The 57671-nt window shown below is 38.3% G+C and carries 51 protein-coding genes and 1 pseudogene (1 of these 52 only partly in view); 32 read left to right on the top strand and 20 right to left on the bottom strand.

The genetic code is table 11. The annotated features are described in order from the left end of the window. Nucleotides 1–176, bottom strand: the 5' end (the start) of a protein-coding gene (locus PL8927_RS18965) for a hypothetical protein (RefSeq protein WP_083624735.1). 214 nt of this gene lie to the left of the window's left edge; 176 of the gene's 390 nt are visible here — the first part of the coding sequence; the start codon lies at nt 174–176; its stop codon lies off the left edge, out of view. Nucleotides 177–571: 395 nt separating this feature from the next. Between PL8927_RS18965 and queA the strand changes: the two genes are divergently transcribed. Continuing rightward, a complete protein-coding gene (gene queA, locus PL8927_RS18960) occupies nt 572–1756 on the top strand; it encodes a tRNA preQ1(34) S-adenosylmethionine ribosyltransferase-isomerase QueA (RefSeq protein WP_083624733.1) in 1185 nt (394 codons plus the stop codon). 150 nt (nt 1757–1906) lie between these two features. On the opposite strand, the gene PL8927_RS18955 is transcribed toward queA, so the two are convergent. The 4 genes from PL8927_RS18955 to PL8927_RS18940 form a co-directional block, all read right to left on the bottom strand. Further along, nucleotides 1907–2527: a CHAP domain-containing protein gene (locus PL8927_RS18955; RefSeq protein ID WP_083624731.1), complete on the bottom strand. Its 621-nt coding sequence runs from the start codon at nt 2525–2527 to the stop codon at nt 1907–1909. A 581-nt stretch (nt 2528–3108) separates the two neighbouring features. Then, nucleotides 3109–3474: a hypothetical protein gene (locus PL8927_RS18950; protein WP_083624729.1), complete on the bottom strand. Its 366-nt coding sequence runs from the start codon at nt 3472–3474 to the stop codon at nt 3109–3111. A gap of 210 nt (nt 3475–3684) precedes the next feature. Continuing rightward, nucleotides 3685–3909 (bottom strand): hypothetical protein, encoded by a 225-nt coding sequence (locus PL8927_RS18945; RefSeq protein ID WP_083624727.1) that lies wholly within the window; start codon nt 3907–3909, stop codon nt 3685–3687. Between the two features lie 115 nt (nt 3910–4024). Then, the gene (locus tag PL8927_RS18940) at nt 4025–4258 is read right to left on the bottom strand and encodes a ribbon-helix-helix domain-containing protein (RefSeq protein ID WP_083624725.1); all 234 of its coding nucleotides are present in this window, start codon (nt 4256–4258) and stop codon (nt 4025–4027) included. A gap of 338 nt (nt 4259–4596) precedes the next feature. On the opposite strand from PL8927_RS18940, the gene PL8927_RS18935 reads away from it, so the two are divergent. Together PL8927_RS18935 and PL8927_RS18930 are read left to right on the top strand one after the other, a co-directional pair. Next, a complete protein-coding gene (locus PL8927_RS18935; RefSeq protein WP_083624723.1) occupies nt 4597–5691 on the top strand; it encodes a DUF262 domain-containing protein in 1095 nt (364 codons plus the stop codon). Further along, nucleotides 5691–6395 (top strand): MAE_28990/MAE_18760 family HEPN-like nuclease, encoded by a 705-nt coding sequence (locus tag PL8927_RS18930; RefSeq protein ID WP_083624721.1) that lies wholly within the window; start codon nt 5691–5693, stop codon nt 6393–6395. Before PL8927_RS18935 ends, PL8927_RS18930 begins: the two co-directional genes overlap by 1 nt. A gap of 112 nt (nt 6396–6507) precedes the next feature. On the opposite strand, the gene PL8927_RS18925 is transcribed toward PL8927_RS18930, so the two are convergent. Both PL8927_RS18925 and PL8927_RS18920 read right to left on the bottom strand, forming a co-directional pair. Next, on the bottom strand, nt 6508–7743 hold the full coding sequence (locus PL8927_RS18925; protein WP_083624719.1) for an LL-diaminopimelate aminotransferase: 1236 nt from the start codon (nt 7741–7743) through the stop codon (nt 6508–6510). Between the two features lie 154 nt (nt 7744–7897). After that, a complete protein-coding gene (locus PL8927_RS18920) occupies nt 7898–9331 on the bottom strand; it encodes an MFS transporter (RefSeq protein WP_197047473.1) in 1434 nt (477 codons plus the stop codon). A 906-nt stretch (nt 9332–10237) separates the two neighbouring features. Between PL8927_RS18920 and PL8927_RS18915 the strand changes: the two genes are divergently transcribed. Continuing rightward, nucleotides 10238–10507: a Mo-dependent nitrogenase C-terminal domain-containing protein gene (locus PL8927_RS18915; protein ID WP_083624715.1), complete on the top strand. Its 270-nt coding sequence runs from the start codon at nt 10238–10240 to the stop codon at nt 10505–10507. Nucleotides 10508–10532: 25 nt separating this feature from the next. Here the strand turns inward: PL8927_RS18915 and PL8927_RS18910 are convergent, their stop codons facing one another. The 5 genes from PL8927_RS18910 to PL8927_RS18890 all read right to left on the bottom strand — a co-directional run bounded on the left by PL8927_RS18910 (nt 10533) and on the right by PL8927_RS18890 (nt 16297). Beyond that, the gene (locus PL8927_RS18910) at nt 10533–11147 is read right to left on the bottom strand and encodes a hypothetical protein (RefSeq protein WP_083624713.1); all 615 of its coding nucleotides are present in this window, start codon (nt 11145–11147) and stop codon (nt 10533–10535) included. Between the two features lie 217 nt (nt 11148–11364). After that, the gene (locus tag PL8927_RS18905) at nt 11365–12882 is read right to left on the bottom strand and encodes an MFS transporter (RefSeq protein WP_083624711.1); all 1518 of its coding nucleotides are present in this window, start codon (nt 12880–12882) and stop codon (nt 11365–11367) included. A 184-nt stretch (nt 12883–13066) separates the two neighbouring features. Further along, complete coding sequence (recO, locus tag PL8927_RS18900) at nt 13067–14005, bottom strand: DNA repair protein RecO (protein ID WP_083624709.1); 939 nt, start codon at nt 14003–14005, stop codon at nt 13067–13069. 214 nt (nt 14006–14219) lie between these two features. After that, complete coding sequence (gene deoC, locus PL8927_RS18895) at nt 14220–14903, bottom strand: deoxyribose-phosphate aldolase (protein WP_083624707.1); 684 nt, start codon at nt 14901–14903, stop codon at nt 14220–14222. A 92-nt stretch (nt 14904–14995) separates the two neighbouring features. Beyond that, a complete protein-coding gene (locus PL8927_RS18890; RefSeq protein ID WP_269322027.1) occupies nt 14996–16297 on the bottom strand; it encodes a DNA cytosine methyltransferase in 1302 nt (433 codons plus the stop codon). Nucleotides 16298–16424: 127 nt separating this feature from the next. On the opposite strand from PL8927_RS18890, the gene PL8927_RS18885 reads away from it, so the two are divergent. From PL8927_RS18885 to PL8927_RS18860, 6 genes are all read left to right on the top strand, one after another. After that, complete coding sequence (locus tag PL8927_RS18885; RefSeq protein WP_083624702.1) at nt 16425–19175, top strand: hybrid sensor histidine kinase/response regulator; 2751 nt, start codon at nt 16425–16427, stop codon at nt 19173–19175. Beyond that, complete coding sequence (locus PL8927_RS18880; RefSeq protein ID WP_083624700.1) at nt 19172–21028, top strand: two-component system response regulator; 1857 nt, start codon at nt 19172–19174, stop codon at nt 21026–21028. Before PL8927_RS18885 ends, PL8927_RS18880 begins: the two co-directional genes overlap by 4 nt. Before the next feature lie 90 nt (nt 21029–21118). Further along, entirely contained in the window at nt 21119–22528 is a 1410-nt protein-coding gene (locus tag PL8927_RS18875; RefSeq protein WP_231506066.1) for a sensor histidine kinase, read from the top strand. A 220-nt stretch (nt 22529–22748) separates the two neighbouring features. Beyond that, nucleotides 22749–24830 (top strand): adenylate/guanylate cyclase domain-containing protein, encoded by a 2082-nt coding sequence (locus tag PL8927_RS18870; RefSeq protein ID WP_197047472.1) that lies wholly within the window; start codon nt 22749–22751, stop codon nt 24828–24830. 8 nt (nt 24831–24838) lie between these two features. Further along, on the top strand, nt 24839–26308 hold the full coding sequence (locus PL8927_RS18865; RefSeq protein ID WP_083624696.1) for a mechanosensitive ion channel family protein: 1470 nt from the start codon (nt 24839–24841) through the stop codon (nt 26306–26308). 185 nt (nt 26309–26493) lie between these two features. After that, nucleotides 26494–27366, top strand: a complete 873-nt coding sequence (locus tag PL8927_RS18860; protein ID WP_231506065.1) for a tetratricopeptide repeat protein — start codon at nt 26494–26496, stop codon at nt 27364–27366. A 105-nt stretch (nt 27367–27471) separates the two neighbouring features. Here the strand turns inward: PL8927_RS18860 and PL8927_RS18855 are convergent, their stop codons facing one another. After that, on the bottom strand, nt 27472–27873 hold the full coding sequence (locus PL8927_RS18855; protein ID WP_083624694.1) for a response regulator: 402 nt from the start codon (nt 27871–27873) through the stop codon (nt 27472–27474). 708 nt (nt 27874–28581) lie between these two features. Here PL8927_RS18855 and PL8927_RS18850 point away from each other — a divergent pair. From PL8927_RS18850 to PL8927_RS18785, 14 genes are all read left to right on the top strand, one after another. After that, nucleotides 28582–29358 carry a Fic family protein gene (locus PL8927_RS18850; protein ID WP_083624692.1) on the top strand — a complete coding sequence of 259 codons (777 nt, stop codon included), beginning with the start codon at nt 28582–28584 and terminating at the stop codon, nt 29356–29358. 196 nt (nt 29359–29554) lie between these two features. Next, nucleotides 29555–32104 (top strand): DNA gyrase subunit A, encoded by a 2550-nt coding sequence (gene gyrA / locus PL8927_RS18845; RefSeq protein ID WP_083624690.1) that lies wholly within the window; start codon nt 29555–29557, stop codon nt 32102–32104. Nucleotides 32105–32541: 437 nt separating this feature from the next. Then, nucleotides 32542–33891: an ABC transporter ATP-binding protein gene (locus PL8927_RS18840; RefSeq protein ID WP_083624688.1), complete on the top strand. Its 1350-nt coding sequence runs from the start codon at nt 32542–32544 to the stop codon at nt 33889–33891. A 199-nt stretch (nt 33892–34090) separates the two neighbouring features. Further along, entirely contained in the window at nt 34091–34426 is a 336-nt protein-coding gene (locus PL8927_RS18835; protein ID WP_083624686.1) for a cation:proton antiporter subunit C, read from the top strand. Then, entirely contained in the window at nt 34423–35850 is a 1428-nt protein-coding gene (locus tag PL8927_RS18830; RefSeq protein ID WP_083624684.1) for a cation:proton antiporter, read from the top strand. Before PL8927_RS18835 ends, PL8927_RS18830 begins: the two co-directional genes overlap by 4 nt. Further along, the gene (locus tag PL8927_RS18825) at nt 35847–36236 is read left to right on the top strand and encodes a Na+/H+ antiporter subunit E (protein ID WP_083624682.1); all 390 of its coding nucleotides are present in this window, start codon (nt 35847–35849) and stop codon (nt 36234–36236) included. Before PL8927_RS18830 ends, PL8927_RS18825 begins: the two co-directional genes overlap by 4 nt. Beyond that, a complete protein-coding gene (locus tag PL8927_RS18820; protein ID WP_083624680.1) occupies nt 36233–36487 on the top strand; it encodes a hypothetical protein in 255 nt (84 codons plus the stop codon). Before PL8927_RS18825 ends, PL8927_RS18820 begins: the two co-directional genes overlap by 4 nt. Then, nucleotides 36484–36759 (top strand): monovalent cation/H(+) antiporter subunit G, encoded by a 276-nt coding sequence (locus PL8927_RS18815; RefSeq protein ID WP_083624678.1) that lies wholly within the window; start codon nt 36484–36486, stop codon nt 36757–36759. The genes PL8927_RS18820 and PL8927_RS18815 overlap by 4 nt, the downstream gene beginning before the upstream one ends. Beyond that, complete coding sequence (locus PL8927_RS18810) at nt 36756–37304, top strand: DUF4040 domain-containing protein (protein WP_083624674.1); 549 nt, start codon at nt 36756–36758, stop codon at nt 37302–37304. Before PL8927_RS18815 ends, PL8927_RS18810 begins: the two co-directional genes overlap by 4 nt. Beyond that, on the top strand, nt 37304–37966 hold the full coding sequence (locus tag PL8927_RS18805; RefSeq protein ID WP_083624672.1) for a Na(+)/H(+) antiporter subunit B: 663 nt from the start codon (nt 37304–37306) through the stop codon (nt 37964–37966). Before PL8927_RS18810 ends, PL8927_RS18805 begins: the two co-directional genes overlap by 1 nt. Before the next feature lie 233 nt (nt 37967–38199). Further along, nucleotides 38200–38382: a hypothetical protein gene (locus tag PL8927_RS18800; protein ID WP_083624669.1), complete on the top strand. Its 183-nt coding sequence runs from the start codon at nt 38200–38202 to the stop codon at nt 38380–38382. A 592-nt stretch (nt 38383–38974) separates the two neighbouring features. Further along, nucleotides 38975–41014 (top strand): DarT ssDNA thymidine ADP-ribosyltransferase family protein, encoded by a 2040-nt coding sequence (locus PL8927_RS18795; RefSeq protein ID WP_083624667.1) that lies wholly within the window; start codon nt 38975–38977, stop codon nt 41012–41014. Between the two features lie 27 nt (nt 41015–41041). Further along, nucleotides 41042–42442, top strand: a complete 1401-nt coding sequence (locus PL8927_RS18790; protein WP_083624665.1) for an ADP-ribosylglycohydrolase family protein — start codon at nt 41042–41044, stop codon at nt 42440–42442. A 117-nt stretch (nt 42443–42559) separates the two neighbouring features. Then, nucleotides 42560–43333, top strand: a complete 774-nt coding sequence (locus tag PL8927_RS18785; protein WP_083624663.1) for a hypothetical protein — start codon at nt 42560–42562, stop codon at nt 43331–43333. Between the two features lie 132 nt (nt 43334–43465). Here PL8927_RS18785 and PL8927_RS18780 read toward each other — a convergent pair whose 3' ends face one another. Then, on the bottom strand, nt 43466–43708 hold the full coding sequence (locus PL8927_RS18780; RefSeq protein WP_083624661.1) for a hypothetical protein: 243 nt from the start codon (nt 43706–43708) through the stop codon (nt 43466–43468). 123 nt (nt 43709–43831) lie between these two features. Beyond that, a complete protein-coding gene (locus PL8927_RS18775; protein WP_083624659.1) occupies nt 43832–44107 on the bottom strand; it encodes a type II toxin-antitoxin system HicA family toxin in 276 nt (91 codons plus the stop codon). 306 nt (nt 44108–44413) lie between these two features. On the opposite strand from PL8927_RS18775, the pseudogene PL8927_RS28600 reads away from it, so the two are divergent. The 6 genes and pseudogenes from PL8927_RS28600 to PL8927_RS18750 all read left to right on the top strand — a co-directional run. Next, a pseudogene (locus PL8927_RS28600) lies at nt 44414–44576 on the top strand (IS701 family transposase); the annotation flags it as partial. Nucleotides 44577–44684: 108 nt separating this feature from the next. Beyond that, nucleotides 44685–45611, top strand: coding sequence for an ATP-grasp domain-containing protein (locus PL8927_RS18770; RefSeq protein WP_231506064.1), 927 nt, complete (start codon nt 44685–44687; stop codon nt 45609–45611). A gap of 219 nt (nt 45612–45830) precedes the next feature. Then, nucleotides 45831–47231 (top strand): DUF2157 domain-containing protein, encoded by a 1401-nt coding sequence (locus tag PL8927_RS18765; protein WP_083624911.1) that lies wholly within the window; start codon nt 45831–45833, stop codon nt 47229–47231. Nucleotides 47232–47258: 27 nt separating this feature from the next. After that, nucleotides 47259–47909, top strand: coding sequence for a GDYXXLXY domain-containing protein (locus tag PL8927_RS18760; protein ID WP_083624652.1), 651 nt, complete (start codon nt 47259–47261; stop codon nt 47907–47909). 123 nt (nt 47910–48032) lie between these two features. Then, nucleotides 48033–49178: an AAA family ATPase gene (locus tag PL8927_RS18755; protein ID WP_083624649.1), complete on the top strand. Its 1146-nt coding sequence runs from the start codon at nt 48033–48035 to the stop codon at nt 49176–49178. Further along, nucleotides 49175–49606, top strand: a complete 432-nt coding sequence (locus tag PL8927_RS18750; protein ID WP_083624647.1) for a hypothetical protein — start codon at nt 49175–49177, stop codon at nt 49604–49606. Before PL8927_RS18755 ends, PL8927_RS18750 begins: the two co-directional genes overlap by 4 nt. Before the next feature lie 243 nt (nt 49607–49849). Here PL8927_RS18750 and rpmF read toward each other — a convergent pair whose 3' ends face one another. The 5 genes from rpmF to PL8927_RS18720 form a co-directional block, all read right to left on the bottom strand. Next, complete coding sequence (gene rpmF, locus PL8927_RS18745; protein ID WP_083624645.1) at nt 49850–50029, bottom strand: 50S ribosomal protein L32; 180 nt, start codon at nt 50027–50029, stop codon at nt 49850–49852. Between the two features lie 157 nt (nt 50030–50186). Further along, nucleotides 50187–50975: an exodeoxyribonuclease III gene (gene xth / locus PL8927_RS18740; RefSeq protein ID WP_083624642.1), complete on the bottom strand. Its 789-nt coding sequence runs from the start codon at nt 50973–50975 to the stop codon at nt 50187–50189. 24 nt (nt 50976–50999) lie between these two features. Continuing rightward, on the bottom strand, nt 51000–51650 hold the full coding sequence (locus PL8927_RS18735) for a type I restriction endonuclease subunit R (protein ID WP_083624640.1): 651 nt from the start codon (nt 51648–51650) through the stop codon (nt 51000–51002). 261 nt (nt 51651–51911) lie between these two features. After that, nucleotides 51912–53549, bottom strand: coding sequence for an acetolactate synthase large subunit (locus PL8927_RS18725; RefSeq protein ID WP_083624637.1), 1638 nt, complete (start codon nt 53547–53549; stop codon nt 51912–51914). A 175-nt stretch (nt 53550–53724) separates the two neighbouring features. Further along, nucleotides 53725–55089: an NAD-dependent succinate-semialdehyde dehydrogenase gene (locus tag PL8927_RS18720; RefSeq protein WP_083624634.1), complete on the bottom strand. Its 1365-nt coding sequence runs from the start codon at nt 55087–55089 to the stop codon at nt 53725–53727. A gap of 575 nt (nt 55090–55664) precedes the next feature. Between PL8927_RS18720 and PL8927_RS18715 the strand changes: the two genes are divergently transcribed. Both PL8927_RS18715 and PL8927_RS28595 read left to right on the top strand, forming a co-directional pair. Next, complete coding sequence (locus tag PL8927_RS18715) at nt 55665–57110, top strand: hypothetical protein (RefSeq protein ID WP_083624631.1); 1446 nt, start codon at nt 55665–55667, stop codon at nt 57108–57110. A 192-nt stretch (nt 57111–57302) separates the two neighbouring features. Beyond that, a partial coding sequence (locus PL8927_RS28595; RefSeq protein WP_231506063.1) for an RNA-guided endonuclease InsQ/TnpB family protein occupies nt 57303–57671 on the top strand: 369 nt, incomplete at its 3' end.

Here is a 57671-nt window from a genome sequence, read left to right as displayed (position 1 = left end):
CTAAAGTCCCCGTGTTCTTGTGGTGTCAGATATTGACGCATTTTGATCTTGACGATCCAGCCATCAATTTGATGAATCACTGTAATAAACTGAACTGGGAGGGAGTGATTTGAACGTAAAAAGTCGATCACTCTCAAAGTAAGGCTTGTATTGGCTAGGTAGTAAAGGTATTCCATCGGTCATCTCCTGCATGATTGTCCCGCCTGTTTGTTGCTTAACTCCAGTTCGGAACCCTGCAACAAAGAGTAATAGGGCGGTGTTTGTGCTTCTTCTGTAATACCCGTCGATCACAGATTGAGGTCAAAACGGGACTAAAAATGATGCAGCCCTTCCGAATATCAGATCGGTAGGCAACATAACCCTATACTTCTATCTTCGCAAGATTAACGATGATAAGATAGGGGAAAAGCACCCGATTTCTTATGGGGGATTCTACCCAAACTAAATTATAGGAATTGAGAGGAATTAAACTGGAGCGGATTAAGATCACAATGGAGTTCTCTAAGTATTAGTCAGTCTCTCATGAGAGGGCGGATCAAAGCAATTCAATGGTCAAGGAAAATTAGAAAGAATGGATCAGTTAGATTATTGGTTAGAAAGCTATAACTATAAACTTCCAGAGGAACGTATAGCTCAAAATCCAGTTGTACCGAGGGATCACTCCCGTTTGTTAGTGGTAGATTCTCCAAACTCTCATCGCCACAGTCTGTTTAAAGAATTACCCGAATGGCTCAAACCCGGAGATTTATTAGTTCTAAATAATACCCGTGTTCTTCCGGCTCGTCTTTATGGACGCAAAAGTAGTGGGGCGGTGGTAGAAGTATTATTACTGGAAGAAAAACAACATCATTGTTGGTTAGCATTAGTCAAACCGGGTAAACGATTTAAACAGGGTTCTGTGATTGAGTTTGAACCAAATCCTTTATCGCAGGAGAATTTTAAGACTCAAAAATTACGGGCGACGGTGTTAGAAACGGATGGGGAAACGGGAGGACGGTTATTAAAATTTGAAATCCCAGAGGGAGAGTCTTTAATTCCGTTTTTAGAGGCGTTTGGAAATATCCCTTTTCCTCCTTATATAACGGACACAGAAGCGTTACCAGAACAATATCAAACGATTTATGCTGAATGCTCTGGGGCGGTGGCGGCACCGACTGCGGGGTTACATTTTACAGAAGCATTATTTCAGCGTTTAGAAGCCAAAGGAATTGATCAAACCTTTGTGACTTTACACGTTGGGGTAGGAACTTTTCGACCTGTGGAAGTGGAGAAGATTATTGATCATCAAATGCACGCAGAATGGATTGAAGTCCGGGCTGAAACCGTTGCTAAAATTGAGAAAACGAAAGCGTTAGGGGGGAGAGTGATTGCGGTGGGAACAACGGCTGTACGCGCTTTAGAAGGGGCTGCGATCGCACATTTTGAGGGAGATGGATCGGGTTCTATTTCTGCTCCAGAGGAGGCAACGAAATCGATGATTAAACCCTATTGTGGGAAAACGAATATTTTTATTTATCCGGGGTATCAATGGCGGGTTATTGATGGATTAATTACCAATTTTCACTTACCTAAATCAAGTTTATTAATGTTGGTTTCGGCATTAATGGGGCGAGAACGGTTACTGAATTTATATCAAGAGGTATTAGAACAACCTGCGAATGAATTCGGCCGACAGTATCGATTTTTTTCCTTTGGAGATGCGATGTTAATTTTGCCAGAAGGTGTGTTGTCTGAATTTAACACACCCTCCGGTTAGTCTCTAAAAGCTATAGCAGTCGCCAGACCCGTTAGGATAAAGAATGAGGTAGCAAAGCTAGACGGTGAAGTCTTTTCCTCCGGTGTTCCCTGTTCCCTGTTCCCTGTTCCCTGTTCCCTGCTATAGATCAAATCATTGGCACAGAGGAAGTTAGGATTTATGCTTATGGGATTTATCCGATTTATTACCCAATAATCGATCCACTAAATCTTGATGATAATTCGGCGGAACTTTAGCAATTTCACGTTGGGGAGGGGTCGGTTTAGGGGTTGGCGTGGCCGGACGGGAGGCTTGAGTTTGAGAGGGGACGGAATGGGTATAGGGAGGACGTCCGAAACCTAAAATGATACCCGGAGTTCTTGAGCGACGCATGACTTGGCCCCCATTGGCATCATTCCCAATTCCTGTATTTCCCTCAATACTGATAATACTGCCATCGGGTTTAATCGATTCCACGATACCAACGTGATCCGCAATTCCATCTCCTCGCCAACAGAAAAACACCACATCCCCGACTTTGGGATCATTAAACCATTGACCCCGATTTCTAAACCAGGAAACCCCGTCGGGACAGTAGGCGAACCCTTTAGAGCTTCTGATGGGGAGGGGTAAACTGATTTTATCAAAACAGTAGGAGATAAAAATTGCACACCAAGGAACGTAATTCATCCCGTACCATTGACCATACTTGTTACCATTACTACCGGGAGGATATTCCGTATATCCGACTTCACCAGCAGCAATCCGAATTAAATTAGCAGTAGTTGTCATTAGAATTCTCCAAAATAGCAGATTAAATGGGGATAAAGTGGGGTGGTAGCTGTGTTAGTCATTAATTTTTTGGCTTGATTTTACCCCTGATACTAAATTTGTCTTCACTTCTGTTCTAACATAGCTTCTCAAGGTTTTTTGAAAAAGCTCAAACCTGAATTTAAGGCCTATTCCCCTGAATTGGATTGTGATCTATTTCAGGGAAGTTTCCTCTTAATCGTGAAAAAATAGGAAACAAAATATTTCAAGATTAAAAATTAGCGAGCAGCCTTGCTTTTGTGAGGATGAAGGTTAAAACAGTTTGGGAGGGCTGTTTTAAAGTCGGCTCAGAAAGAGTAAAGTCATGGCGATCGCAAATTTTTTTAGTATTAGTAACACAAAAAGGAGAATTTATGCTGTTTATATATTAAATTTAACACCTCGGATTAAATCTGATTTATATTTAATATTTATTCACCGGAAGATAGCTGTCAGGTTGAAAAAATAGAGCCCACTTTTTAGCTATATTTTTCAAACCTGAAACAGCCCTGGGGGGGTACCCCGCTCTTACAGAAGCAAGGAGAGAGGAGTCAAAATCTTAATTAAGGTAGAACCGGAAAGGAGGTGGTGAGGTTTTCTTTGGTTGCGATCGCATCTCGTAATTCAAGTTTTAAAATACTGAATTGATTGCGAAGAAAATCAAGTTCTACTGTTAATTTATCCCGTTTTTCCGTTGCTTCATCTAAGGCTTGAGATGCTGCCAAATAATCGGGATCTTCCTGCATTAACTCAAAGCGTTTTGCTTTCCGTTGAGCTTCGTTTTTCAAGGTGGTATCATAGGCAATTTGACGGTCAACGGAAGCGAGAAAAAAGTTAACACTTTGAGTATGACGACGGATTTCTCGGTTCAGTTCTAAGAGTTCATATTGCCGTTTTGCAATGGCGTGAGGATAATCTTTCAGGTACATAGTGAGGAGTTAAGAGTAACTGTTGATTTATGCTTCTATTTTCTCGTTTTCTTGACTTATTTGTTGGGAGGGTTACACTCTACTTGGGTAGGGGTTTCTGGACTTGACAATTTTGAATTTTGAGCTAGTCTATTAAGTAATAGTTTAAGAATTAAATAGGGATTTAAGGTAAATCTTCAATTCAACAAATAGAAGCATAAAAAACATCATTTAGCCCCGTTCTCTATCCTGTCTTAATAATTCAGCACTATCACTAAAAATTTTTCCACTATATTGATTTAACAATTTTTCAAACCTTCTTTTTGATTCACGATGGCTTCTCTTGGGAATAGGTTGATAAATGACCATGACCTCTAACTCTTCATTACTTACAGGTAACTGAAGTTGCAAAACCCCATCATCCCCAACATAAGCATTTACCTTTAAACTATCCATTATTTTAATCCTCTATAATTAAGTAAGCAACAGCTTGCGATCGCCCTCGTAAAAAGTCGATTAAAACATCGGTATCAATTAATAATTTTATAGGCATATTTAATAATAAAATTTGTTAAAATCTCTGCCATTCTTGACGTAATTGTTGTACATCAGGGATATCTTCTCGATCAGCCCATATTCCTTTAGCTTGTTGTATTAATAAATATCGAGTTTGCTGTTGATAGTCTTTAATTAATCGTTCAACTGCTTCGCTAATTAATTGACTTTGAGTTTTTCCCGTTTCTCGTGAAATTTCAGCAAGAGCACTTTGCATAGGTTCATCTAAACTAATTTTAGTTTCAGGCATAGATTTTAGAGATTGTAAATGATATTGTAATTATAGATTAACTTTAGGGATAAGAAAGTGATCTGTTGGCATCATAAGGACAGAAATGCTAAAATATTGGCTCTGTAGGGGAAATCAGGCAACAGTTGAGGATAATACGACGGTATTCTCCACGTCTACCCGTAATTTTAATAATTCCATGGGTAGAGGAGGTTTTAGTATAGTATTATTATTATTATTAGGGTGGGTTTTGATTAACTCACCTTATAACTTAGCCAAGTAGTAAAATTTAGCCAAATAAGTCTAATAAACTGAAAATTGTATTATTTTCAACTTTAACAAAAACAAATTATTAAAATATGGTGACTAACTTGCAGATTACTGATGAACTCAAAGAAAATGCTGAACAAGAAATTCGTGACAAAAGAAAGCGTGTTGACTATAACACTTTAGAATATCCAATTGAAGTAATTGTTCAAAAATATGTAGACGGACAAGATGAAGATGAAAATGAATTATTTATTCCAGACTATCAACGAGAAATGGCTTGGGATGAAGATCGGCAATCAAAATTCATTGAATCTGTCATGTTAGATTTGCCAATACCTTATATTTTTGTCGCTGATATATCAGAATCAGAAGATTTAGCCCGTTTAGAAATTATAGATGGGACACAACGTATTCGTACTTTAACTAGGTTTATTAAGAATGAACTTCAATTAAAAAATCTTGAAAAACTAAAATTTCTTAATGGTTTTACTTTTAAAGATTTACCCCTATCACGTCAAAGACGTTTTAACCGAACTACTATTAGAATGATTAAATTAACAGATGAAGCAGATGAAGAAGTAAGAAGAGATCTTTTTGAGAGAATTAATAGTGGTAGTGTTGAATTGAATGAAATGGAGAAACGTAGAGGAAGTAAACCTGGAAAATTTCTCGATCTAATTGAGGAGTTATCAAAAGATAAAAAATTTCGAGATTTATGTTCTTTTACTCAAACTGAAATTGACAAAAGAGATCCACAAGAATTTGTCTTACGTTTTTTTGCATTTTTAAATAATTATCAACATTACTCATCTTCCGATAATAAAGTTCATGAGTTCTTGGATAACTATTTAGACCAAGAAAACCAATCTGATTCACTCAACATAGATCAGATGAGGAATGAGTTTTGTTTAATGTTAAAATTTGTAGAAAAGTATTTTCCAAATTCTTTACATATTTATAGAAAAACAAAAGACCGTTATGAGCCAACAACTCGAATTAAGTTTGAATCTATTACGGTAGGAATTGCTTTAGCATTAAGACAAAATCCAACATTAATACCACAATCTACTTCTTTTTTAGAGTCTGAAGACTTTAAAAATTTAACAAAATCTGATTCCAGTAGTTCTCAAAATAAAGTTAATCGTCGTATTGAGTATGTTCATTATCAGCTTCTAGGTAATTAATGGAAACTAGATTATTGCAAAACTTTGATGAACGGGCTCAAGAAGTGAGCCGATATTTTATATTCTTGAAAAATTTAGAGCAAGGTTCAATTCAATTAAGTATAGGAAATGCAAACAATACAAAAATAAAACCTATTAACCAGGATTTAGAAAAAACTCTTAAAGCGACAGGATATTTGTTGCTTTATAACCTAGTAGAGTCCACAATGCGTAATGCAATTGAAACAATTTTTGAGGAATTAATAACCAAAAATATTTCTTTTGATGATCTCAGAGATGAAATTAAAAAAATTATTATTGATCAAGTTAAAGATAAAGATCTTCAATCCACAGATAAGCTTTTACTTAATTTACAAAATATTTCAGTTGATATTATATCAGCTACATTTAATGCTATTCGTCATCAAGAGAATAAAAAAAGATTATTTTCAGGTAATGTAGATGCAAGAGAAATAAAAGATACAGCGAAGAAGTATGGTTTTTCATTTCAAACTAATCAGAACAAAACCAGAGATGGAATTGATTTAGTAACAGTTAAAACTAATAAAAATAATTTAGCACATGGTTTTCAATCATTTGAGGAAGTTGGTAGAAATGCAACAGCAGATGAATTATTGAAAATTCAAAAAAGAGTAATTTGTTATTTAAGAGAAATATTAATAAATATAGAGATTTATCTATCTAATGAAGAATATTTAAAATAGTTCTTTTTAAAATCTTTAACTCAATTGATTATTGTTAGTTTACTATATGATAAAAAAGTAATTTTTTATATTAAAGCAAGCAAGGTGGGCATTGCCCACCCCACCCAACAATTTAAACCTTAAACTTCTCGGTAATTCTTTGCATTGCTTCTTCTACGTTTTCCCGACTATTAAACGCAGAAATCCGAAAATAACCTTCACCTGCCGCACCAAAACCAGAACCCGGAGTTCCTACAACATTGCAGGTTTGTAATAGCTTATCGAAGAAATCCCAACTCGATAAACCTTGGGGAGTTTTCACCCAAACATAGGGGGCATTTTCTCCCCCATAAACACTTAATCCGGCTGCGGTTAATTGCTCCCGAATAATTTGGGCGTTTTCCATATAAAATTGAATTAACGCCTTAACTTGGGCTTTTCCTTCATCAGAATAAACCGCCTCTGCTGCCCGTTGAATAATATAGGAAACGCCGTTAAATTTAGTAGCTTGACGACGATTCCACAGTTTCCATAATTCCACATCAGAACCATCTTTGGCTTTAGCGGTTAAGGTTTTTGGAACAACAGTAAACGCGCAACGAGTTCCGGTAAATCCTGCGGTTTTGGAAAAGGAACGAAACTCAATAGCGCACTCTTTCGCCCCTGGAATTTCATAGATAGAACGGGGTAAACTGGGGTCAGAAATAAACGCTTCATAGGCGGCATCATAGAGAATAATAGAACCGTTGGCTTTCGCGTATTCGACCCAAGCGGTTAAGTGTTCTTTTGATGCCGTTGCTCCTGTCGGGTTATTAGGAAAACACAGATAAATTAAATCAACTTTTTGGGTAGGAATTGCGGCCGTAAAATTATTTTCAGCCGTAATGGGAATATAAACTAATCCCCCATATTCCCCATTTTCATTCGCATCTCCCGTATGTCCTGCCATCACATTTGTATCGACATAAACGGGATAAACGGGGTCAGTTACAGCAATAATATTATCGTCTCCAAAAATATCTAAAATATTGCCTGTATCGCATTTTGAACCATCAGAAATAAAAATTTCATCGGCAGAAATCTCGCAACCTCTGGCTTGGAAATCGTGAGCGGCAATTTTTTCGCGTAACCAAGCATAACCCTGTTCGGGGCCATAACCTTTGAAGGTGTCACGGTTTCCCATGTCTTCCACCGCTTGCACCATTGCTTGACGACAGGCGGCGGGTAGGGGTTCGGTGACGTCGCCAATGCCTAAACGAATGATTTTGGCATCGGGGTTAGCTTCTGCAAACGCATTCACCCGACGGGCAATTTCGGGGAACAAGTAACCCGCTTTGAGTTTGAGATAGTTGTCGTTCAGGGTTGCCATAGTTGATTACAAACGCCAATTTAGGGCGTAATTTTAATGTTCAAAAGTAACTGAACTTTATATCATATAGCAGGGAATAGGGAACAGGGAATAGGGAACAGAAGGAAAAATATTTTACTCCTCTCGATTTGCTCCATTAGTCTATGTTTTATTGTTAGGCTGCGGGTTTATTTTTTAGGGTAAGATTTCGATTAATTCCGATGACGATACCCCATTTTTGCAGTAATTCTTTGGGAGATTTTCCGCCGGGTTCTTGAGCAAAAGTTAACGGGATTAAAGCGGTTAACATTAAAACACTAGAGAGGGCAAATAAAATTAATAAATTCTCTGGATTTTTACATACAAACTGGGCTAAAATTCCTCCGGTTGTTGTGCCTAATGCACTACTAATTCCGGTACTGGCTGATGTTAAGGCAAAATAGCTGGATTGGTTACGAATGGGGGCAAGTCCCATTTGCAAGTTTTGATTACATAAATCAAGGGCTGCCCAAGTTCCTCCCATGAATAAATACAGTAAAGGCAATAATATCCAAATGGAGAAGGAATTATGATGGGTTTTCGTCCACAAGAGGGGAATTGTAGATACAATAATTCCAATTAATAATAATAGAGGACGGTTGCCGATGCGATCGGCTAATCGTCCCCAATACGGTAATACTAACATATAAATTCCGGCTTGTAAACTAGCATAAACGGTAACTAAACTCACATCTAGCTTTAACCCTTGTAAAAGATATATACTAAAAAAGGGAAGACTTAAATTGACCGCAAACATCCATAAGTCATAGTAAATTAGAAATATAAAAAAGTTGGGATTTTGACGAATTAAAGTAGTAACTTTTGACCATAACCCAAATTTTAATAGAAAACCACTCCTCTCAGAAATTTGTTCAGTTTGTGAGGAGAGAATAGGAGATGATAGCGTTTCAATCGGATGCTGAAGTTGGGGATTAACATCAACCATAAACTGTTGACAGGCTAAACTCATTAATCCCATGATTACTCCTAACAAAACAATCATACCATAGCCTCGAATGGGGCCTAATGGATAATAAGAAATCATCATTCCCATGACTGGAATTGCTATTAAATTACTCAAGCTGGATGCACTATTTCTCAAGCCAAAATAGCGTCCTCTTAATTTTTTAGGGACTAAAGTTGCCATCCAACTCATCCAAGCTGATCCCCCTAACGCTCCTAATAGACTGGTGATCACAACAATAGCTAGGGTTAAATCCAGTAAGGTTTGATGAGAAAAGGGATCGGAAGGAGAAATCATAAAAATGGCTAATCCTAAGATTAACCACAAAATCCGAGATGTACCATAAACCAAGCGACAATATCGATAACGACTTATAGTTTGATCGGCTAAAAATGCGCCCAAGGGTTGTACTAAATTAACCATCATGGGAATAGCAGATAATAGCCCAATTTGCAGAGTATTAACTTCTAAATCAACGAGAAATTTAGTGAGTAAAATGCCTCCTGTTGCATTAGAAAAGATGGCTGCAAATACTCCATCTAAAGTAGAGGCGCGTAAACTTCGGCGAATATCATTTTTACTGAATTTACTTAAAGATTGTTGCACAGATTCAAAGGATAATAGGAGGATAGAGAAGGAATAGACTCAGTAAGAGGTTAGGTGAATTTACAACCCATTTCATCTGTATACAGAGGTAAATTAAGGGCGTTTAGAGATGATGAATCTCCGTCCTTTGGCAGTTATTACAGGGAGAAAATTCTATATCAAAAGAGGAATTAAATATTCAAGACGTTGAATTTTAAGCAGCGAAACGTCTTGATTTGAGATCAATTGTAGACATTGAGTAAGTACAAAAAAGAAGTAATTTTTAAAGTTGTAAGCTGTTGAATAAAAAACATAAATTTCCATTAATTTAAGCGATCGCATCGTTTAAACACACGCATTTCGGTTAGAAATTGTTGCGTCCGTCTTTTCCACTGATTGGATATTCCTCCAAGCCAAGACGTTGTGTTTTTATTGATCTTATTGTAATTCTGAGCTAAACAACTCGCAACTAAAATTCAATAAATCAACCCACTAAACTCATCTATTTTTACTAAAAATTGGGGGATAAACAAACTCAAGTTTAAGTTAACAATAGAGATTAAAAAAAGTAAAAATCAGCTAATTTGTATCAAAACAAATCATAATCACGGATTTCAAGGGATGGTAGCTAACGGCTTGATCATTATCCGGTTTGTGCATAAGGGAAGAGTACCGAGCAATCTTTTTGGATTAACAGTATTTTGGAAGGATTTACGGAGGGGGTGTTAATTTTGACCGAATCGGGGGAATTAGACAGACCTTGATTGAGATCACATCTATCTCTAGATCAAATTCACAGTTTTCAAGCGGGAATTATCACAGTGTAGTTGAAGAATTAAATCAATAATAGAGAGAAAGCAGAGATAAGTTAAAACTATTTCCCGTCTCTGCAATTCTCTCAAACTTGATGTTTAAGGTGTTAAACCGATGATAAAACCAAGCGCAACTTTAACCTTACCGAATCCTTTCCATCCTCTACAATTTCTGCGAAATGGGGTGGATACTTTAGAGGTGAATAATCCGACTCTGGCTAGCTTAATTTGTCATTTAATTCCCGCCGCCTGTCCTTTTGCGCGAGATCTTCATTTCTTACGTTATACGGTCACAATTCCGCCTCTGTGTAAAATTAATCCTCTCTATGAACAATTAATGGGTTTACGATTTCGGGCGTTAATGTATTTAGATTCTGTTGATTAAAAATTGGCATTGATTGACACCCTATTTAAACTTTTGTCCACAGGGCTACACCCCCGCCTCGTCCCCTAGCTGCAATCAGATTAGGAGTGATCACAAAGAAGCCAAAAAAAGCTTGTTTTCTGATAGAATCTTGATAAAATTGTTGAGCATTACTTGGAGTTCCTGGCATTTTACCCTCGTAGAGATTTAACCCGAAGATTTTAGCCGTGAGACGGGTAAAATCAAAAGCCAAAATATTCTTTTTCTCTAAAAATTTAGCAGGGCCAGTTAGGGTTAAATTCAACCCATTGAAGTGAACACAATTTTGAATAATTCCTGCGTCTATTTCCGAGGGTGGCTCTATTGCTAATAAGGGATGAGGATATCGAGAATAGACTATTTGTAAATTCAACAATCTAGGGATATAAAACCCACTTCCCATAAAAACTCCGGCTTTTTTACGGATTTTATGGGTTCCACTCACCCAACAGAGTCGCCAATTCCCGACAAAAGATTCAAAACTATGGGATTCTTTTGTTTTTTTCGCTTGATGTTCACAGCGAATTAAACTTTTAGCGACAACAGGAGAATCCGGTTTCTCGCCTTGACCCGTTAATACAAACTGAGCCACTTTTTCTAACAACAAAAGATCGTTTTCCATAAAATTTAGATCTGTTGACAGTTGACAGTTGACTGTTATGTGGAACAGGCATCTTGCCTGTTAACCCTGTTAATATGAAATCCTAAAATTGATACTACAGATAATCTCCTAAACCCCCTGTAGAGACGTTGCATGCAACGTCTCTACAGGGGACGGATGCGTAGCAAACATTTAAAGATTTCATATAACCTCTAATCTCCCTGCTTAGGAGGGCTCCTTACTCAACAATATGGGGAGAATTTCGAGAGATTAACCAGGTGACGAAACCCCCGGCGATCGCTAATCCTGCTAAACTTAAAAACACATTGGATAATCCGATTAAGGTTTCAGCAAATCCTGCTAATGCTAAGGGTAAACTTAAAGCAATATTAATCGCATTATTCTGAAGACCAAAAACTTTCCCTCGCATTTCTTCTGGGGTTTCAGCTTGAATAGTGGTTTGCATCGGAATAGCAACAATAGCTCCAAAAATTCCTAAGCAGGAAATCAAGCTCAAAGTCGGCCATAATTGTTGATTAAAAATCGATAATCCGACTAACGAACCCGCTACACCGAAAGACCCCATTAACGCCAGTTGGAAATGGGAAAATCGATGACCAAGATGACCGAGAACCGTTGCTCCAATTCCCATTCCTGCACCTCCGGCGGCTAATAAAAAGCCAAATTGAGAGGAACTAATCTCAGGAATAACTTCAGCTAAACGCACCGCTAAAACGGCTAAGGCTGCAAAAATGGAAAACAGAATAATTAATTGTAATAGCGCATTCCTAATCAAAGGATGATTGCTTAAATACCGAATACCATCGCGTAAGTCTGCTAAAACATGGGGCTGTTCATGGGGAGAATTATTGTTTTGTTCTTTGGTATTTAACAGGATCAAAATTAACCCCGCAATCACATATTCTCCGCCGACAATCACTTCTTTACCAATGGATTCAAAACCGAGGTAATTCCCAATTAAATCCGCCAGGGCTAATAAGGGTTCTCCCACCGCAAACCCAACAATAACCGAAGCCATCATTGTTGTGGTATAAAGCGAATTAGCGGATAATAAATGACGTTTTTCAACAATTAAAGGAATCGCAGCTTGTTCGGCGGGAGCAAAAAATTGAGTTAAGGTAGAAACTAAAAAGGTTGTAATTAATAGAATATAAAACCCAACGGGTAACTGACCGAATTGTTGACCCTGGGATAGCCACAAAACCAGAGGTAAAGATAAGACTAGCCCCCCTCGTAATAAATTAGTAATGACTAAAACCGCTTTTTTTGACCATCGATCTACAAACACCCCAGCACCTGCTCCAAACAAAACCGCCGGGATAGTAAACGCCATCATAATTGCGGATACCCAACCGCTAATCGTTTGATCAGCCTGTTGAAATCGGGTGGAAATAATCGCAATCATTAATACTAAATAAACTTTATCCGCCAATTGGGAGAAAAGTTGTCCACTCCAAAGGGCGAGAAAATTTTTGTTTCTTAAAACGGGTAAAAATCCGCGTTCTTCCTCATCCGGGGGCGGTTCAGGAATACCCCCATTCTTTCCATTTCCGGTATCTTCAACCTCTGGAGAAACGAGGGGAAAGGGAGGTGTCAAATGTCCATTTTCCCCATTGTCCAATTCTACGGAGGTAGAAGCGGGAATTTCTAACAAGGAGTCAGTCTCCCAATCTTTCATGGTGGCCCAGGGGTGATTCAAATTAATCTGTTTTTCTAAATCTGGCGATCGCATCATACATAATATTAAAGCAGCATTCTCAGAGCAGTCAGGCTAGAGGGAAACATGACGAGAATTCCTCTAGGAGGAAAATTCGGTTAAGGGTTTCTCGTGATTTCACGCTCTCCTTAACAGTTTAATGATCAATTGGATCAGTAGCATCACGGATATCAAAACAAAGGGGAGAAATCCGAACTTATTGTTAAAAGGGTGGGTCAACAATAAATTGCTGGGTAAAGGTATCAATCAGCAACGCCGAACGAATAGCATAGCCTAAGTGATATTCTGCATATTGTCGTAATATCCGTTCTACTGTCATCCAATCTAAGGCGGAAATCGAGGGAGAGAGGGACGACACCATGGGCTCAAGTAGTTGCGGTTGGCTTAAGTGTTGCAAAATCGCTAACTGCGGGGCGGTGAGTTGGGTATTAATCTTGAGTTTGGGTTGAGGAACAGTTTCAATGGTGTAGAGGTTCCCCGACTCAGCAACAGCCGGGGGTTTTGAGACTCCTGAAATCGATTTTTGGGGAGGGGATGGAGTTGGTAATTTTGTCCACTCAGATAAGTTAATAATTCCTCCCGCATCAATGCTAAACCCAACTCGCCAATGTTCATCGGTAAAATTAGGATGGAGTAGGCGTTGGGTGATACAACAAAATTGCACTTGGGGGGCTGTTCCTGCTAAGGCGAGAAGATGGAAAATACCCTGGGTTAAATTGGCAATAATTTGGGTAGAATTGGCAATTAAGGGAGAGTTAGACAGATTTTGTAAACGGTTTAAATGTTCATTTAGCAGAATAAATAAATCCTCTTGGGGATGTTCACTTAAGGCTTGACTGAGAACTAATTCTGCTAAATATTGACTAGCGGCTAATTTGCCTAAATTTTTGCCTAATCCTGAATAGGTAGTTAGGGTTTCGGCTTGTGTAATTTTATCAAGCGATCGCCCTTTAGCAATTAATAATTGATTGACAACAAATAATTCACTGCGTCCTCCTAACCGAGATTTCGCTTTTCTGGCTCCCGGTGCAATTACTCGAATTAACCCAAATTCTCGTGTTAAAATTGTTAAAATTCGATCCGATTCTCCAAAAGGTTTCCCTTTTAAATTAATTCCGGTAGCAATATAGGTTTTACTCATTAATTGTTGGCTGTTGAGGTGTTGGCTGTTGACGGTTACGGGCGGGGTAAACCCAAGGAGTGTTAACTTAAGTAATAATGCCCGGAACTAAAGTTCGGGCTAAGAGCGATCGGCATCTAAAGATGACTCAAGAGTTGTCTTTCTTAACCCGTTTTAACGGGTTTTAGCTTTTAGCCTGAAATTTATTTCAAGGCTTTTGGCATTAAGTTGACGGTTAACTATCTTCTTTTTGGGTTTCTATTGTCAAAATATCCACACCGCGAGAGGTTCCTAAACGAGTGGCTCCCGCTATAATTAAATCAACCGCTTGTTCATAAGTTCTAATCCCGCCAGAGGCTTTAATTCCCACTCGTCCTTTTGAAATTGATTTAATCAGTTCCACATCTTCAACGGTTGCGCCTCCATACCAGCCTGTACTTGTTTTAATATAAGTAATTCCCGCATCCATTAACACTTCAACCGCTAGACATTTTTCCTCCTCGGTGAGAATAGTCGTTTCAATAATGGCTTTTACTGTTTGTCCGGTTTCTTCACAAATTTCGGCAATTTCTTGATATAATTCCTCAGTTTTTCCGGTTTTTAACCAACTTAAATTAATCACAACATCTAATTCCGTTGCTCCATTTTCGACCGCTTCTTGAGCTTCATAAAGTTTAACCTTAGAGGTTGTGGCTCCCGTTGGAAATCCGATCACCGTTGATACTTTTGGCGGTTTTCCTTGCAGCAATTCTTTGGCTAGTTTAACATAAGTAGGGAACACACAAACAGAAGCAAATTTATAGCGTTCTGCTTGATAACAAAACTGTTGAACTTGTTCGGGGGTTGCAGTTTGATTGAGTAAAGTATGGTCAATGTAGGGAGCAATATCTAAGTCTGTAGAATTAATATATTTAGCCATAGGATTGATTTCAATGGGAATCTAAACTTAACTTTATTTACTTTAATTTTACCAGAGATTGTGATCATCGGTACAAAGGATTAGATTGTCCCTTAAACTTTATTTTTAGATTCTCTTTTTCTCGGTTCTATAATATTAGGATCAACGTGATACCATTTCGCGGCTTGGGACATCTTCAAATATAATAACGCCTCATCGCCTAATTTTTTCTGTTCTGTTGGTTGACTGGGAATTATCCCCAAAACTTTGATAATTTCTGAAGCAACCGCTTGAGCTAATAACGGGGGAACAGAATTTCCAACTTGTCGAAATCCGTGCCATTTTGTCCCCTGAAATCGAAACCAGTCGGGATAGGAATGTAACCGAGCGGCTTCTCTGACTGTAATACAACGGGGGGAATAGGGATGAATTGGACGAGGGGAAGTAAATGCACCTCGGTTACTCGGTGTTCCGGCTCTTAAAGTATTACATAATCCTTGGGGATTGAGTTTATGAAATCGACTAATTTTTTCCGTTTTCCCCCATTCTGTCGCTTCAAATCGTGTGATAGATTGTTGATTATGTTGCGATCGCAAACTACAAGTTAACTGCCGCAAATCAAATAATCGGGGATAGGAAAAATTATGGGGGTTCAGAATCAATCCTCGCAAAATTTTAGCATAAAAACTTGACTTTTGATACTCCGCTAGGGTACAATCTGTTAATAATAATTCAGGATATTGTTCAATCGGGGGTAAATCTCCGATCGCATCCCACACCGTCGGACAGGAAACCAAAGGTTTTAATTCTGGCAATTTAGCGAGATCTTGTTGTGGAGGTCGGGAAAGGAAAGGGGGATAGTTAGGTAAAGATAATCCTTGACGACATCCTAACAAAAATAAACGAGATCGATCTTGAGGAACCCCATAATAACTTGCATTCAAGACCCGATAATTTTCCTCAACTTGATAGCCATTGGTTTGAAGGGTTTCAATGATTTCATGAATAAATTGGCGATGCTTGCCAATGGTTAACCCTGGAACATTTTCTAAGACAAAAAACTTGGGTTTTAACTCGATAACCAGACGGATAAAATGAAAAACTAAATTATTTCTGGGGTCATCTAAAGCTCGTTTTCCCATCAAAGAAAATCCTTGACAAGGGGGCCCCCCAAAAATCACATCAATCTCTCGATTTCCAATATCAGAATCCTGTCTAATTTCTAATCCGGTAATCGTTTCAATACTTTGACAAAAAACCTTCCAAAACGGAAAATTATATTCATGGGTTGCACAATGAATCGGGTCAAGTTCCACCGCAGCTAACACATCAAACCCAGCCTGTTCAAAGCCTAGGGTCATTCCTCCAGCGCCAGCAAATAAATCGACAGCAATCGGTCGTTGTTGAGTCTGCACAGTTAATGGTTTTAACATTTTTAGCAAAGATTGTGTATTATGATCAAACTAGGAGTTAAATCTTGAAAACCCCTTTTTACAAAAATTAATATTTCTAAATAAAAATTAATTAGAAAAATTAAATTCAATGAACATTTTATTAATTAAACTTCCTTTGCGATCGGTACTGATTGTTCCCTTTATTCTACAACTTTTTACAACAGTTGGATTGATTGGGTGGCTGTCATTCCGTTCCAGTCAAACCTCCGTTGAAGAAGTTGCTCACCAACTGAGGAGTGAAATTTCTAATCGAATTGAACAGAAGTTAAATCAATTTTTAGAAGTTCCCCATTTAATCAATCAACTCAATTTAGATGCGATTAAATCTGGTTATATTGATATCGATAATATTCAGGGATTAAAACGTCATTTTTGGTTACAATTACAATCGTTTAAAACCATCAATTTTATTTTATTTGGAAGTGAAAAAAACAAATTTATCGGGGTTGGAAGATTTAATTATTCTGGTAACTTATTAATGATGAAAGCTGATTCATCTACTCAGGGGAGTATTCAATTTCATGAACTTGATATTCAAGGAAATCCTCAAAAATTAGTTCGAGAAACAGCCAATTTTCCAATTCGACAGCGACCTTGGTATAGAGCAGCATTGCCAACAAATCAATCAGTTTGGAGTCCAATTTTTACTTATCATGCCTATTCTGAAATGGTTTTACCTGCAAGTGTTGTGGTTAAGGATAATCAGGGAAAAGTGTTAGGTGTATTAGCCAGTCACTTATTCCTGAATCAAGTCAGTGAATTCTTAAAAAGTATAAAAGTAGGTAAATCAGGACAAACATTTATTATTGAACGTTCCGGTTTAATTGTAGCAAGTTCTAGTTTAAATCGCCCCTTTTTAGTCAATAAACAGGGGAAATCTCAACGAATTAAAGCAATTGAAAGCTCAGATAAAGTATTGCAAGAAACAGCTATTTTTTTACTTAAACGTTTCGGAGGATTTAAAAATATTACAACTCAACAACAACTAGATTTTATTCATCAAAACAAACGAGAACTTATACAGGTTCTTCCTTACTCTGACCAACGGGGATTAGATTGGTTAATTGTTGTTGTTGTTCCTGAATCTGACTTTATGGAAAAAATACAACAAAATAAAGAAAAAACTATTTTTCTTTGCTTTTTAGCATTATGTATATCAGTAATATTGGGTGTTTTAACCGCACGATGGATTATGAAACCGATTTTAAAATTAAATCAAGATTCTCAAAAAATTGCTCAGGGAAAATTAGAAGAAATTCAGCAAAAAATTGAATTTCAGGGTATCACTGAATTAGAAATTTTATCCCAATCTTTTAATCAAATGGTATCTCAAATTAAAGAAGCCTTTGAAACCCTAGAAATTCGCGTAGAAGAACGAACTATAGAATTAAAAAAAGCCAAGGAATCGGCTGAATTAGCTAATCGTGCTAAAAGCCTATTTTTAGCAAATATGAGTCATGAATTAAGAACCCCTTTACACGCAATTTTAGGGTTTACCCAATTAATGATACGTCAGTCTCACTCCGATTTTGAACTATCAGAAAATCTGGAAATTGTGAATCGATCTGGAGAACATTTACTTAAATTAATTAATGAAATTTTAGACTTAACAAAAATAGAATCGGGAAAAACCCAAATTAATCCGAATTGTTTTAATCTTTATTCCTGTCTGAAAACCTTAGAACAAATGTTTGAATTAAAAGCAAAATCAAAAAAAATAGATCTAATTTTTGAATTAGATAATAGCTTACCCCAATATATTAAAACCGATGAAAGTAAATTTCGCCAGATCTTATTAAATTTATTATCAAATGCGATTAAATTTACATCAAAAGGTAAAGTAATATTACGAGTAAAAACTGAGTCAAAACCTGATCAAAAACTGGGGTTTACACAACCACAACTGACTCTTGATTTTGAAGTGGAAGATAGTGGTGCTGGAATTTCCCCGGATGAACTGGATCAAGTATTTGAGGCTTTTATGCAAACAGAAACTGGACGTAAATCTCAACAAGGGACGGGTTTGGGATTAGCAATTAGTCAAAAATTTATCCAATTAATGGGAGGTGATATTCAAGTTAGTAGCATTCTAAATCAAGGAACAATTTTTAAATTTCATCTTCAAGTTGATCGAGCTCAATCTGAGGATCTAAAAAAAATCCAACCCGAAAAAGTAGTTATTGGTTTAGCAAAAGATCAAGTAAAATTCCGCATTTTAGTTGTTGATGATCGACTCACAAATCGCCAACTCTTACTCAGATTATTATCTCCCTTGGGGTTTGAGGTAGCTGAGGCTGAAAATGGTCAAGAAGCGTTGAAAATTTGGCACGAATGGCAACCCCATTTAATCTTGATGGATATGCGAATGCCTGTGATGGATGGTTATGAAGCCACAAAACAAATTAAATCCCATTTAAAAGGTCAAGCAACGGTTATTATTGCTTTAACCGCTAGTGTCTTTGAGGAAGAACGAGCTATAGTTTTATCAGCAGGATGTGATGATTTTGTCAAAAAACCCTTTCGAGAATATAATCTCTTAGAAAAAATTGCCCACTACTTGGGGGTAAGGTATTTATATGCTCCAGATCTTCCCCCTTTAGAAGCTCTAGCACAAACGCCAACTCCCCTGATTACCCCTGATGCTTTAAAAATTATGTCTTCTGAATGGTTAACAGCGTTGCACTACAGCGCGGCAGCAGCCGATGGAGAACAGATTTTAAAACTCGTGCAACAAATTCCTCCATCTCACAACCCTATAGCTGAATTTATTCTCGTATTAGTGAATAATTTTTCTTTTGACCAGATAATGGATTTAGCGCAAAAAGCGACCCAGAAATGAATCATTCTTTGAATCTATCTTTTAAGGCTGATATTTTAATCGTAGATGACACTTTAGAAAATCTACGTCTGTTGTCTAATACTTTAATCCAAATGGGATATAAAGTTCGAGGAGTAATGACAGGACAAATGGCAATCATGGCTGTGCAAACTCTTCCACCTGATTTGATTTTATTAGATATCAAAATGCCCGATATGGATGGTTATACAGTTTGTCAACAACTTAAAGAAAATGAAAAAACTCGTGATATTCCCGTGATTTTTTTAAGTGCTTTGAATGAAGTGATTGATAAAGTCAAAGCCTTTGAAGTTGGCGGTGTCGATTATATTACCAAACCCTTTCAATTTGAAGAAGTCATTGCTCGGATTGAAAATCAAATGGCTTTACAAGCTGCTAAGGCAGAAATTCGGCAACTGAATGAACAATTGGAAGAACGAGTTCAAGAACGCACCGCAGAATTAGAAGTAGCAAATTTGCAATTAACCGCCTTAAATCAACGGTTAGAACAGGAAATAGCCGAACATCACAAAACTCAAAAACGGTTACTACACATGGCATCCCATGATGCCTTAACCAGTTTACCCAATCGGGTTTTATTCATGAATCGACTGATTCAGGCTTTACAACGAACCCAAGAAGAACCCAATTATCAATTTGGTGTGTTATTTTTGGATTGCGATCGCTTTAAAGTAGTGAATGATTCCTTGGGACATTTTGCCGGAGATCGGCTATTAATTGCCATCGCTCGTCGCCTCAAAACCCATTTAACATCTACAGATATGTTAGCTCGATTTGGGGGCGATGAATTCACAATTTTGTTAGAAAATATTAAGGATTCTGAGGATGCAATTCGTTTAGCTCAAAAAATCCAAACCGCCATGAGTTGGCCGTTTCAATTTGATGATCAAGAATTATTTATTAATGCCAGTATCGGTATTGTTGTCGGGAATCAAACCTATCAAGAACCGGAACATCTGTTAAGAGATGCTGATATTGCCATGTATCAGGCGAAAGCGCAAGGCAAGGCTCGGTATCAAATTTTTGATACCCAAATGCACCATCATGCTCAACAACGCTTAGAATTAGACACGGATTTACGACGAGCTTTACATCGAGAAGAATTTCTGTTATATTATCAACCGATTATCTCCTTAGCAACAGGAAGAATTAACGGATTTGAAGCACTATTACGGTGGAGTCATCCTCAAAAAGGATTAATATCGCCAGGGGAATTTATTCCGGCGGCCGAAGAAACGGGATTAATTATTCCGATTGGATTATGGGTTTTAAAAGAAGCCTGTCAACAGTTAAAAGCTTGGCAAAATCAAGCATTATTTAAACACCCGATTAAAATGAGTGTGAATCTATCGGTTAAACAGTTTTCTCAAGTCAATTTAATTCAAAATATTGATAAAATTATCTTACAAACTCAGTTAAATAGTAGTTATTTAAAATTAGAAATAACCGAAAGTGCTATTATGGAAAATCCCGAATCAGCGACGGAACTTTTACAACAACTCCGAGATCGAGAAATTCAGTTAAGTATTGATGATTTTGGCACCGGATATTCATCCCTGAGTTATTTACATCGGTTTCCCCTGCATAATTTAAAAATTGATCGATCTTTTATTCATCGGATTAGTGAAACTCGCCAAAATTTAGAAATTATTCAAGCTATTATTACCCTAGCCCATCATCTGAATATGACGATTACCGCCGAAGGGGTTGAAACCGCAGAACAGTTATCTTTACTCAGAAGTTTAGGATGTGAAGAAGGACAAGGTTATTATTTTGCTCGTCCCTTAGAGCCGAATGCTGCTCAAGCCTTACTGCTAGACAATCCCCATTGGTAATTAAGATTAATTGATTTTTGATCAATCTTTTCAAACTTAATGTTAGTCTAGCTATAAACAACAATGTAATTGCTCCTGTGGGAACGTATCTTGACGAGAGTATCTATACCGTATTTATGGGAAAGTCAGACCGGGGGAGATTTAAGTTTAGAGTCTACCCTGGAAGATTTATCTTTGTATGATTTTCAAGTAATTTTGGGGTGTTCGGTACGAGATCTAATTCAACAGTTTGAAAAACATCCCTTGCTACCGGGTGTGATTATTGTAGACCCCAAAGAAAACTCTGCGCCTGAGTTTTTAGGAATGATTTCTCGGCGAGATCTCCTAGAGTTTTTTTTACGTCCCAAGGGGTTAGAATTGTTTCTGGATCAATCCCTAGATGTGCTTTATAGTTATGTTCGCACCCCTGTATTAGTATTACCTGCACAAACGACAATTTTAACCGCAACTCAACAGGCTTTAAAGCGATCTGCACCCGGATATGTAGACCCGATTGTAGTGCAGGGAAATTGGTCTGCTGCTATCGATTATCCTTGGATGGTTCCCTATCGGCTTTTAAATAGTCATGAATTGAATCTTGCTTATTGGCAAATTCGAGGAATTGAAACTCAAGTCCGTTATGAACGAACTCAAGTTCAACTGTTACAAAGTGAAAAAATGGCGAGTTTAGGGCGATTAGTAGATGGCGTTGCTCATGAAATTTTAGATCCCGTTGGATTTATTTGGGGAAATTTAACCCATTTAATCACCTATAGTGATAGTTTAATTGAACTTTTGGATGCTTATGAAGTCAATTATCCGCAACCCTTTCCAGCTATTGAAGGACTCAAAACAGAGATTGAATTTGATTTTTTACGCCAAGATTTTCCCCGACTTCTATCGAGTATTAAAAGCGGGACGGAACGACTCAGTAAATTAGCCACCAGTTTACAAAATTTTTGTCATTTTGATGAAATTCATCCCAAACCTGCGGATTTGCAGAGTCATTTAGATAGTATTTTACTATTAACAAAAAGCCGAATTAATCGAGAAATCAAAGTTATTAAAAATTATGGTCATTTGCCTCCCGTCACCTGTTATATTGGTCAGTTAAATCAAGTTTTTATTAATATTTTGATTCATAGTTTTGATTCCTTGCTCAATCAAGCGATTAAACAAGATTGGGTGGATGAATATCGAAATACTCAAAGAATAGAGCCTTCGGAACCTCCCCAAATTGTGATTACAACGGCGATGATTGCTTCAGATTCATTCCCAACCCATGATTTAAACACCCCTGAACGTTGGGTTTCGATTAGCATTGCCGATAATGGCCCCGGACTTTCTCCTGAAGAACAACAAACCATTTTAGAGTCATTTTCCACTCCCAAACACACTCAAAAAGAAACCAGTTTATCCCTGAGTTATCATATTGTGACGGCTAAACATGGAGGACAGTTAAAAATGCGATCGCAACTAGGAAGCGGGACAGAATTTGAGATTTTATTACCTTTTATTTAGGGTTTTTAAGCAGGGAACATCGGATCTGGGAACAGTAAGGATTGAGTAGAGACGTGCTATGGTACGTCTCTACAACTATAATGCGTAGCGCTATAAACTGTTAATCTGCCTAGTAGACTACAGTATTTTAAATTGTATTAGTTTATATTTCAATTAAGCTGTATTTTTTTCGATTATGCGATCGCTCACCTCTGTCAGTATCAAATCCAAACTGATCATCATGCTGTTAACCGTCAGCAGTTGTTCAATTTTAATCACAGCCTATCTAGGATATCGCAGTGGGAAACTCAATCTAACCCACCGAGTATTTAATCAGTTAACTAGCGTTCGTGCTTCCAAAGCTTACCAAATTGAATCCTACTTTAAAAATATTCGTAATCATACCCAAACCTTGAGCGAAGATCCGGCTATCATTGCAGCCATGCAAGAATTTTCTACCGCTTATTCCCAACTCCAAACAACTAATATACCGCCCGCTTTTGATCAGAAATTAAAAACTTACTACCGTGACGAATTTCTCCCTCGCCTCACCCAAACAGAGGCAGGTTTACCCATTTTAGAATCCTATCTCCCCAAAGCGATCGCGGGTCGTTATTTCCAATATTATTATATTGCCAATAATTCCCATCCCGTTGGAAAAAAAGATTCCTTAGATCACTCCCAAGATGATAGCGAATACAGTCGCATTCACGCTCGCTATCACCCCATTTTTCGTAAAATTATTCAGAAGTTTGGTTACTATGATATGTTCCTAATTGATCCTCAAGGAACAATTGTTTATACCGTCTTTAAAGAAACCGACTTTACAACTAATTTAGACAACGATGCTTATAATAGCAGTAATCTTGCCCATTTATATAGACAGATACGAGAATCTAAAACCAGGGACTATGCCAAAATTATTGATTTTCAAGCTTATCCTCCTTCCTATGGTGCTCCGGCGGCTTTTATTGCAGCGCCTATTTTTAATCAATCTGAATTAATTGGAGTATTAGCTTTTCAACTTCCCGTTAATGAAATTAACAATGTCATGACGGGTAATCTCAATTGGGAAAGTGATGGTTTAGGCAAAACTGGGGAAACTTATCTAGTCGGACGAGATACCTTAATGCGGTCGATTTCTCGGTTTTTGGTGCAAGATCCAGAAGGCTATGCTAAAACGTTGCGATCGCTAGGAGTCAGTGAAACAGAAATCAACCGAATCAATCAATATGGCACATCTATTCTACAACAATATGTGCAAACATCTGGGGTTTCAGAAGCCTTAAAAGGTAAACAAGGAACTCGAATTATTAGAGATTATCGTAATATTCCCGTTTTAAGTTCCTTTGCACCCCTTCGCTTTGATGGATTAGACTGGGTAATTCTTGCGGAAATCGATCTATCGGAAGCTTATGCTCCCATTTATTCCTTTCGGAATCAAATCCTAATCTCAGCGACATTACTGATGTTATTGGTGACATTAATCGCCATGATCTTAGCTAATTTATTTGTTAAACCCATTAATCAACTGATTAAGGGAACACGCCAAGTAGCGGCCGGAAAACTGGATGCAATTGTTCCTTTAGAAACAGAAGATGAATTTGGCGAACTCGCCAAATCTTTTAATGAAATTGTCCGCAGTCTCCATACTCAAACCTTACTGGTAGAACAAAAAAATCGGGACAATGAAAAATTGCTTTTAAGTGTTTTTCCAACCTCAGTAGCAAAACGGTTTCAACGGGGAGAAAAAGACCTAGCTGAAGATCTATCTAATGTTGCTGTTTTGTTTTCAGATTTAACCGGATTTTCTAAATTATCTAATACCCTAAGTGCCTATGAATCCGTTGCTATTTTGAATAATTTAGTCACAGCTTTTGATGAAGTTGCCGAACACTATGGCATGGAAAAAATTAAAACAATTGGAGATAGTTACCTAGCCGTTTGTGGGCTTTCTGTTCCTTATTTGGATCAAGATAAACGAGCCATTGATGTTGCCTTAGAAATGCTGATGATTGTGCGTCGATTTAGTCATGAACGGGGATTACCCCTGAATATTTCCATCGGCATTAACTCCGGTGATATTGTTGCCGGAATAGTCGGTCGAAATCGCTGTATTTTTGATGTTTGGGGCGATACAATTAACCTGACTACTGCCCTCAAAAATGCCTGTCCCCCCGGAGGAGTTTTAGTTTCTCAAACCGTTTATCGTCGTCTGCAAGATCTCTATCACTTTGAACCCATACCGGAGAAAGAAGCCAATACTAAACCCCAGTTAAATGGGTGGCTCTTAAAAAGTATACGTTCACCAATTGAGGGTTAAAAAATTTTATGAATCCTGCGATTAATAATCCAACAATTCAAAACAATTTATTGATTTGGTCAATCGTCCTGGTGGTGGGTTTTCCTTCTCTAATTATTATTTTAGGTGAAATCATTCATCGACTAAAAAGACGCGATAAACCCCTCGCAGCAACATTACAAGTGGTTCGGAATTGGGTTTTACCCGTGCTTGTATTGATGTTATTTATGCAGTATGTTATCCAACTTGATCCGAATAGTAACTTAATCAAAACAGTTGAAACCTTACTCTGGTTTTGCATAATTCATGCTGCCCTATCTCTGTTGAATGTTATCTTATTTGAAGAAGCGGAAGCTAATACTTGGCGCGCAAGATTTCCTAAACTATTAGTTGATCTTTCACGACTCTTTTTAATTTTATTAGGAACAGGAATTGTTTTAGCAACAGTTTGGAATGCAGATTTGGCTGGTTTAGTCACAGCCCTTGGCATTAGTTCCATCGTCATTGGTTTAGCCCTTCAAGATACATTAGGGAGCGTGATGTCAGGAATTGCACTGCTATTTGAACGTCCCTTTACCGTTGGAGATTGGTTAAAAGTCGGAGATACTATCGGACAAGTTATTGATATTAACTGGCGTGCAGTTCGCCTGCAAACCTTTGATCGAGAAATGATTGTTATTCCCCATAAAGTGATTAGTGGGGAAACTATTCATAATTTTAGTCAACCCTTAAGTCTTTATGCAGAACGGATTGAAATTGGGTTTTCCTATAGTGATCCGCCTAATTTAGCCAAACAAGTTTTAAAAAGTACCGCCCTATCAACTCAGGGCATTATTAAGGAACCAGAACCGCAGATTTTTACCCTCTCCTACGATGATTCTAGTGTTACTTATGAGGTAAAATTTTTTATTGAAAACTATAGTGAATTAGAGAAAATTCGCGATCGCTTTATGACTCGCATCTGGTATGCAGCCCAACGAAATAATCTAACCATACCCTTCCCAATTCGGACTGTTTATCATGTTCGACGGTCTAATTCTCGATCAGAAGATACCTCTAAAAAATTTGCTGAAGCTTGGCAATCCAGTCCGGTATTTGTCCCCCTGAAAAAAGAACAAACTAACCTAGATACCCTTTCCCAGGAGGTGACGCTTCACCATTTTGGCACAGGAGAAAAAGTGATTCAGCAAGGCTATCCCAGCAACGATCTCTATATCATCGTTTCAGGACAGGCCCTATTAACAACCACCGATGAGTGGGGGACTGAACATGAGGTTTTATCCCTCAAAGGAGGGGAATTTTTTGGGGAAATGGCGCTATTTTCTGGTGAACCCAGTACAGTATCAGTAACGGCTATTGAAGATTTAGAAGTGATGATTATTTCTTCGAGTGTTGTTAATCAAATGATTGAACGACAACCGAGTTTTGCCCGTGAGATTGGTCAAATTTTAGAAGTTCGCAGAAAGGCAATTCAAATCGTAAAACAGTCGAGTATTTAATTTTTTTCGTTCCCTATCTTGAGCTTGGTTCTTGACATTGCTATCCCCTGAAAACAGCACAGGATAGGGGGGGTATGCTTAACAAGCACGATATAATTAAGGCGCCGGCTGAAAGGAAGTTTTGCACACGAGTTAATTTAATGATAGATTAACTGAGTTTAACGCATTGCATTAAGGCTTTTACTGTGCCAAATCGAACTCTGATTCTAACCGTTGTCGTCACGCTCAGTTTGTGGAATGTCGCTCAATCGGCGATGGGGCAAGCTTTAGTTCCCTATACGCCTCCACTGGACTCGGAACAACTTGAACAAACCGGATTAGGGTTGCTGGAAGAAGCGGCTCAGTTAACACGATTTCAACAATATCAACTGGCTTTACCCAGAGCCGAACTCGCAACTCAACTGGCGCCGGAAAATTACCAAGCTTGGGCGTTATTAGGTAGTTTATACCTGCAATTGGAAGACCTCGATAAAGGCATTGAGTTACTTGAAAAAGCCAGTAACTTAGCTCCGAAGGAAGCGGGAGTTCAGTTTATTTTGGGAGAAGCTTACTTCAAAAAAGGGAACTATCAAAAATCAATTCAATTTCTGGAAGCGGGTTTAAAAACTGACCCCAATGTTCCGGGGGCCTTATTTGATTTAGGAAATGCCTATTATAAATTAGGGCGGTTTGAGCAGGCAATTTTGCAATACGAGAAAGCCTTTGCTCAAGAAAAAAATCTTTGGCCAGCGATTAATAATGTCGGGTTAGTCAAGTATGAACAGGGAGAAATCGACACCGCTATCGCTAAGTGGCGACAAGCGATCACCATTGATCCCAAAGCCGCCGAACCAATTTTAGCCTTAGCCGTTGCCCTGTATACAAAAGGTCAAACCAAAGAAGCCCTCTCTCTGGGAACAATGGCTTTAAGTCTCGATAGCCGTTATGCGGATTTTGAATATCTCAAGGAAAATCTTTGGGGCGATCGCTTACTCAACGATACAAAAAAATTCCTGGCGACTCCTCAAATCCAAGAAACCTTAGTCAAAGTCAAAGATGCTCAACCCGCATCTCCCTAGTCTCTACTTCAGAATGATCTCAAGCCGTTCGCCCTGCAAGGGGGAGGTACTGAAAAAAAAGATGAGTCTATTCTCAATTCCATTCCCCAGTTTCCCTCTTGCAGTCTACTCCTCTGGTGGTAACAAAGATTTAATCTTATCCACGAACTTTTGATGATCAATCACGGGTTTAGAGATATAGTCATCGGCACCACTTTGAGCGAGAAAATCTTCTCGATCTCCGGCCATAGCATGAGCCGTTACCAAAATAATCGGAAGTTTGGCGGTTTGGGGGTCAGCTTTGAGCAGTTGTGTAATTTTAATACCATCCACTGCTTTCCCTTGATAGACACTGCGTGCTAGGGAAACATCCATTAAAATTAAGTCCGCCTCCCTCGTGCGAGCGATTTCCATCACTTCTTCCACATTTTCCGTATGTTTAACGGCTAATCCACCCCGTTTTGTCAATATTTTTGAAAAAACACGAGCATTAACTTGATCGTCTTCTACAATCAGAACAGTCTTCATCTTTTTTCCTCCTTGGAAACTCCCGAATTACCTACACTCAGATTAGTGGTGAGAGAAAAAGGGGGGCGAGGTTTATACTGAGTAGAAATAACCATCGTTTGTATAAATAGGGTTGCAGTATTTGTATTGATAACAAATACAAAATTTGACATTTCTGGCTTTCCCATTTCTGGGGTAATGTTACTGAGTCTGGTAAACTAGGCCGTTTAAAAAGCCCCCACGATCATCGATACTCCGATTGAGGGGTGGGTTGTTTACTTGAGTCTCCCATTGGATACTCTCTCCAGTACCGAGGTGTTATCATACCATGCCCATTCAACGGGTTGACAAGAGCAGCGCGATAGAAAAAGCCAGAGGCTAGAGGGATCAACGCCGTTGTTCAACCGTTTTCCCGGTTAAGTTGACAGCAGATTCAGTATGAGTCTGATCTTAGAGTAAAGGACTTTTCCCTGAAAAAACACCGAGAAAATGCTGAATTTTGTTGAGAAACCAGCCTGAACTTAGATCAAAATGGCTTATATAGCAGGGAACAGCGCAGGAAAAGAGTTCTCTGCGCGCGGGTTTATCGGCAAAAACATCGGCAAAAATCTGTATGTGTGAAACTTGAAAGCTATAGCTTATAATCAATACACAGGGTTTTAGAAAACGGCAAAATGTCTAGTTTCACCGAGTGAGTTTTGTCAACGACTTTCTTCTGACTTACTCTATATTGAAGACCCCCAAGGAAATAAACGTGTTGAAGTCAAACCCGGAGAATTACGGACTGGGGATGTGAGTGTTGGTTATCACGTTCCGATTAGCGCTCCAGCAATTCCACGTTTTTTACGGCGTTTTGAAGAAGCCTATAATCCCAAACGTTTATCTTTAATTGAGCAAGTCATTGCTGTGGCTGCTTCTCATCATCGGCTGCTTTGGATTCATCCTTTCTTTGATGGCAATGGTCGCGTGACACGGCTGTTTTCTCATGCTTTCTTAAGGCAAATTGGGGTAGGCAGTAGTTTATGGTCTGTTTCTCGTGGTTTAGCCAGAAATGCTAATTTATATCGGGATTTATTGATGGCAGCCGACAAGCAACGATGGAACGATTTAGACGGTCGTGGAAATTTAACGGCGGCAGGTTTGCAGAAGTTTTGTCAGTTCTTTTTAGAAACTTGTATCGACCAAGTGACATTCATGCAGTCACTACTAGAACCCTCCCAACTCTTAAATCGCATTGAACTCTATGTTGAGGAGGAAATTCGAGCCGGACGGTTACTTAAAGGTTCTTTTCCTTTACTGAAGGAAGCCCTGTATTCTGGTTCTTTTGAGCGGGGTCAAGCTGCTACAATCACAGGCTACAAAGAGCGACAAGCTAGAACAGTGCTCAAGAAATTAGTTGAGGTGGGTCTTTTAGTTTCAGATACTCCCAAGGGTGCTGTCCGCTTAGGATTTCCTACTGATGTTGTTGAACGCTACTTTCCCAAACTCTATGTTCCAACTGTTTAAGGTAGCAGCATCCGAAAAGCGCGATAGGACGAATCTACTTCTGCTATAACCATTTTTTTGGTCAAATTGAACGCAATTAGCTATCCTCAAAACAGCAAGGAGATCAGTAGACCCTTGTTAGAGGGGTGTGATGGAAATACCTTCTCAGGACATAATCTAAGATCAGAACCCTATCGCTGTAGACTCACCTAAACTCATGGCTAAACAGTTAAACCTCTTTTCTGGGCAAGTGATCGCAACATCGCTGCATACTGAGATGCAACAGTCCTACCTCGAATACGCCATGAGTGTGATCGTTGGACGGGCGTTACCAGATGTCCGCGATGGGCTGAAACCCGTTCATCGTCGCATTATGTATGCGATGCACGAATTAGGGTTAACCCCTGATCGTCCCTACCGCAAATGTGCGCGGGTGGTTGGGGATGTGCTGGGAAAATATCACCCCCACGGCGATCAATCGGTTTATGATGCTTTGGTGCGACTGGTTCAAGAGTTTTCTAGTCGTTATCCGTTGTTAGCGGGTCATGGAAATTTTGGGTCTGTGGATAATGACCCCCCGGCGGCCATGCGTTACACCGAAACCCGTCTTGCTTCTATTGGTCATGAAGGGTTACTGTCTCAAGTTGGGGAAGCAACGGTTAATTTTATTAGTAATTTCGATAATTCTCAACAAGAACCAACGGTTTTACCCGCCCAACTTCCCTTTTTATTGTTAAATGGATCTTCAGGAATTGCGGTTGGGATGGCGACAAATATTCCTCCTCATAATTTGGGGGAAGTGGTTGATGGATTAATTGCCTTAATTGATCGTCCTGAATTATCCGATCAACAAATAATGGAATTGATTCCCGCCCCGGATTTTCCCACTGGGGGGGAAATTATTAGTACAGAAGGAATTGGGGAAGCTTATACCCAAGGAAAAGGCAGTATTGTGGTGCGGGGGGTGGCAAAAGTTGAAGAAGTTCCGACCGCCCAAAAACGCCGGACTAAAACCGCAATTATTGTTACGGAATTACCGTTTCAAGTCAATAAAGCCAGTTGGATTGAGAAAATTGCCGGGTTAGTCAATGCTGGAAAATTAGACGGGATTTCTGATATTCGGGATGAAAGCGATCGAGAAGGGATTCGCGTTGTGATTGAATTGAAACGCGAATTTTCTCCCGAAGTGGTTTTACATCATCTCTATCAACAAACGGAATTAATGACGAAATTCGGGGCAATTTTTCTGGCGATTGTTAATGGTCAACCCCGACAATTAAGTTTAAAACAAATTCTGCAAGAATTCCTGACATTTCGGGAACAAACCTTAACTCGTCAATTTCGCCATGAATTAGAAGCTGCTGAACACAGATGTCATTTAGTTGAAGGGTTATTAATTGCTTTAGAAAATTTAGATAATGTGATTGAAATTCTCAGAAATGCTCCCGATGGTTCTACGGCAAAATTAACCTTAGAAGATCAATTAGGCTTTAGTGATACTCAATCTGATGCGATTTTATCAATGCCCATGCGTCGATTAACGGGGTTAGAACGGCAAAAATTACAAGATGAATTTAAGCAATTAACAACTCAAATTGAACAGTTGAGACGGTTATTAAATGAACGTCCTGAACTGTTGAAATCCTTGAAAAAAGAATTGCGATCGCTCAAGCGAAAATATGGGGATCAACGACGGACTCGGATCATTTATCCTCAGAGTCAGAATGCTATTGAAACTGAGGATAAAACCTCTAAAAAATCTACAGAAAAAGCCTTAGAAGTATCCTCACTCCCTGATTTATTACAACCCTTACCTCCGGTTGATGAAGAAACTGTTGTCGAAGTCACCCATCGGGGTTATATTCGCCGAGTTTCTCCCAAAACCAACGATTCTAAACGTAATCATAGTGAAAGTTCTACGGCTATTAATATTGAAGAAACGGATGATTTTACCACTCAAACTTATGCCACTCGCACCCGTCAAAATCTAGTGATGATTTTGCGAACCGGAAAAGCCTATCCCCTCAGTGTAGCGGATATTCCCATGGGTTCTAATCGTTCTAAAGGTAAACCGATTATTACATTATTATCCCCTTCCGCTTCTAAGGATATATCGGTTAATCTCCACGACTTAATTATCGCTCAATTTTTATTATCGGCTTTCCCCGATAAAACTGATTTAATTACCCTGACTCAACAAGGGAAAATCAAACGTTTAGCCTTAACAGAATTAGCTGAATTAACCAATCGAGGCAGTACCGTTGTTAAACTAAAAGACGATGATGAATTATGTTTTGCTACCCTCTCAAAACCCGATGAAAAAGTGGTAATAGCCACCTCTGGAGGGCGAATATTACGCCTTGATATTAATGATGAACAACTCCCCCCGATGGGGAAAGCCGCCCAGGGTTCTCAAGCCACCCGGTTACGACAAAAAGAACATTTAATCGGGTGTGTTACCCTATCGCCAAAAGGCAGTTTATTATTAGTGACAGAACAAGGTTATATTAAACGGATTGCGATGGAACATATTCGCAGTAGTAACCGAGGCGGAATAGGAATTTCCATGCTGAATTTTAAATCCCCGAATGATATCTTAGTAGGAATTGCACCTGCTAAACCCCATAAACAAGTTCATCTCTTAACCAGTGAAAATCGCATTGTTCATATTCCCACAGATGAAATTCATCTCTCACCCAAAGATGGTACAGGCGATCGCCTTTTTAAACTCAAACCCGATGAAAAAATTATCTCCATCAAACCGTAGGGTGCGTAAGCTCCGCGCACGCACCAACCAAACCGTAGGGTGCGTAAGCTCCGCGCACGCACCAACCAAACCGTAGGGTGCGTAAGCTCCGCGCACGCACCAACCAAACCGTAGGGTGTGTAAGCTCCGCGCACGCACCAACCAAACCGTAGGGTGTGTAAGCTCCGCGCACGCACCAACACCAAGATCAGAGGAGGAGAGGGCGGGTTTAATAAGTTAATGATTTGTTATCAATATCTGAGGGAAAAAAAGGGCGGGTTTAGAGCAGTTAATGATTTGTTATCAATATCTGAGGGAAAAAAAGGGCGGGTTTAGAGCAGTTAATTGTTTCTTACCTATATCTGAGAGAACCCGCCCCTACGGAAAATCAGGTAAAATTAAAGCTTATTGTTGTAATTTACAATCATTTATTGGATTCAAAATCAGGTAAAATTAAAATGGCAGAAGTTATTTTAGATAATATTTATAAAAGTTTCCCCACTCGTCGTCAAACCGCCTCCGAGGAAACAAAATCATCAGAACTCCAAGAATCAACCCCCAGCCGTCAAGCAATTTTAAAACGAGTTCATCTTCAGATATTTGATGGCGAATTTATGGTTTTAGTCGGGCCATCCGGTTGTGGAAAAAGTACCCTATTACGATTAATTGCAGGATTAGAAACCATTACCGGAGGTAATATTTATATTGGGAATACATTAGTCAATGAATTACCCCCGAAAGCCCGTGATATTGCTATGGTCTTTCAAAACTATGCTTTATATCCTCATTTAAAAGTCTATGATAACTTGGCTTTCGGGTTGCGTCGTTCCTATCGAGAAACCGAACCCAAACAGCCTTTAATGGTTCAAAAAACAACCTCTACAACCCCTTCCCATCAACAATTATCCGTTACCCTAGGAGACTATCAAATCTTTGCTCCATTGTGGTTAGAAGATGCAATTGTAGCAATGACGCGATCGCTTCCTCCCCAATTCCGCCATGTTTCAGAACGAGAAAAAGCCGTATCTGAAAGAGTCTTAACGGTCGCTAAATTATTACAAATTGAATCGTTATTAGATCGATATCCCAAACAATTATCAGGAGGACAAAAACAACGGGTTGCATTAGGTCGAGCAATGGCTAGAAATCCGCAAGTTTTCTTAATGGATGAACCTTTATCTAATTTAGATGCTAAATTAAGAACCGAAACCCGCGCCCAAATTGTAGAATTACAAAAAAAATTAGGTACAACAACCATTTATGTTACCCATGATCAAGTAGAAGCAATGACAATGGGTTCTCGAATTGCGGTTATGAACCAAGGAAGAATTCAACAAGTTGCTCCCCCTTTAGAACTGTATAATCGTCCTGCAAATCGTTTTGTAGCGGAGTTTATTGGCTCTCCCCCCATGAACTTTATTCCCGTTCACTTCACTGCACCCTTATTAATTACTCACCCTCAATTTCGTTTAACTTTACCCGATATTTGGGAACCCGTTTTACCTCGCTACAATGACCAAAAATTACTGTTAGGAATTAGACCCGAACATTTAATCGTCAGTTGTCCCGCAACTAAAAATTTACCTGTTATTGTTGATCGTTTAGAAGCATTAGGACATGAAACCTTATTATGGGTACATTTATTAGGAGAAAACAACCTAAATTCTTCCTTACAAGTTAGAATCCCAGCCGAAACTCAACTTATACCCGGTGAAAAAATTTGGTTAACCATAACACCCGAAAAAATCCATTTATTCGATCCAAAAACTGATTTAGCTATTGTTCCTAGTTCCTACAAAGCGGTTTAGCATCTAAATCATCAATGGGATTGACAATTCCTTTTACTTATTATAGAGTTGAAAAAATGTTAACTCGCTTTAATAGAGCCGAAGTTATCCTGGCAATAAATTCAGTGCGGGTTTCAGCACCAAGCTGAACCGACATCAAGCAGCCAGTTGTTCCAGCCTACAACCCTTTTATAATACCCTTAGCCAACCGCTCATTATCGTGTTAGAAGCCTTCGTCTTTGCAACAATACTGTGCGGGTTTTTTGGAATCATCTTTAAGAAAAACCTGCTGATGAAGATCATCGCAATGGACATCATGAGTACGGGTGTAATCGCCTACTATGTGCTAATCGCATCACGGGGCGGTTTATTAACCCCGATTCTTTCCGATGTCCAAAATGGCACTTATTCCGATCCAGTTCCCCAAGCTGTTATTTTAACCGCTATTGTCATCGGTCTTTCAATTCAAGCGTTAATGTTAGTTGGAGCGATGAAATTGGCACGGGATAATCCTACTTTGGAAACGAACGAGATCGAGAAAAATAATACCCCATGATTACCCCTACTATTGTTTGGATTGCGCTGCCTTTTTTGGCTGGATTTACAATTTATCTGGTTCCCAAACTAGATCGATTTTTTACGTTATTTGTGGCGTTTATTTCTATCGCTTATGGGTTGTATCACTGTGTTAATTCATCTCCCCTAGCCATCCAGTTACTTGATAACTTCGGTGTTTCCTTACTAATTGATTCCCTCAGTGGTTATTTTATCTTAACCAATGGATTAGTAACTGCCGCCGTTATTCTGTACTGTTGGCACACGAATAAAAGCACCTTTTTCTATACTCAAGCCATTATTTTACATGGCAGTGTGAATGCTACTTTTGTTTGTGCGGATTTGATTAGTTTATATGTGGCATTAGAGGTGATTAGTATTGCCACTTTTCTCCTAATTTCTTATCCGCGATCGGATCGATCAATTTGGGTTGGGTTACGCTATCTATTTGTTAGCAACGTCGCCATGCTGTTTTATTTAGTCGGGGCGGTGTTAGTTTATCAAACCCATCATTCCTTTGCCTTTAAAGGGTTACAGGGCGTACCACCGGAAGCAGTGGCTTTAATTCTTCTAGGATTATTAGTTAAAGGAGGTATTTTTGTATCGGGTTTATGGTTGCCTTTAACCCACTCGGAATCAGAAAGCCCTGTATCCGCCTTAATGTCGGGGGTGGTGGTAAAAGCGGGAGTGTTCCCAATGGTGCGGATCGCCCTAACGGTGGGTGAACTTGACCCGATTATTCGGATCTTTGGGGTGGGAACTGCCTTACTGGGGGTGTTCTATGCCATGTTTGAAAAGGATACCAAGCGGATGTTAGCGTTTCATACCATATCCCAGTTAGGGTTTGTACTGGCGGCACCGGAAGTGGGGGGATTTTACGCTCTCACTCATGGCTTAGTTAAATCCGCTTTATTTCTAATTGCGGGGGTTTTACCGAGCCGTAGTTTTAAAGAACTGCATCACACCCCGATCAATACTTCTTTGTGGATAGCATTGGCGATCGCAAGTTTCTCAATCTCCGGTTTTCCCCTATTATCGGGGTTTGGGGCGAAGATATTAACAATGAAAAATCTGTTACCTTGGCAAGTGATCGGCATGAATATTGCGGCATTGGGAACAGCGATCTCCTTTGCCAAATTTATTTTTTTACCGCGTGGGGGAGCAGATAAAATCCGGCCTAGTTTTTGGCCTGGGTTGATTTTGTTATTGGCGGGGTTGGTAGTAGCAAATATAGCTTATTACGAAGCTTATACTATTGCTAATATTATCAAACCTCTGGCAACAATTTTCCTGGGATGGTTCGTTTATTTGTTCATTATTCAAAAAATTTCCCTCAAACTTCCCCGGATGCTGGAACAAATTGATCATTTGATGGGGGTGATGAGTGTGATGTTAATCCTATTATTTTGGATGGTTTTAGCATGATTGGATATCTGAATCTAATATTACGGCTGACCATTTGGTTTCTGTTAACAGCGAATTTCACCGTCACCAATATTATTATTGGAGTGGCGATCGCTTTTTTAATACCAGGACTGCGTAAAAGTCCGACCGCTTTACAAGATTGGATGCGGGTTTTAGGCGAGATTGTGGTAGCAATTCCTCAAGCTTATTTGGAGGCGATCGAAATGATTTTTCGTCCCCATAACGAGGAAGAAATTATCATGGAACGGGTTAAACCACAACGCACCCCTGGACTGATCTTTTTAGACATTTTTCTGATTACCTTTACCCCAAAAACTATTGTGTTGAAATACCATGAAAACGGATGGTTTGCGGTTCATCGCGTGCAACGGAGGAAACTGCCATGAACTGGGTCTTGATTGCCATGATTATCGCATTGTTAATTCCCCTTTATGAAGCGTGTTGGCAAGAAGATGATGTCTGGGAGAAGATGTTAGCCTTTGCCAGTATCGCCACCAAGAGTTCGATGATGATTCTCGTTGTCTCGGTTTTAAGAGATGATTGGATGATTGGAATTGCCGGAGTGATCATTCTCACCGTTGGCAATGCCGGATTTATGTTACTTGCTCAACTTTTAAAAAGGATAAGTTACCGATGATTGACATATTGAGTTATGGGTTGATGGCTGTCGGTCTAGTGTTCTGGTTTTGGGGAACCTTACCATTGTTGGGTTTGCGATCAGTTTTATTCAAATTGCATACCCTGACTGTCGCCGATACTCTGGGATCAATGCTGATTGTTTTGGGGTTGCTAGTGAAAATTCCCAAAGAATGGCCGTTGCTGGTTTTAGCCCTGATTTCTCTGATGTTGTGGAATACAATGCTGGGTTATGTGTTAGCTTACTGTTCTAGTAATGAGGAGGAATCATGAATGATAACTATGTTGTTGTGATCGCGTCTTTGCTCCCTTTAGCGGCGACGATGTTAGTGTTAGAGGAGAATCCTTATCATGCTTTGGTGGTGCGGGGGATTTTGGGGGCGATCGCAGCCTTATTTTACACCGTTTTAGGAGCGCCGGACGTCGCATTAACAGAAGCGTTAGTGGGGACAATGTTGGCAATTACCTTGTATGCGGTGGCGGTGCGTTCCTCGTTGGTCGTGCGTTTGGGGGTGTTGGAAGACTGGGAGAAGGAAGCCAAAGAAGGGGAATTTAGCCAACTATTAGAGCAGTTTAGAACGGTTTTTAATAAATATCATCTGCGTTTGGAGTTAATTTTTTATCAAGATGAGAAAGCCTTAAAGCAAGCGTTGATAGATAAAGAAGTTCATGCGGTTTGTATGAATGATGATCAACCGCAAGCGTATCACACCTTAACCCGAATTCAACGGCTTTATCAGGTGATGCAAACTCAATTGTCCTTGTTAGACACTCGTTTAACTTATTTTAGTTTATCAGAATCAGGGGAGGAACAGTAATGAAATGGGTTTATATTTTAGCGGTTATTGCGATTTATATTAAGTTTTTAGTGATGCCGAATCCCGAAGGGGATTTACCCAGTTTGTCGATTGTGGAATCGATTATTAAAGATAGTAGAATTCCCAATGCGGTAACGGCAATTATTTTAAGAAATCGGCTCTACGATACGATTTTTGAAGTCATCGTTTTTACAATCTCAATTATGGGGGTTTATTACCTATTAGCGAATGAAAAACCCTATGCTAAAGTTCATCAATTTACCGATGAAGCTTCAATTGTTTTAGCGCGTTTGGGAGCAACAATTAGCGCGTTAGTTGGGGTGGAATTAGCAATTCGGGGTCATCTTAGTCCGGGGGGTGGTTTTGCAGCAGGAGTAGCGGGGGGAACTGCGATCAGTTTAGTAGCAATTACCTCTTCTCCTGAGTGGATGCAAAAGATTTATAAACGGTATTTAGCCGCAGATTGGGAGAAAATTACAGTTTTGGCTTTTATTGTATTATCGGTGGTTACTTTAGCAGGATTCGAGTTACCACACGGAGAGTTAGGAGGGCTTTTTAGTGGGGGTGCTATTCCATTATTAAATATTTTAGTAGCAATTAAAGTGGCGCTAGGATCGTGGGCGGCGATTCTGTTGTTTATTCGGTATCGAGGGTTATTGTAATTAATGGAAAACCAACATTTTGAAGTTTCAAAAATGGCGATCGTAGGGGCGAGGTTTTCTCGCCCTTACACTAATGAGTAAAAAAAGTGGACTGACTAGAGGCGGTTTTAGAGGTGAGGGAGTGAGGACGATCGCACTACTTTACAAACGGCCAAAAAATTGTTTGAAAATTTGCGTAATTTTATTCGCAGGTTGCAATAGGTCAGTAAAACTGATCATGAGGAATTTTGACCATGCGTTACGATAATTTTGGCCCCGGTGAGGACGGTTACGACAACGACGACCACGACTATGATTACGACCGAGACGTTCAGGATAGTTCCGATGATTACCGAGAACAAAACACCTTAGATCGGGAATTAGAACGAGATTCAGAACGGGAGTTATGGGAGGGAAACGAATCAGATTCGGACTGATAGGAGCATCACCCCTTGGTTTGAGAGAGCAGATTTCAACGACATAGCTCAACTAACCAGGGGGTAGATTGAGCCTAAACTTCAAAACAATATGAAAGGAAAGTTCCGTAATTTCACTGATTTACAAAATGATAGACAAGTTATAACCTTTAATATATAAGCGAACTGATGATAAATGCGATGCCCTGATTGTGGCGACCAAGCAATTCCGTAGTCACACCACTGGCGTATAGCTGAAATTTATCATCTACTACTCTCAGTTGCTATTTCTCCGCTACCTATTAATTTAATCCAAACATCACTGATAGTCCTCTCATCAGTTATTTTTCCCATACCCCCTAAGTTGCAACTATTGATCTGGATTAAGGTTTTTCCTTAATCGTCCCATTCATCGTTTTAAAATTTTCACTTATTCTAAACTGGCATTTAAAAGCCTACGGAATAAACTTTAATCCCTTAAATTAGCCAATGAACAATACAAAGTCTATTGTAGAATTTGCCTAATTTTGTTTGGCGACTCTGATCCCAATGAATTTTTCAACTCAAACGCTTTCGTCAAAGCCCCAATTTTTATAGAGGAATATAGCTGAATATGTCTACTATTGCCCCAGATACGACAAAGCTTGTAGAAATAGGTATAGTTAAATGGTTCGATAAATCAGATCAAGATTTAGATTACAGAATACTTACATTAGAAGATGAACGTAGATGGAAGTTACACCATCAAGAAATTAAATGTTCAGAATCTGAACTTAAAAGAGGAAGATTTATTCGCTTTGAAATTCAAGATAATAAAATCAAAAATTTAAACTTGTTGAGAGAGGTAGGTATAATGGATTGGTATCAAAAAGACAAGGGTTTTGGATGTGCTCTTTTGCAAAGAGATGATTTGTTAACCTTTTTTGAAAAACAGACAAAAGGAAAGGCAGAAGTTTTTGTACATATTAATCAAATTTCGTGTTCCAATGAAGATTTAAAAGAAGGAGTTGCTGTTGTTTTCGATATCAAAAAAAATTTTAGTAGAGATAATCAATTAAGGGATAATGCAACTCATTTAACTCTACTAACTCAAGAAACTAATCCAGAGATTATTGAAGCTTGTGCACTTAGTCAAGATGTAAAACTTTGGTATCCTGTATTTAAACTTTACCTCAACAGCTTTAACGCAGATCAACTTAAGGTTTATTTTTGTTTGCAAAAACTTAATACTCTCACTAAGTCTTCTACTGGAATCAGAGGATGTACTCTATCACAACAAAGTTTTGCGGATGAGATTCCAGACAATATCTTAATAGCTAGTCAAGAATTAATTAATTACATCAGTCTTCAAAAATTAATTAACTTAGTCATAAACGCTGAAAATAACAACTCAGATATTTTATGGAATGAGCTAATAAACCGTTTACAAAATCTCCCTGAAACCGATCTTCATTGGAAGACTATTCCAGAAGATATTGTATCTAATGAGCGAATTTGGTCTTTACTCCCCAACCAGAACCGTATAAAAATTTTAGTTTCTAAACTCAGTAATTCATCAAATCCAGAAAAACTTATTAGTGAAATCGGTGGAATATTGAATAATTCTTCTCAAACTGATCATTCAGAACTATTATGCTTAATTCCAGAAAACCTTAAAAAGTACCCAACGATTTTTGAACTTCTTTCCGATTCAGAGAAAGTAAAATTATTATTTTTGAGTTTAGACCCCTTAATTTCAAGTTTATCTGAACAGCAACAAAAAACTATAGTTAATGATATCCGTCATAAAATTTCATCAAAATTTATAAAATTCTTATCGTTTTTAAAGGATGCTAAAAAGACTATATTACTTGATATTCCTCCCGTTGAGATATCTGAGGAGCTTGACCAAGAGTTATTCGATGATGGCAATATAACAAGCAAAAATCGTGTTGATTCTATATCTAATAACTTATATAATCCCCTTCCCACGTTTCAAGATGAATTGGAAATAACAAATGATAAGATTCCTATAATTGAGACTGTGGAACAACGATTAGATGGTTCTGATGCTGCTCAGATTCGTGCATTTGTGGCTCTAAGAAAAATTTCGTGTTTATGTCACTTTACTACAATTGAAAATTTAAAAGGGATTTGTTCACAAGGAGGTTTATTATCAAACACTAAACTTCAAGAACGAAATCAGCATTATAAACAAATTGATTCAGGACGGTGGGATGGACAACATAATCACATTTGCTGTAGCATAAATGGTTATAACAGTATGTATCACTACCATGCTAGACAAAACCATAGAACTGATTGTTGGGTATTGTTAGCAATAAAACCTGATTACCTATGGAAACAAAATACTCTTTTCTGCCAAATGAATGCAGCATCAAGACGTGGTGCTTATATCAAAACACGTTTTGAAGGACTGGAGAGTATGTTTGTTCCTGAAGTAAGAGATATAGGAGGGAGATTATGGACTAGAGGTAATTTACCTGATTGTCGCCCAACCTGTCTTCAAGCGGAGGTATTGGTGTATGAAAGCATCTCATTAGCTGATATTCTATTAATTTGGGTTAATGAAGATCCTGGCAATGTTCAAAAAGTTATAGATGCAGGGTGGACAGGAGAAATTAAGATCTGGAAAGGTGTTTTTAAAAGTTAACAGTTAGTTATTTCACAAAATCAAATTATGTTGCTAAACAATAAGCTGTTGAATTACAAATTTCTATCAGATCGCATAGCTGGATCTTTACTTGCTGCTGCGGCTGGTGATGCAATGGGATGGATGACTGAATTTATTAGATCACCAGATGATCTCAAACGCAAAATGAAAGTTGATCGGGTTACTGAATATCAGTCTTGGAGTAAACAAGTCGGTGGACGTTTTCAAGGATATGAAGATTATATTGAAGCCGGAGACTATTCGGATGATACGCAGTTAACAATTTGCACAGCTGCTTGTATTTCACCTAATGGGTGCTTTGACTATCGTAGTTTTTGCGATCTGGAATATCCTCTGTGGTTAGAGTATGCGCGGGGTGCAGGTGGCACTGTTAAAGAAGCGGCACAAAAAATACAGCGTAAATCAGCAGATTGGAATAGTAACTTTTTCAGCCGAAAAATGAAAGAGGGAACAATGGACTACCGCGATGGGGGTGCGAATGGAGCAGCGATGCGGATATCGCCTCATGTTTTAGCCAATGCGGGACGTTGGACGCAGGCTGAGGCTGACATTTGGCGTAACTCAATTATTAGTCATGGACATCCGAGAGCGATCATCGGCGCGATCCTATATGGTTATGCGTTATACACCGTTTTACAGGAGTCTGATCCTATCAAGGGTGAAGAATTTATTGAAACTCTGGGTAACTGGGTCAAAGAGTTAGAAATTCCACAAATCTCTGGCTTAAAAATTTGGTTATCAGAATGGAATAAGGGAAGATTAGAGACTTTTGATCAGGTTTTTGCTAACACCAAGCAAGAGGCTATTGAACAGTTACGTCTTGTTTGGAAAGCATTACGAGACAAAGAAAAACCAGAAAGTGTATTGAGACAATTAGGCTGTTTTGATTATAAAACAAAAGGTTCTGGACTTGGAACTGCGATCGCGGGAATTTATTTATTTGCCTATCAACCCGAAGCTACTTCAGACAATATTATTATCGCTGCTAACATGATTGGAAGTGATACAGATTCTATTGCTGCTTTTGTTGGTGGTTTAGGCGGTGCAGCTTTTGGGTTAAATGCAATTCCTGAAAAATGGCGATCGCAAGTTCAAGACAATGCTTTTTTAATCCGTCTTGGTGAACACTTAGCCAGTATTGCAGTTGGTGAACCTGACTCTCTAAAAATCCGTTCTGGAACACTTGGAATCAAGTTAGGAAAACCACTTTCGCGTAAAATAGCAGAACCTGATCTGCGAGTAGTTCATCGTCGTCTTGGGACTGGAGTTATTACTACCATAGATCAACAATCTCTATTGAGTAAAGATCAAACAGCAACTATTGTTCAGATTAAGTTTGATTCAGGACAAAGCTGCAAATTTGCATTTCGTAAAGATACACCAAGCGAAAATTTATTTACTGTCTAGCACAGCATCTAAATAAATGTTATGCTAGTTTTGGTTCAATGCTCATGCCGATGATTCATTGACTCTGGTTTTTTCAACCCTGTTTTTAATAGTGTGAATTGAGGATAAAACAACAATATGGCTGAACAAAAAATCTTCTTATCTCTTGCTCACATTCAGGCAGCTTGTTTTTTTGCCAAATCAACCTATGATCTTGAGAAAGAATACACTGGCAAAGATCTTAACGATGAAATAATTCAAAAACATAGTGCTTATTCAATAGGCTCTATAATAACTGCTGTATCTTATCTGGAAGCTACAATCAATGAACTATTTTTTGATGTAGCAAATCGCTCTAAGGAGGTTAAAGTCGAACATTTACCAAACGGTACACCTGATAGAATGAAGGATATGTGGGAAGACATAGAAAAAAGTTCTATGCTTGATAAGTACGAAATGGCTTTAATTTTAGCAGAAAAACAGTTTGATAAAGGAAAAGAACCTTATCAATCAGTTCAATACTTAATTAAATTACGCAATGAGCTTGTCCATTATCATCAAAAGTTAAGAGAGATTAAAGAAGCAAATGAAGATCCCACTAACAATAACAAAAAAACCTGGGAGGACAAATTAGAAAAATTTCTGGATAAAGACAAAAAAATAAAATTAAACCCTTTGACTGGCTCAAGTAATCCTTTTTTTCCAGATAAGTGCTTAGGATACGGTTGTGCTTTTTGGGCAATTCAGTCTTCTGTAGATTTCACCAAAGATTTTTTCCAGACAATGGGTTTAAACTTTCATAATGCTCCAGAGGGTCGGGAACCCTATTTTATGAAAGCTGTTGAAAAATTACTTAAAGTTAATTCAGAGACAAAAACTAAGGGTAATAAAAATGAACCCGAATTTGAGTAAAAATGCACAAAACTGATTTGCCTCATTGATCTTCTGAACAGAGTAGAAATAAAGGGTGCAGAACAAAGTTCAGAAGGTTTGATGAACAGCTTGCTAATTAACTTCGATTCCAATTAAATTAAATGATGTAATTTAATTTAATTGGAATTCCTGATTTTGATTGTTGTTTGGCGGTTCTGGTAAACGATTTTGCTGTTGACAAAACTCTAAGTAACCATCAACAGAGATAATAAATTCTTTTTGGCTTTCTTCAATGGTTTCTCCCCAAAATGTCACAACATCTCGGCTAATATTAATCACTTGACCTGAAAAAATACCTGCTTCTTCATCAAATTCAGCGTAACCCACATAACCTTTATGATTAAATAAAACCATTGTTTTACCCCTAAACTTCTTGAATAGTTTGCCCCAAACCCGATGCAACTTCTTAATATTTTGCTTTCTTTTAGATAAAAGTGGGGGACGGATAACCCCACCCCCCTATCTTACTTTAGGTAATCATGGCTGAATGCCTGCATTTTTTAAGAATTTGCGTACAGCCACCACAGCGCCCTTATCAGTCTCCTTTCTAGGGTGGGGTTTATGAAAGGTTGCCACAGTATTATTAAGCAGTACGCTAACCCGTGAACCTCCTCCAAGCTGAATTTGACCTCCTAACGCTTGAAGCAGTCTTTCTACCTCCGTCCAGACGATACTCGCCGAGACAGGATTTTTGAAGATCGCCTCAAGTGTCTTATTTTGCTTGCTGTTCAACTTGTGTAAGGTTGTTGGCATTAAGCTTTTTTTAGGTTAAGGGGCTAAGTAATTAGCCTAATCAATTTTTGAATTTTTGTCAAATTTATTACACGGCTTTGGCTTAATCCAGGTTGATCGCTCTCTAACAAAAAAACTCTTATCCCAAAACTATTTAATATCGGTCGCCTCAAACCATTACAAAAGTTGTTCGTCAAGGATTTCGAGTCAATGATAAAGTATTGCGTCCGATTGAGGTGATTACCTCTAAATTAGAGTGAATAAAAAATTTTTTGAGAATTTGCGTAATTTTGTTTCTAAGTCGCTATAAGTCAGTATAGCTAATGACAAAGTAGTTCGTTTATCAGTACATTAGACAAAGTGAAATTACCTTGGGTGCTAGCAATAAGAAGTAATCATGGAGTGTGGATGTCAACTAATCAGACAGTTAGAGCCAATAAATGGTGTAAATTTGATCTTGGTTTTTAGCAATCAAGAATCAGAAACAAGATCTAGCGGTAGGCGATCGCGTAAGGTACAATAGAAGTAAAGGTTAGGGAAAAACAAATGAAAGCGTATTCAATATTACTTTTCAAGATATTCAGCATGGGTTTACTCATTGTTGTTATTTTTCTGCGATCGCTCCCTGATCGCCTTTATACATCTTATTAATGTACCTCATGCGATCGCACACCGCTATATGTTAAATAATATTCGGTTATTACTACAAGCTTGCCATAATCTCAATATAGCTTATGAAATCCTCCATGATCATGAGAATTTAGTTAAAATTAAGCTTAATAAAAATTACTATTTCTGTAATTATAGTACCCCTTTTGTCGATCAATCTGTTTTTAAAATTCTCAAAGATAAGGAATATACTTACTCCATTTTAAAGGAAAAAATTAAAATTCCGAAAACATCTGGTTTTCTTTCCCCATTTTGTGATGAAAAATATCAAGAGTATTTAAAGTTTAAAACAATTCCTGAGATTGCTCAAGAAATTAAGAGAATTTTTAAATTTTCCGTAATTGTTAAACGAAATTCTGGTTCCAGTGGACACAATGTTTTTTTATGTAAAAGTTTTGAAGAAATTGAAACCGCATTAACCACAATTTTTAATATTCATGATAAAAATTATGATTATATTGCTATTGCTCAAGAATATATTGTCATTAAACGGGAATATCGAGCCATCTTTTTAAATCGAAAATTAATCTTACTCTATGAAAAAGATATTAGTCAGGCAATATTTACCGGAAATTTAAGCCCTTTACATTGGGAAGGAGCGCAAGCAAAATATATTGATAACTGTCAAATTATATCAGAAATTGAAACGTTTTGTCAACCTATTTTTCAAGAATTAAATTTAGACTATACTGGGTTAGATATTGCAGTAGATGAGCATGGACAATATTGGTTTATTGAGGCTAACTCCCATCCCAATTATGATATTTTTACTAGAGATAACGGATCAGAACTTGCTATCCAAGTCTTTGAAAAAATGCTGACTTTTCTAGCTTCTAAAGCAGGCAATAGGCAATAGGCAATTAAAAACTTGTAGCTAGATTTTTGGGTATTTCGGTTTTTCTTTTTCCTGTGCAAGTTAACTATCTGTCACAGACCTGAACTATTAACCTTGATTTTCAATTACAACAAGAATTGTACTTTCCGAATATCTAGGTTAAAACTAAAATACGATTCTATCCCTCGGATCAACAGCCATCTAATTCTCCTAACATTGTTTTATATTACTTCAAATGAAATGATCAACGAAAAATTCCGACATCAACTTCGTCAAGAAGCCAAACTGTGGCAGGAAGAACAGATTATTGATGATTCTGTTTATCAACAGTTAGCAACACGCTATCAATTTGATCATCTTGAAACAGCCGCCAGTAGCCGATTTGTGATGATTCTAATCGGTTTAGGCAGCATTCTATTAGGGTTAGGTGTAATTACCTTTGTCGCAGCGAATTGGCAAGACTGGTCAAAAGTAGTTAAAGTTATCCTACTTCTGAGTTTATTTATTGGAGTCAATGCGGCTGGCTTTTATTTATGGAAACAGCCATCAGAGTCTTTTCAAGTCGGAAGAAAACGACGTTTAGGAGAAGGATTATTACTCTTTGGCGCATTAATTTTAGGGGCAAATATTGCCTTAATGGGACAAATTTTTCATCAAAGTGGTTCTCCCTATGAACTCTTTCTGGTGTGGGGAATTGGGGTATTAGCAATGTCCTATAGTTTGCAACTCACATCTTTAGGATTTTTAGGACTACTATTGTATGCAATAGGATATTGGACAGGAACCTCTAATTTATTCTCACAGCAAGAATTTTCTATCTTGCATTTAGTCTTAGAACATACCCCATTAATTGCCGGATTTTTGTTAATTCCCCTGGCTTATTGGTGTCAGTCCCGTGTTCTATTTGTGATGACTTTATTGATTCTAATTCCGGCTTTACAGATTAGTATTTTACCTTTGGTTAATTCTAATTTATCCGAAGGATTTATTTTTGCAATTTTATCAATCTTTACTCCCGCTTTACTATGGAGTTATGATGATAGTTTATGGCCGACTATTGACAGTAGACGCTTTCAACCTACATCCCGAACCCTATCCATTATTCTGTTAGCAATTTTATTTTTTGTTTTCTCTTTTAATGGAATGTGGCAGAATCTTTATTCAGAAAATTCCAGTTTAATACCAATTAGCAACTTTGTTTTAATTGATTTTGTCATCTTTTTGGGAATTCTGTTTTTACAATGGTTTCAACTGGTTAAACCTAGTGCTATTCATCCCAATAAATGGGGATTTGATTCCGTCACCAGCGTAATTGCAGGATTTTTAGGATTAACGGGATTAATCTGTTTTTGGCATTTGCAAATTCATCCTATTCCTGAACTTGCAACATTTTTGTTTAACGTCCAGATGTTTTTATTAGCAGCCGGATTAATTAGAATTGGACTTGCACAAACTCAACGATTTGCCTTTTGGGGAGGCATGATTTTATTAGTTTCCCAAATCATGAGTCGCACCTTTGAATACAATACCGAATTGATTCTAAAAGCCTTTGTGTTTACCTTATGTGGTGTCGGGGTAATTATAGCGGGGTTATGGTTTGAACGCCATTTATTAGCCGTTGCTAAAATCCAAAATCGTTAATCTTTCTATATTTTAGGAGTAAAATTCATGAATCCTTATAACCTGAATGAACCTCAACCTTCTGTTGTTTTAAATCAGCCTCCTGTTGTTAAAAAACAAATTTCTGCTTGGAAATTTTGGACACCGTTATTATTTCAATTAATCCTAATTTTAGCGGTTCCTTCTCAAGCCTTTTATACTCAGATAACCGGAAAAACTGTGGTATTACAAACCGCACCCGTTGACCCCTATGACTTTTTTCGAGGATATTATCAAACCCTGAGTTATGATATTTCTAATCTTGATACTCTCCAGGGACTTCCCGGTTGGAAACAAATCGCTAAAGCCGAGAAATATTTGCCGCCAGGAAGTCTAATTTATGTCACCTTAGAACAACCCAAAGATGCAACAAAATCTCAACATCCCCCAGCTTGGAAACCGATAAAAGTTAGTGCAGAATATCCCCAGAATTTATCTAATAATCAAATTGCTTTACAAGGAAAATCAACAGGATGGAGCATTGAATATGGTTTAGAACGATATTATATGCCAGAAAATCAACGAGAAGAAGTTAATAGTACAATTACAGAAGCTCAAATGAAAGATCGACAATCTTTTGTTGTAGAAGTCAAAGTTAATGCTCAAGGAAAAGCAATTCCAGTTAGTTTGTGGGTGCGCGATCGCAATTACAAATTTTAATTGCCTAAAACCCAGTTTCTAGTTGTGATACAATTTCCTAAAATATGATACAATTAAGAAATTGGGTTTTAATATTAATTTAAAATCAATCTCATTTGTTCTTTACAATCAATAGATAAAAGAATGAAAAAACTTAACCTTACTAATTTAGGACAAATTAAAAAAGCAGACATAGAATTTGGCGATTTAACTTTATTCATTGGCCCTCAAGCTACTGGAAAAAGTATTTTATTGCAATTAATAAAACTCTTACTTGATAGTGGAGATATTGTGCATACGATCAAAAAAAATGGCTATGACTGGGAAGGAGATATAAATAATTTAATCGAGTTGTATTTCGGAGATGGAATGCGGAATATCTGGAGTAAAAACACAGAAATATATAGCAATGACAAAAGTATAGATTTAGAGCAATTATTGAACGAAAATAGCCGAAAAAAAGAGCAGCTTTTCTTTATGCCAGCCCATCGTGTGCTTACTCTTGAAAATGGATGGCCTCGATTGTTTCGCAGCTTTAATGGAGCTCCCTATGTCGTTCGCAATTTTAGCGATCATTTATTGCTACTCATGCAACAAGGTTTGGGTAATAAAGGTAGCCCAATCTTTCCTCAGAAAGGTCGTCTTAAACAAGAACTTCGTGATGTACTAGATCAGAGTATTTTTCACGGTGCCCAGCTAGAACTTAACACCACTGGAATGAGTAAAAGCATCCAAATGAATATGAATGGAAATCGCTTATCCTTCATGTCTTGGTCTGCTGGACAACGAGAATTTATGCCTTTACTTTTAGGTCTTTATTGGCTAATGCCGATATCAAAAGCATCTAAAAAGTCTGATATAGATTGGGTCGTCATTGAAGAACCCGAAATGGGATTGCATCCTCAAGCAATTTTATCAGTAATTTTGATGTGCTTGGAACTTTTGCATCGAGGATATCGCTTACTGATTTCAACTCATTCTCCTGTACTTTTAGAAGCGGTTTGGGCTATTCGTTTCTTACGAGAACAGAAGGCTGATCCCAAAAATCTTTATCAACTTTTTGCTCTGAAGCCGTCTGCCCTAACTACAAAATTATTTGAGGATATTCTCAATCACAAGACTTTTTTGACCTACTATTTTGACCAAAAAGAAGACGGTGTTTATGTCCGTAATATTTCATCTTTAGATCCATTTGATCCTGACCCTGCGATCGCCAACTGGGGGGGATTAACTAGCTTTAGTAGTCAGGCATCGGATGTTGTTTCCCAAGCGGTTCAGGAGAAGGAATGAGTTTTAAGAAAGCGATTGAGAATACACCTTTATTAAAGAATGATTTTAAAAAAGGATTAAAAGCTCTAGGTTCAAATAGTACCAAAGTCAATCCTAATGATCCTAAGAAATGTGAAGGAAGTGTTGATATTGATACAGCAGTTAGATCAAAATATCCTAATGCTTCACGTTGGGACTATGCAGTTGGATATAATGGTAAAACTTATTTTATCGAAGTACATACTGCTAAAACAGATGAAGTAAAGTCTGTTCTGAATAAGCTTCAATGGTTAAAAGATTTTCTCATCAATGATGCCCCTGAATTGAATCAAGAACCCAAATCTTTTCACTGGATTGCTTCTAATGGAAATCACATATTACCGGGTAGTTCTCAAGCTCGTCAGTTAGCTCAAAAAGGAATCATAGTAGTTAGACAACTAACACTGTAATTTATAACTTATTGATAATCGTAATGCTGTTTAAAACTTGGGGGTGGGGTGAGGACAAGCCTCACCCCAGGGTGTCGGGTTTTAGGTGTTCAGTAATTATAGACCAAGGTTCTTGAAATAGTAAAGTCAGATAAAATAATTTGATCGAGATCCCCTCTAAAAACCATAAAGGCGAGGTATCTTTACCCTAACAGGGAAACGTCCTCGCCTTTATTTTGCTGTCGTTTCGCACAGTGTAATCGTTTATTCTTCGTCGCCTGCTTCTGCGTCGTCAGGGGGATAGTAAAATCCTGTAGAACGACCTGTGAGAACGGACTTACCGAGGGATAACGCCTTTTCAGCTTGTAGTCTTGCTTTCCGCTTCCAAGTCGCCTTCCGCATATCGCGTCTCGACCTGGACATTTTCTTCTTGGGTACAGCCATGAGCCTAGATTAATGAAGATTTTGCACAAACTATTATATTACCCTATTTGCACCCTTGACTGAAGATTATGTCTGCCAAAATTTACAAAGACTTTAAAAACTGGACTAAGGCTTCTCGGTTTTACTGGGTCATGGTTCTGAAAGCTTGTTTTTTAGCTCACTCCAGCGTTAAGATAACAGGGGTGTGATCACTCGGCTGTTCCCAGGTTCTAGGGATTTTATCGATGATAGAATTGCTGGCGACTTCGTAGAGGGAGGAGGTTAAATAATGGGTATCAATGCGCCATCCACTATTGCGTCGGAAGGAGGCTTGGCGATAGTCCCACCAGCTAAACTGTCCACCTTCGGTTGTGAACTTGCGAAAGGCGTCTTGAAAGCCTAATTCTAATATTGATTGTAAGGCTTGACGTTCAGCATCACTCGCCATAATATGAGTTTCTCGATTTTTGGGGTTATGAATATCAATATCTTCTAAAGCAATATTAAAATCCCCACAAATACAAATATTTTTAGTTTGAGTTAACAAAATTTTTAAATAATCTTTGAGACAATTTAACCAATTTAATTTATATTGATATTTATCGCTATCAATACTGGAACCATTGGGAACATATAAATTTACAATCGCAATACCATTAACAATTCCCGTTAAAACTCGTTTTTGCTCATCAAATTCTTGAGCTTTTTCAGTATTTAAAAATCCTGAAAATCCCAAATGAACAGACTCTAAGGGAATTTTGCTGAAAATTGCTACCCCATTATAAGCTTTTTGACCATAAATATAAATCTGATAACCCAGGTCTTCAAAAAATGAATGCGGGAAATCTTTATCAATCACTTTTGTTTCTTGTAAACACAGAATGTCAACAGGATTAGTTTGTAACCATTGCACAATATGATCTTTTCGGGTTCTAATTGAATTAATATTCCAAGTTGCAATTTTCATCCTTAACTCCTAATTAAAAATGTATCAAATTTCTGTAATATTATTTCCTAATCGTTTCAAGATTTTTAGCACATCATAAAGCTCATTCTGTAAAGGTAAATGGGAAAAAATACGAGAAATATCATATTGGGGTGTTCCTTGACGATTTAGCTTAATAAAAAAGAACTCTCCCCCATTAGTCACCATACCAAATACAGGTTGTTTAACATCAGAATTACCCATCATATAAGCTAAAGTTTGAGGAATTGCCATATCGAGATTAATTTCAGTTCCCTTAGATTCTAATACCACTATCCAAAATCCTCTTGATACCACTAAAAAATCAATTCTTCCCCGTAAAATTTCCTCTGATACTTCATTCGTAGCTACTGATGTACTAATTTCAACAGCAACTTCTCCTTGCATCTGAAATGGAGGATCGTAAAAACCAGCTAATTCCAGCAAGGGCGATAAAACTACGAGATTAACTAACCCTTCAGCTAGATGTCCATTGGCTCGATGATAGCGATATCGGGCTTTAATTCTATCTAATACTGCTTTCTCAGAGTCAGTTAGATTAATTGTATCTTCCGTCCATTCTATGAAAAAATTAATATCCGCACTACGAATTAAATTAAATTGCTTTTCTGCTTCGCTAATGGTGGTAATTCTTTTAGTAATGGCTGTTTGAGACATCTTAATTACTAGAAAAATAAAATTACAAATGACAAACTAAACAGGGTAGTTCATAATCTTCTTGAGCTAAAATTGCTTCTAAGGCTTTAGCCAAAGTACGATTAGGGCTGCATTAATTATATTATACCATAACAGGTTTTATAAAAATAGCTTTATCCGAATATTGGTGAAATCGCACAAAGCTATTTTTATCGTATTTGAGTTAGAAATGATAGTGCTAAAGCAGAATAACTATTGGGATACTAAAGCACAACAACGGGGTTAAATAGGACAACATAACCCGCCAGAACGTTGACTAAAACGTGAGTTTTCGTTATAGTCAACGGGGCAATCAATCACAACAGGAACGTCTTGGTTTAAGGCTTCTTTGAGAATTGGAACTAAATCCGTTGTTGCTTGAACGCGATAACCTTTTAATCCCATACTTTCGGCAAATTTAACAAAATCAGGATTATTAAATTTGATGAAACAGGATTCGCCAAACTGGTCATTTTGTTTCCATTCAATTAATCCATAACCGCCATCATTAAAGATTAAGGTAACAAAGGGAGTTCCCACTCGTAAGGCGGTTTCCAATTCCTGATTATTCATCATAAATCCGCCATCTCCTGTCACCGCTACCACTTTGCGATCAGGATAGACTAATTTAGCGGCAACTGCACCGGGAATGGCAATTCCCATGGCAGCAAATCCATTAGAAATTAAGCAAGTATTCGGACGTTCACAATGATAATGTCTCGCCATCCACATTTTATGAGCGCCGACATCAGAAATTACGATATCTTCTGGCCCCATAACTTGACGCAAATCATAAATAATTTTTTGGGGTTTAATGGGAAAGCCATCATCATTGGCATAATATTCGTAATCTTTGCGAAGATCCGTTCTTAATTTTAAGGCATAGGGTTCGAGTTTTCCGGTACGGTCTGAACGTCTTAAAATTTCATGGAGAGAGTCAGAAATATCCCCAATAATTTCAGCAATGGGAATATAACTACTATCGACTTCTGCGGAAGTTTCACCAATATGAATAATCGGAATTTTGCCTTGGGGATTCCATTTTTTCGGGGAATATTCAATTAAATCATAGCCAACAGCAATGATCAAATCGGCTTTATCAAACCCACAACTAATATAATCCCGCAATTGTAAGCCTGTTGTCCATAATGCCAAAGGATGGGTATAAGGAATCATCCCTTTTCCCATAAACGTATTCACAACCGGAATATTCAGTTGGGTGGCAAATTCTGTTAAAGCTGCACTTGCATTTCCCCGAATTGCTCCATTTCCCACTAATATTAAGGGATTATTGGCTTTAGAAATAGCGATCGCTGCATCATTCATACTTTGATAAGCAGAATAAACTTTTTCTCGCTTATCTTGTTTTAAAGGATAGCCTTCGACCTCCATACTGGCAATATTTTCGGGGAGATCAATATGCACGGCTCCTGGTTTTTCGGCTTGAGCTATTTTAAACGCTTTTCTGACAATTTCTGGGGTAATACTAGGGCGAACAATTTGAGCATTCCATTTAGTAACCGGGGCAAACATTGCCACTAAATCTAAATATTGATGGGATTCAATGTGCATTCGATCTGTTCCCACTTGACCCGTAATGGCAACTAACGGTGCTCCATCTAAATTCGCATCCGCAACCCCGGTCATTAAATTAGTGGCTCCAGGGCCTAATGTTGATAAACAAACTCCAGCGCGTCCCGTTAAGCGACCATAAACATCGGCCATAAATGCAGCGCCTTGTTCATGACGAGTGGTAATAAATTTGATCGAGGAGGTTTTTAAGCATTCCAGGATTTGCATATTTTCTTCCCCAGGAACCCCAAAAATATACTCGACCCCTTCATTTTCTAAACATTTAACTAACAATTGTGCTGTGTTCATAATTTTTAATAAGAATGGAATTTGATATTTGTACACCCAATTTAGAAACCGGGTTTATGAACGAAAATCTTGATTTTATGTCCTAAACTCCGGTCATAAACCCGGTTTCTTGTTTATGAACGAAAATCTTGATTTTATGTCCTAAACTCCGGTCATAAACCCGGTTTCTTGTGCGCTATTTAATCCAAACGCTTTTAATATTCACAAATTCGTGAATTCCTTGGCTGCTCAATTCCCGTCCGTAACCGGAACGTTTGATCCCTCCAAAGGGTAAGCGAGGATCGGATTTAACTAAACCATTAATAAAGACCGCACCCGCTTCTACTTCTCGAATTAAACGCTTTTGTTCAGCTTGATTTGTTGTCCAAGCACTAGCGCCTAAACCAAAGATGGTACTATTAGCAAGGGTAATGGCTTCATCTAAAGAATTGACGCGAAAGATTAACGCCACCGGCCCAAAGAATTCTTCACTGTAAGCAGGGGCTCCTTCAGGAATTTGGGTTAAAATAGTTGGCGGATAAAAATTCCCTGGACGTTCTAAAGGTTGACCTCCGGTTAATACTTTGGCTCCCAATTCAACACAGCGTTGAACTTGATCATCCAACTCCGTTAAAATATCTGGAGTTGCTAACGGCCCCACTTCGGTATCGGGTAACATCGGATCACCGATTTTTAAAGCGGCAAATTTTTCCGCCATCCGACTTTCAAATTCATCGGCAATACTTGACATTAAAATAAACCGTTTGGCTGCAATACAAGATTGTCCATTGTTTAACATTCGTGCTGTAACAGCGGCTGCAACTGCTGCATTGAGATCCGCAGTTTCTAACACAATAAACGGATCACTTCCGCCTAATTCTAGGACGGTTTTTTTAATATTTTGACCTGCTAAAGATGCTAAACTGGCACCAGCAGGTTCACTTCCGGTTAAAGTTCCGGCTTTAACGCGATCATCGGTAATAATTTGAGCGACTTTATTAGAGCCCACTAATAAGGTTTGAAACACCCCTTCAGGAAATCCGGCGTTTTGGAAAATTTCCGCAATGGCTAAGGCGCATTGAGGCACGTTGGAGGCGTGTTTGAGTAAACCTACATTTCCCGCCATTAAAGCAGGCGCGGCAAAGCGGAAGACTTGCCAAAAGGGAAAATTCCAAGGCATGACCGCTAAAATTGCCCCCAGGGGTTGATAAGAAACAAAGCTGTTACTGGCGTCGCTGGAGACAGGAACATCAGCTAGAAATTGAGCCGCATTTTCCGCATAAAAACGACAAACGGAGGCACTTTTTTTTGCTTCAGCGATCGCAGCAGTAATGGGTTTCCCCATTTCCAAGGTCATGATTTTGGCGTAGGTTTCGGCATTTTCTTCTAACAGGTTGGCTGCGTTTTGCATCCATTGCGATCGCTGTTCAAAGGAGGTTCGCCGATAGTCTTTAAAGGCTTGATCTGCCACAGCCAAAGCCTTCTCAATTTCCGCATCGGTCAGGGCGGTAAAGGTTTTCACCGTTTCCCCTGTTGCCGGGTTTATTGTAGCAATGCCCATAAGTGATTTTTTAGTTTTAAGTTAGAATTAAAGACTTACTTTTTTATCCTAACGCTTAAAAACTCTCTATTTTCACGGAAGGGATCACTCATCCATTACTCGATACAAAACTGTACAATAGTTTAACTAAATTTAAAATACTTAACAATAGGAATAAAAAGTTAATAGAGAAAATAAAAATGGACATAAAATCAGGCTCTTCTGTCCTTATGATATAATGGGTCAGGAATGGGGGCCAATTTTGCCCAAATTTTTACCCTTAACAATAAAATAATGACGGCGATCGCTATTCTCATCTTCAACAAAATCACAAACCAAACGATAAAAACTTTATCAAAAAGTTGATAAAATTTTATTAGAGTTCATCCAGGTTAAACTAGAATGTCACCCAAAAATTAAAATCCAGAAAATAGAGAAAAATCTTAAACCGGACTGATTTTAATTAGTCCACCGCCAGTCAGTTGGTTAAATTTCTGAGCCTCTAAACCTTGACTTGATTCTCAATTTCCCTTAATATAAGCAACAATACATTTCACCGTGTATTGAGAATAAGAATAAATAAAATAAATAAAGCTATGTCTGAAGCCGATCTCCCCACTCCTGAATCGTTTGATCAGCCTCCTGAAGCGCCTTTATCCGAACCTTCGCCCTCGTCGGAAGAGTCCGTTAGTCCTGCGGCAACCCCTGATGAGGAGTGGGAGACGGTGAACTTTCCCAACGCCATCCCCCTTGAGGAATTGTTAAGTGATTTTATCACCCAGTTAGAACAATCGGTAGAAGTACAGTCTAACGGGGAGAGTTCAGCAATTCCAGAGACGATGTTTGTGGAAGGTTCTTATGAGAATGAAATGGCAACGGCTTCCTTAATGTCTGTGGAAGGGGAAACTGAAGAAAATCCGGTACGAGTCGTTCAAATTTTACATGAATGTAACCGAGATTTAATTAATCGGGTGGCGGAATTAGAAGCCGAATTAGATGAAACTCGGCAAAATCGACAGGATCAACAGACTCAATTATTACAACGCACCCAAGAATTGGGAGCAACTCAGGATCAAGTTAAGCGACTATTTAAAAAGTTAGAAATTGCTAATCATGTGATTCGACAACAACAGGTTTTAGTCGAAACCTTAACACAACAATGGGAAGTTACCCAAACCCGACTCGCACAAATGGAACGAGATTGTGCATTAACTCAACAACGCTATAATGAACAGTTTCATGAGTTAGTTCAAGCTCAAAATAGTGGTCGGGAATTGCGATCGCGGCTGCATCGTCAGCAACGCCAAACCCTGCAATTTAAAGTAGCTTTAGAACGCTGTTTAGAGAATCAAGCCCAATTTGAAAGCGGGAAACAAACCTTAGAAACCCTCCCGATCCTGACCGAGGAACACTCTCTATTATCTTCTGCCCCTTTATTAACACCTAAAGCACCTCCGGTACAACCTTGGTCAGTCTCTTTGAATTTTAATAATAACCTCATAGATCCGATAGATGAGGAGGTGAATTTATCCCCAGATCTTGGGGGTATTTCTGATCAAATATCTTCGGAATTTGAGATTGTATTTCCCAGGGTTCAAGGCTTATCAGAAGACTCGCCACTGACTCCGAATGAATCCTTTAAACCTCCGGTGGAATTAACGGCTTCAACCGATGATATTCCCGTTGAAGAATGGCCGCAACCTCGATTTTTAGAAGGGGAATTAGAGCGAATTCGCTTAGAATATGCCTCTTTTATTTCAGAAGATACGGATTTATTTTTATTACAACCCACACCAGAAGATGCAAAAATTCAAGAAAAATCGTCAAAATCGCTGCGGGTTCAATCCTTGAATTCAGAGGGAACAAAATCTCAATCTGCTAGTGCTGTAGCGGTTCGAGAATCCGATCAGGGAGAAAGTGATATTCCTAATTGGCCAGCCCCGTTAATTTATCCTCAACGACGTAAAAAATTAGAGTCTTTAGCCTCAATTAATTTGCCCACTTTTCCGAAAGAAAATCCATTTTTAACGGAAGATTTTTAAGCTTGAGGTTAATACCTGAATGCGGTTTTATTAAGCCCTATCATCACTGATTTTTAGCTTCTTCCGCATGCGTGCCCAACGACTGACCCGATGAGGTCGTGGGATACTTCGACAGGCTCAGTAACAGAATTGCGGTCAGGGACTAGAATGTTCAATAATTGGTTATAATTTAAAAAAAGGAGGTGATTCAAAGTGCTGAAGGCAACAAAAGTCAGGCTCTATCCAACAGCCGAACAGGAATTGGCATTAGCCAAATCTTATGGCTGTGCAAGGTGGTATTGGAATTTTGCCTTAAACGCCTGTATTCAGCACTATCAAGAAACTGGTAAAAGTTTAAAACTGGCATCCTACAAAGGGATGTTACCTCAACTCAAAAAAGAATATCCTTGGCTCAAAGAAGATTGCTATTCATCGGTTCTTCAGTGCGTAGCTATAAACTTAGATAGAGCCTACAAAAATTTTTTTGAGGGACGAGCTAAATTTCCCAATTTTAAATCTAAACATCACAAGCAATCAATTCAGTATCCCCAAAGTGTTACTGTTAACGGTGAATACCTAAAA

It is taken from the genome of Planktothrix serta PCC 8927 (genome assembly GCF_900010725.2).
GTDB lineage: Bacteria > Cyanobacteriota > Cyanobacteriia > Cyanobacteriales > Microcoleaceae > Planktothrix > Planktothrix serta.
This window is presented reverse-complemented; position numbering and strand designations above follow the sequence as displayed.

Bases quoted from the DNA above. Each gene is read 5' to 3' on its own strand.
- recO (WP_083624709.1), bottom strand. From the start codon at position 14,005: ATGAGTAAAACCTATATTGCTACCGGAATTAATTTAAAAGGGAAACCT.
- PL8927_RS18915 (WP_083624715.1), top strand. From the start codon at position 10,238: ATGATAAAACCAAGCGCAACTTTAACCTTACCGAATCCTTTCCATCCT.
- PL8927_RS18885 (WP_083624702.1), top strand. From the start codon at position 16,425: ATGAACATTTTATTAATTAAACTTCCTTTGCGATCGGTACTGATTGTT.
- PL8927_RS18925 (WP_083624719.1), bottom strand. From the start codon at position 7,743: ATGGCAACCCTGAACGACAACTATCTCAAACTCAAAGCGGGTTACTTG.
- PL8927_RS18880 (WP_083624700.1), top strand. From the start codon at position 19,172: ATGAATCATTCTTTGAATCTATCTTTTAAGGCTGATATTTTAATCGTA.
- PL8927_RS18780 (WP_083624661.1), bottom strand. From the start codon at position 43,708: ATGGTTTTATTTAATCATAAAGGTTATGTGGGTTACGCTGAATTTGAT.
- PL8927_RS18790 (WP_083624665.1), top strand. From the start codon at position 41,042: ATGTTGCTAAACAATAAGCTGTTGAATTACAAATTTCTATCAGATCGC.
- deoC (WP_083624707.1), bottom strand. From the start codon at position 14,903: ATGGCTAAATATATTAATTCTACAGACTTAGATATTGCTCCCTACATT.
- PL8927_RS18725 (WP_083624637.1), bottom strand. From the start codon at position 53,549: ATGAACACAGCACAATTGTTAGTTAAATGTTTAGAAAATGAAGGGGTC.
- PL8927_RS18750 (WP_083624647.1), top strand. From the start codon at position 49,175: ATGAGTTTTAAGAAAGCGATTGAGAATACACCTTTATTAAAGAATGAT.
- PL8927_RS18810 (WP_083624674.1), top strand. From the start codon at position 36,756: ATGAATGATAACTATGTTGTTGTGATCGCGTCTTTGCTCCCTTTAGCG.
- PL8927_RS18840 (WP_083624688.1), top strand. From the start codon at position 32,542: ATGGCAGAAGTTATTTTAGATAATATTTATAAAAGTTTCCCCACTCGT.
- PL8927_RS18755 (WP_083624649.1), top strand. From the start codon at position 48,033: ATGAAAAAACTTAACCTTACTAATTTAGGACAAATTAAAAAAGCAGAC.
- PL8927_RS18950 (WP_083624729.1), bottom strand. From the start codon at position 3,474: ATGTACCTGAAAGATTATCCTCACGCCATTGCAAAACGGCAATATGAA.
- PL8927_RS18855 (WP_083624694.1), bottom strand. From the start codon at position 27,873: ATGAAGACTGTTCTGATTGTAGAAGACGATCAAGTTAATGCTCGTGTT.
- PL8927_RS18945 (WP_083624727.1), bottom strand. From the start codon at position 3,909: ATGGATAGTTTAAAGGTAAATGCTTATGTTGGGGATGATGGGGTTTTG.
- PL8927_RS18805 (WP_083624672.1), top strand. From the start codon at position 37,304: ATGAAATGGGTTTATATTTTAGCGGTTATTGCGATTTATATTAAGTTT.
- PL8927_RS18820 (WP_083624680.1), top strand. From the start codon at position 36,233: ATGAACTGGGTCTTGATTGCCATGATTATCGCATTGTTAATTCCCCTT.
- PL8927_RS18715 (WP_083624631.1), top strand. From the start codon at position 55,665: ATGTCTGAAGCCGATCTCCCCACTCCTGAATCGTTTGATCAGCCTCCT.
- PL8927_RS18800 (WP_083624669.1), top strand. From the start codon at position 38,200: ATGCGTTACGATAATTTTGGCCCCGGTGAGGACGGTTACGACAACGAC.
- PL8927_RS18795 (WP_083624667.1), top strand. From the start codon at position 38,975: ATGTCTACTATTGCCCCAGATACGACAAAGCTTGTAGAAATAGGTATA.
- PL8927_RS18765 (WP_083624911.1), top strand. From the start codon at position 45,831: ATGATCAACGAAAAATTCCGACATCAACTTCGTCAAGAAGCCAAACTG.
- PL8927_RS18940 (WP_083624725.1), bottom strand. From the start codon at position 4,258: ATGCCTGAAACTAAAATTAGTTTAGATGAACCTATGCAAAGTGCTCTT.
- gyrA (WP_083624690.1), top strand. From the start codon at position 29,555: ATGGCTAAACAGTTAAACCTCTTTTCTGGGCAAGTGATCGCAACATCG.
- rpmF (WP_083624645.1), bottom strand. From the start codon at position 50,029: ATGGCTGTACCCAAGAAGAAAATGTCCAGGTCGAGACGCGATATGCGG.
- PL8927_RS18905 (WP_083624711.1), bottom strand. From the start codon at position 12,882: ATGATGCGATCGCCAGATTTAGAAAAACAGATTAATTTGAATCACCCC.
- PL8927_RS18735 (WP_083624640.1), bottom strand. From the start codon at position 51,650: ATGTCTCAAACAGCCATTACTAAAAGAATTACCACCATTAGCGAAGCA.
- xth (WP_083624642.1), bottom strand. From the start codon at position 50,975: ATGAAAATTGCAACTTGGAATATTAATTCAATTAGAACCCGAAAAGAT.
- PL8927_RS18825 (WP_083624682.1), top strand. From the start codon at position 35,847: ATGATTGGATATCTGAATCTAATATTACGGCTGACCATTTGGTTTCTG.
- PL8927_RS18865 (WP_083624696.1), top strand. From the start codon at position 24,839: ATGAATCCTGCGATTAATAATCCAACAATTCAAAACAATTTATTGATT.
- PL8927_RS18955 (WP_083624731.1), bottom strand. From the start codon at position 2,527: ATGACAACTACTGCTAATTTAATTCGGATTGCTGCTGGTGAAGTCGGA.
- PL8927_RS18815 (WP_083624678.1), top strand. From the start codon at position 36,484: ATGATTGACATATTGAGTTATGGGTTGATGGCTGTCGGTCTAGTGTTC.
- PL8927_RS18935 (WP_083624723.1), top strand. From the start codon at position 4,597: ATGGTGACTAACTTGCAGATTACTGATGAACTCAAAGAAAATGCTGAA.
- PL8927_RS18830 (WP_083624684.1), top strand. From the start codon at position 34,423: ATGATTACCCCTACTATTGTTTGGATTGCGCTGCCTTTTTTGGCTGGA.
- queA (WP_083624733.1), top strand. From the start codon at position 572: ATGGATCAGTTAGATTATTGGTTAGAAAGCTATAACTATAAACTTCCA.
- PL8927_RS18910 (WP_083624713.1), bottom strand. From the start codon at position 11,147: ATGGAAAACGATCTTTTGTTGTTAGAAAAAGTGGCTCAGTTTGTATTA.
- PL8927_RS18720 (WP_083624634.1), bottom strand. From the start codon at position 55,089: ATGGGCATTGCTACAATAAACCCGGCAACAGGGGAAACGGTGAAAACC.
- PL8927_RS18785 (WP_083624663.1), top strand. From the start codon at position 42,560: ATGGCTGAACAAAAAATCTTCTTATCTCTTGCTCACATTCAGGCAGCT.
- PL8927_RS18775 (WP_083624659.1), bottom strand. From the start codon at position 44,107: ATGCCAACAACCTTACACAAGTTGAACAGCAAGCAAAATAAGACACTT.
- PL8927_RS18760 (WP_083624652.1), top strand. From the start codon at position 47,259: ATGAATCCTTATAACCTGAATGAACCTCAACCTTCTGTTGTTTTAAAT.
- PL8927_RS18870 (WP_197047472.1), top strand. From the start codon at position 22,749: ATGCTGTTAACCGTCAGCAGTTGTTCAATTTTAATCACAGCCTATCTA.
- PL8927_RS18930 (WP_083624721.1), top strand. From the start codon at position 5,691: ATGGAAACTAGATTATTGCAAAACTTTGATGAACGGGCTCAAGAAGTG.